The sequence below is a fragment of the Streptomyces montanisoli genome (genome assembly GCF_017813245.1).
Taxonomy (GTDB): domain Bacteria; phylum Actinomycetota; class Actinomycetes; order Streptomycetales; family Streptomycetaceae; genus Streptomyces; species Streptomyces montanisoli.
On the sequence record NZ_JAGIQL010000041.1, the window covers coordinates 1 to 46,094 of the forward strand.

At 70.6% G+C, this 46,094-nt stretch carries 38 protein-coding genes; 16 read left to right on the forward strand and 22 right to left on the reverse strand.

Going from position 1 to position 46,094, the window contains the following annotated elements:
* From JFN87_RS12870 to JFN87_RS12890, 5 genes are all read left to right on the forward strand, one after another.
* Nucleotides 1-1,800, forward strand: a 1,800-nt coding sequence (locus tag JFN87_RS12870) for a peptidoglycan binding domain-containing protein (RefSeq protein WP_209340151.1), incomplete at its 5' end; no start/stop codon positions are given.
* Nucleotides 1,801-1,942: 142 nt separating this feature from the next.
* Nucleotides 1,943-2,866, forward strand: a complete 924-nt coding sequence (locus JFN87_RS12875; protein WP_372449224.1) for an ABC transporter ATP-binding protein — start codon at nt 1,943-1,945, stop codon at nt 2,864-2,866.
* A complete protein-coding gene (locus JFN87_RS12880; protein ID WP_209340153.1) occupies nt 2,863-3,603 on the forward strand; it encodes an ABC transporter permease in 741 nt (246 codons plus the stop codon). The genes JFN87_RS12875 and JFN87_RS12880 overlap by 4 nt, the downstream gene beginning before the upstream one ends.
* Entirely contained in the window at nt 3,603-4,847 is a 1,245-nt protein-coding gene (locus JFN87_RS12885) for a sensor histidine kinase (RefSeq protein WP_209340154.1), read from the forward strand. Before JFN87_RS12880 ends, JFN87_RS12885 begins: the two co-directional genes overlap by 1 nt.
* Nucleotides 4,844-5,458, forward strand: a complete 615-nt coding sequence (locus JFN87_RS12890; RefSeq protein WP_209340155.1) for a response regulator transcription factor — start codon at nt 4,844-4,846, stop codon at nt 5,456-5,458. The genes JFN87_RS12885 and JFN87_RS12890 overlap by 4 nt, the downstream gene beginning before the upstream one ends.
* A gap of 569 nt (nt 5,459-6,027) precedes the next feature.
* Here the strand turns inward: JFN87_RS12890 and JFN87_RS12895 are convergent.
* The 7 genes from JFN87_RS12895 to JFN87_RS12925 form a co-directional block, all read right to left on the reverse strand.
* Entirely contained in the window at nt 6,028-7,149 is a 1,122-nt protein-coding gene (locus tag JFN87_RS12895) for an ABC transporter ATP-binding protein (protein ID WP_209340156.1), read from the reverse strand.
* A gap of 25 nt (nt 7,150-7,174) precedes the next feature.
* Nucleotides 7,175-8,236 carry an ABC transporter ATP-binding protein gene (locus tag JFN87_RS12900; RefSeq protein ID WP_209340157.1) on the reverse strand — a complete coding sequence of 354 codons (1,062 nt, stop codon included), beginning with the start codon at nt 8,234-8,236 and terminating at the stop codon, nt 7,175-7,177.
* 11 nt (nt 8,237-8,247) lie between these two features.
* Nucleotides 8,248-9,225: an ABC transporter permease gene (locus tag JFN87_RS12905; RefSeq protein WP_209340158.1), complete on the reverse strand. Its 978-nt coding sequence runs from the start codon at nt 9,223-9,225 to the stop codon at nt 8,248-8,250.
* 132 nt (nt 9,226-9,357) lie between these two features.
* A complete protein-coding gene (locus JFN87_RS12910; protein WP_209340159.1) occupies nt 9,358-11,163 on the reverse strand; it encodes an ABC transporter substrate-binding protein in 1,806 nt (601 codons plus the stop codon).
* A gap of 108 nt (nt 11,164-11,271) precedes the next feature.
* A complete protein-coding gene (locus JFN87_RS12915; protein WP_372449225.1) occupies nt 11,272-12,303 on the reverse strand; it encodes an ABC transporter permease in 1,032 nt (343 codons plus the stop codon).
* Nucleotides 12,304-12,794: 491 nt separating this feature from the next.
* A complete protein-coding gene (typA, locus tag JFN87_RS12920; protein WP_209340160.1) occupies nt 12,795-14,669 on the reverse strand; it encodes a translational GTPase TypA in 1,875 nt (624 codons plus the stop codon).
* Nucleotides 14,670-14,988: 319 nt separating this feature from the next.
* Complete coding sequence (locus tag JFN87_RS12925) at nt 14,989-17,376, reverse strand: ABC transporter family substrate-binding protein (protein WP_209340161.1); 2,388 nt, start codon at nt 17,374-17,376, stop codon at nt 14,989-14,991.
* A 259-nt stretch (nt 17,377-17,635) separates the two neighbouring features.
* Here JFN87_RS12925 and JFN87_RS12930 point away from each other — a divergent pair, with 259 nt between their 5' ends.
* The 4 genes from JFN87_RS12930 to JFN87_RS12945 are packed head-to-tail and all read left to right on the forward strand — an operon-like array spanning nt 17,636 to nt 21,587.
* Nucleotides 17,636-17,863, forward strand: a complete 228-nt coding sequence (locus tag JFN87_RS12930) for an Rv0250c family protein (protein ID WP_209340162.1) — start codon at nt 17,636-17,638, stop codon at nt 17,861-17,863.
* 22 nt (nt 17,864-17,885) lie between these two features.
* Nucleotides 17,886-18,743, forward strand: coding sequence for a succinate dehydrogenase subunit SdhC (gene sdhC / locus JFN87_RS12935; RefSeq protein WP_209340163.1), 858 nt, complete (start codon nt 17,886-17,888; stop codon nt 18,741-18,743).
* 31 nt (nt 18,744-18,774) lie between these two features.
* A complete protein-coding gene (locus tag JFN87_RS12940; protein WP_209340164.1) occupies nt 18,775-20,772 on the forward strand; it encodes a fumarate reductase/succinate dehydrogenase flavoprotein subunit in 1,998 nt (665 codons plus the stop codon).
* On the forward strand, nt 20,769-21,587 hold the full coding sequence (locus tag JFN87_RS12945; RefSeq protein WP_209340165.1) for a succinate dehydrogenase/fumarate reductase iron-sulfur subunit: 819 nt from the start codon (nt 20,769-20,771) through the stop codon (nt 21,585-21,587). Before JFN87_RS12940 ends, JFN87_RS12945 begins: the two co-directional genes overlap by 4 nt.
* A 42-nt stretch (nt 21,588-21,629) precedes the next feature.
* Here the strand turns inward: JFN87_RS12945 and JFN87_RS12950 are convergent, their stop codons facing one another.
* From JFN87_RS12950 to JFN87_RS12990, 9 genes are all read right to left on the reverse strand, one after another.
* A complete protein-coding gene (locus tag JFN87_RS12950) occupies nt 21,630-22,181 on the reverse strand; it encodes an isochorismatase family protein (RefSeq protein ID WP_209340166.1) in 552 nt (183 codons plus the stop codon).
* 52 nt (nt 22,182-22,233) lie between these two features.
* Nucleotides 22,234-23,592 (reverse strand): MFS transporter, encoded by a 1,359-nt coding sequence (locus tag JFN87_RS12955; protein WP_209340186.1) that lies wholly within the window; start codon nt 23,590-23,592, stop codon nt 22,234-22,236.
* Between the two features lie 170 nt (nt 23,593-23,762).
* Complete coding sequence (locus JFN87_RS12960; RefSeq protein WP_209340167.1) at nt 23,763-24,206, reverse strand: MarR family winged helix-turn-helix transcriptional regulator; 444 nt, start codon at nt 24,204-24,206, stop codon at nt 23,763-23,765.
* A gap of 101 nt (nt 24,207-24,307) precedes the next feature.
* Entirely contained in the window at nt 24,308-25,402 is a 1,095-nt protein-coding gene (locus JFN87_RS12965; RefSeq protein WP_209340168.1) for a glycoside hydrolase family 18 protein, read from the reverse strand.
* Between the two features lie 130 nt (nt 25,403-25,532).
* Nucleotides 25,533-28,127 (reverse strand): SpoIIE family protein phosphatase, encoded by a 2,595-nt coding sequence (locus JFN87_RS12970; protein ID WP_209340187.1) that lies wholly within the window; start codon nt 28,125-28,127, stop codon nt 25,533-25,535.
* A gap of 198 nt (nt 28,128-28,325) precedes the next feature.
* A complete protein-coding gene (locus tag JFN87_RS12975) occupies nt 28,326-28,745 on the reverse strand; it encodes an ATP-binding protein (RefSeq protein ID WP_209340169.1) in 420 nt (139 codons plus the stop codon).
* A 313-nt stretch (nt 28,746-29,058) separates the two neighbouring features.
* Nucleotides 29,059-29,499: a (deoxy)nucleoside triphosphate pyrophosphohydrolase gene (locus tag JFN87_RS12980; protein ID WP_209340170.1), complete on the reverse strand. Its 441-nt coding sequence runs from the start codon at nt 29,497-29,499 to the stop codon at nt 29,059-29,061.
* Nucleotides 29,500-29,531: 32 nt separating this feature from the next.
* Nucleotides 29,532-29,750 (reverse strand): SPOR domain-containing protein, encoded by a 219-nt coding sequence (locus JFN87_RS12985; RefSeq protein ID WP_209340171.1) that lies wholly within the window; start codon nt 29,748-29,750, stop codon nt 29,532-29,534.
* A gap of 225 nt (nt 29,751-29,975) precedes the next feature.
* Complete coding sequence (locus tag JFN87_RS12990; RefSeq protein WP_209340172.1) at nt 29,976-30,728, reverse strand: GntR family transcriptional regulator; 753 nt, start codon at nt 30,726-30,728, stop codon at nt 29,976-29,978.
* 171 nt (nt 30,729-30,899) lie between these two features.
* On the opposite strand from JFN87_RS12990, the gene JFN87_RS12995 reads away from it, so the two are divergent.
* Both JFN87_RS12995 and asnB read left to right on the forward strand, forming a co-directional pair.
* Nucleotides 30,900-32,144 carry a serpin family protein gene (locus tag JFN87_RS12995; protein WP_307865428.1) on the forward strand — a complete coding sequence of 415 codons (1,245 nt, stop codon included), beginning with the start codon at nt 30,900-30,902 and terminating at the stop codon, nt 32,142-32,144.
* Between the two features lie 189 nt (nt 32,145-32,333).
* On the forward strand, nt 32,334-34,220 hold the full coding sequence (asnB, locus tag JFN87_RS13000) for an asparagine synthase (glutamine-hydrolyzing) (RefSeq protein ID WP_209340174.1): 1,887 nt from the start codon (nt 32,334-32,336) through the stop codon (nt 34,218-34,220).
* Between the two features lie 224 nt (nt 34,221-34,444).
* Here asnB and JFN87_RS13005 read toward each other — a convergent pair whose 3' ends face one another.
* Nucleotides 34,445-34,876, reverse strand: a complete 432-nt coding sequence (locus JFN87_RS13005) for an ATP-binding protein (protein ID WP_209340175.1) — start codon at nt 34,874-34,876, stop codon at nt 34,445-34,447.
* A gap of 250 nt (nt 34,877-35,126) precedes the next feature.
* Here JFN87_RS13005 and JFN87_RS13010 point away from each other — a divergent pair, with 250 nt between their 5' ends.
* Both JFN87_RS13010 and JFN87_RS13015 read left to right on the forward strand, forming a co-directional pair.
* Nucleotides 35,127-35,975: a helix-turn-helix domain-containing protein gene (locus JFN87_RS13010; protein WP_209340176.1), complete on the forward strand. Its 849-nt coding sequence runs from the start codon at nt 35,127-35,129 to the stop codon at nt 35,973-35,975.
* Nucleotides 35,976-35,986: 11 nt separating this feature from the next.
* Nucleotides 35,987-36,178 (forward strand): hypothetical protein, encoded by a 192-nt coding sequence (locus tag JFN87_RS13015; protein ID WP_209340177.1) that lies wholly within the window; start codon nt 35,987-35,989, stop codon nt 36,176-36,178.
* Between the two features lie 311 nt (nt 36,179-36,489).
* Here the strand turns inward: JFN87_RS13015 and JFN87_RS13020 are convergent, their stop codons facing one another.
* The 3 genes from JFN87_RS13020 to JFN87_RS13030 form a co-directional block, all read right to left on the reverse strand.
* On the reverse strand, nt 36,490-37,032 hold the full coding sequence (locus tag JFN87_RS13020) for a hypothetical protein (RefSeq protein ID WP_209340178.1): 543 nt from the start codon (nt 37,030-37,032) through the stop codon (nt 36,490-36,492).
* Nucleotides 37,032-41,021 (reverse strand): Hint domain-containing protein, encoded by a 3,990-nt coding sequence (locus JFN87_RS34330; protein WP_209340179.1) that lies wholly within the window; start codon nt 41,019-41,021, stop codon nt 37,032-37,034. Before JFN87_RS34330 ends, JFN87_RS13020 begins: the two co-directional genes overlap by 1 nt.
* Nucleotides 41,022-41,482: 461 nt before the next feature.
* Nucleotides 41,483-42,205 (reverse strand): FG-GAP repeat domain-containing protein, encoded by a 723-nt coding sequence (locus JFN87_RS13030; RefSeq protein WP_245179385.1) that lies wholly within the window; start codon nt 42,203-42,205, stop codon nt 41,483-41,485.
* A gap of 471 nt (nt 42,206-42,676) precedes the next feature.
* Between JFN87_RS13030 and JFN87_RS13035 the strand changes: the two genes are divergently transcribed.
* A complete protein-coding gene (locus JFN87_RS13035; RefSeq protein ID WP_209340180.1) occupies nt 42,677-43,258 on the forward strand; it encodes a Uma2 family endonuclease in 582 nt (193 codons plus the stop codon).
* Between the two features lie 13 nt (nt 43,259-43,271).
* On the opposite strand, the gene JFN87_RS13040 is transcribed toward JFN87_RS13035, so the two are convergent.
* Both JFN87_RS13040 and JFN87_RS13045 read right to left on the reverse strand, forming a co-directional pair.
* Complete coding sequence (locus tag JFN87_RS13040; protein WP_209340181.1) at nt 43,272-44,084, reverse strand: aspartate/glutamate racemase family protein; 813 nt, start codon at nt 44,082-44,084, stop codon at nt 43,272-43,274.
* Between the two features lie 116 nt (nt 44,085-44,200).
* On the reverse strand, nt 44,201-44,632 hold the full coding sequence (locus tag JFN87_RS13045; protein ID WP_209340182.1) for an ATP-binding protein: 432 nt from the start codon (nt 44,630-44,632) through the stop codon (nt 44,201-44,203).
* A gap of 256 nt (nt 44,633-44,888) precedes the next feature.
* Here JFN87_RS13045 and JFN87_RS13050 point away from each other — a divergent pair, with 256 nt between their 5' ends.
* Both JFN87_RS13050 and JFN87_RS13055 read left to right on the forward strand, forming a co-directional pair.
* A complete protein-coding gene (locus JFN87_RS13050; protein WP_209340183.1) occupies nt 44,889-45,740 on the forward strand; it encodes a helix-turn-helix domain-containing protein in 852 nt (283 codons plus the stop codon).
* Nucleotides 45,741-45,750: 10 nt separating this feature from the next.
* Nucleotides 45,751-45,942, forward strand: coding sequence for a hypothetical protein (locus JFN87_RS13055; protein WP_209340184.1), 192 nt, complete (start codon nt 45,751-45,753; stop codon nt 45,940-45,942).
* Nucleotides 45,943-46,094: the final 152 nt, after the last annotated feature.

The following is a 46,094-nucleotide window of genomic DNA, read 5'->3' on the forward strand; positions in this document are numbered from 1 at the left end:
AGCTCTACGGATCTCGAGACCGCGCCGGGCGCGGGCGAGACGGGCAGCGGCCAGGACGCGTCCCCGTTCGGCGACCCCGGCCACCAGGACCCGTACCAGGACGGCGCGAACCAGGGCGGCGCGAACCAGGCCGACCCGTCCCAGCCGGACGCCTACCAGTCCGATTACCAGGCCGACGCCTACCGCGCGGACGCCTACCGGTCCGACGCGTACCAGGACGGCGCCCCGCACACGGGCGGCCCCGGCACCCCGCCCTTCGGCGTCCCGGGCACCGCGGGCCCCGGCCCGGACGACCGGCCGAACGGCCCCACCGCGGGCCCCGCGACCGGCGGTTCCACGCTCGGCTCCATGCCGGCGGGCCCCGGCCACACCCCGCCGTTCGGCACGCCCGAGGTCCCGGAGTTCGGCGGCACGCCCGCGCACGGCACGCCCGCGCACGGAACGCCCGCCCACGGCACGCCCGAGGTCCCGGAGTTCGGCGGGCAGCGCCCCGGTGCGGCCGGCACGCCTCCCCGCCTCTCGGACGACACGGCCATCCTGACGCCCCAGCAGCTCGCGCCCGAGCCCGGCACTCCGGCCGCAGGCCACGTGTCGGGGTCCACGCTCAGCAGCGGCGCCCCCATCACGCCGTCCGATCAGCGCACTGCGCCGTTCCCCGGCTCGGGCACGCAGGGCGGCCAAGGCGCACGCCCCCGCCCCGACCTGACGCCCCGTCTCGACGACCGCCCCGCGCCCGGCCAGGGCCCCGGCCCCGGTAGTGCGGGCCCTGGCGGCCCCGCGGCTGCCGCACGGCCCGCAGCGGCGGCCGCGCCTGCGGCTCCCGCGAAGCCGGCGGCCAAGAAGAAGGGCCGCTCGAAGCCGGTACTCGGCGTGGTGGCACTGCTCGTGATCGCGGGCGGCCTGTACGGCGCGGGCCTCGTCATGAGCCACACCGACGTGCCGAAGGGCACCACCGTGCTCGGCGTCGACATCGGCGGCTCCACGAAGGACCAGGCCGTGGACACGCTGGAGAAGCGCCTCGGCAAGCGCGCGACCCTGCCGCTGAAGCTGACCGTCGACGGTAAGAGCAGCACGCTGTCGCCGGAGAACGCGGGCCTGACGCTGGACGACCAGGCCACCGTCCAGGCCGCGGCGGGACCCGACTACAACCCGGTCGACGTGGTGGGCTCGCTGTTCGGCAGGCAGCGGCCCATCGACCCGGTGATGCCGGTGGACGAGGAGAAGCTCACGGCCGCCCTGAACGGGATCGCGGGCTCCCTCGGCTCCGAGCGCGAGGGCACCATCACGTTCGACACCGGCAAGCCCGTCGCCGTGCCCGGCAAGGCGGGCACGGGCCTCGACGTGGCACGCGCCAAGCAGTCCGTGCGGGACGCGTACCGCAACCAGGTCGAGACGGGCAGCTCGGTCTCGGTGACACTGCCCACGGTGGAGCAGCAGCCGACGATCAGCCAGGCCGACATCCAGCAGGCGATGAAGGACTTCGCGAAGCCGGCGATGTCCGACCTGGTCACCATCAAGGCGCCGAGCGGTGCCTCGATCCAGTTCGGCCAGATCTCGCTGCCCAAGATCCTCTCGATGAAGGCGGTCGACGGGAAGCTGGTGGACAGCTACGACCTCAAGGCCCTGAAGAACGCGTACGGCTCCGCGTTCGACGGCGTCAAGGTCAAGCGCGCCGACGGCTCCTCGACGGCGGTCACCCCGCAGGACATCGCCGACCAGCTGCGGGTGGCGCTGCGCGGCAAGACGTCCGCCGAGCGCACCCGCGAGATCGGGTCCCCGACGAAGGGGCTGACCGGCTGACGCGTCCTGCCCCCGGCTGACGCGTCCGGCCGGGGGCCGCCTCGCAGCGCACGTGTCACGAACCCGGCATGACATCCGTCATGCCGGGTTTCCCACATTCGGCACTGCCCCCGCGCGCCACCCCGTCGGCAGGATGGAGCCCATGAAGACGACAGCTCCCCCCGCGACCGCGGTGGCGTCCTTCGCCGACGTGTCGAAGGCGTACGGCCGGGTGCGCGCCGTGGACGGCCTCACCCTCGACCTGCACCCCGGCGAGACCGTGGCCCTGCTCGGCCCCAACGGCGCCGGCAAGTCCTCCACGCTCGACCTGCTGCTCGGGCTGCGCACGCCCGACTCCGGCCGCATCAGCGTGTTCGGGAAGAGCCCGCAGGCCGCCATCGCCGCAGGCCATGTCGGCGCGATGCTTCAGTCGGGCGGCCTGATGGAGGGCGTGCGGGTCCGCGAGATCGTGGGGCTCGCCTGCGACCTGCACCCGAAGCCGTACCCGGTGGACGAGGTGATGGACCGGGCCGGCATCGCGCAGATCGCGGACCGCATGGTCGACAAGCTCTCCGGCGGCCAGGAGCAGCGCGTGCGGTTCGCGCTCGCGACGGCGGGCGCGGCAGACCTGATCGTGCTGGACGAGCCCACGACGGGCATGGACGTGACGGCGCGCCAGGCGTTCTGGTCGACGATGCGGGAGCAGGCGGGCCAGGGCCGTGCGGTCCTGTTCGCGACGCACTACCTGGAGGAGGCCGACGCGATCGCCGACCGGGTGCTCGTGCTGCACAAGGGGCGGCTGCTCGCGGACGGCACGGCGGCCGAGATCAAGGCGAAGGCGGGTGCCCGGCGCATCGCGTTCGACCTGGAGTGCGAGATCGACGAGGCGGCGCTGCGCGGCCTGCCCTTCCTGGCCTCCCTGTCGCTCTCCGGCACGACGGTGCGCATCCAGTCGCACGACGCCGACGCCACCGTGCACGCCCTGTACGGTCTCGGCTGCTACCCCCGCAACCTGGAGGTCTCGGGGCTCGGCCTCGAACAGGCCTTCGTGGCCATCACCGAGGCCGAGGAGGCCAGGACGTCGTGAACACCCTCATCAAGCTGGAGATCACCCGCACCCTGCGGAACAAGAAGTTCATGTTCTTCTCGGTGGTCTATCCCGCGGGCCTCTTCCTCGTGATCGCGGGCCCGCAGGGCGACTCCGTGGTCAGCGGTACCGGCGGGCTCACCATGGGCGCGTTCTACATGGTGGCCATGGCGTCCTTCGGCGCGCTGACCGCGGTGCTGATGGGCAACAGCGAGCGCATCGCGAAGGAGCGGGAGAAGGGCTGGGTACGGCAACTGCGGCTGACGGCGCTGCCGGGGCGCGGCTACGTGCTCGCGAAGATCGCCAGTGCGGCGGTGGTGTCCCTGCCGTCCATCATCGTCGTGTTCCTGGTGGCCGTGGCGATCAAGCACGTCCATCTGGCAGCGTGGCAGTGGCTCGCGCTCACGGGCGTGATCTGGGCGGGCAGCCTGTGCTTCGCGGCGCTGGGCGTGGCGATCGGGTACCTGGCGAACGGTGACGCCGTGCGCCCCATCACGATGATCATCTACTTCGGCCTGTCGATCCTCGGCGGGCTGTGGCTGCCGACCACCTCGTACCCGCAGTGGCTCCAGGACATCACCACCTGGCTGCCCACCCACGCCTACGCGGGCCTCGGCCAGGCGATCGAGCTGGGCGGCGCGCCGCACGGCAGGGACGTGGCCATCATCGTCGGCTACTTCCTCGTCTTCGCGGCGGGCGCCGCGTGGCTCTACCGGAAGGACACCAGGAAGGCGTGATGGCGAGGACAGCGGGGGGCGAGCGGCCTGGCGGCGGTCCCGAAGTGCCTATCGGCAGGCCACCGGAGAACCGCCGGCAGGCGATGGTGAAGCTGATGTGGATCGGCATCTGGCTCGCCTACCTCGCCCCGCCGCTGGGCGACCTCTCCGGGGGCGGGCACGGCCCGTGGGCCACAGTGCTGGGCGCGCTGGGCCTCGCCGCTTTCGTAGCCGTCTACCTGCTGCTGGTCTTCCGGTACACGAGCAGGGCTCTCGGCTCCCACACTCTCGACTGCCTGCTGGCGGGGGTGCTCGCCCTCGCGGTCTGCCTGTCGCTGACCATGGGCTCGCCGTGGCTGGTCCTGTTCGTGTACGTATCGGTGTCCGCAGGGGCGGTGCTACCGCTGCGGCAGGCGGCGGTGGCGATCCCGGCCACCGTGGCGGTGCTGCTGCTCGTGTCCCTGTCGCACGGCTACGACGGCGGGTTCACGCCCTGGCTGGTCACGCCCGCGCTGCTGGGCGGGTTCGCGATGTCGGGCGTGCGGCAGCTCGTCCGCACGACAGTCGAGCTGCGCGAGGCGCGGGTCACGGTCGCGGCGCTGGCCGCCAACGAGGAGCGGCTGCGCATGGCCCGCGACCTGCACGACCTGCTGGGGCACTCCCTGTCGCTCATCACGCTCAAGAGCGAGCTGGCCGGACGGATGCTGCCCGACCACCCCGACCGGGCGGGCGAGCAGGTCGCGGACATCGAGCGGGTCAGCCGCCAGGCGCTGACGGACGTGCGGGAGGCGGTCAGCGGCTACCGCAGGCTCACCCTGTCCGGCGAGCTCGCGGGCGCGCGCACGACGCTCGCGGTGGCGGGCGTCGAGACGCGGATGCCGGTGGAGGCGCCCGCCGAACTGCCGGGCGTGCTCGGCACGGAGTCGGAGGCCGCGCTGGCGTGGTCGCTGCGGGAGGCGGTGACCAACATCGTGCGGCACAGCGGCGCCGGGAACTGCGAGATCCGGCTCGCGCCGCGCCAGACGCTGGACGGCCTCCACCTGCAGCTCACGGTCGAGGACGACGGCCACGGCCTCGGCTCGGCGCCGGCCGGCAACGGCCTGACGGGGCTCGGCGAGCGGCTCGACAAGGTCGGCGGCACGCTGGACGTGCGCTCCTCGCGCTCCGGGGTGACGCTGACGATGCGCGCGCCGTTGGACCCGGCCGCCCCGCAGGATCCGCCGGATCCGTCGCGGGGGGCGGGTCTGACAGGATCCGGTGCATGAGCGCGCAGATCCGTATCCTCCTGGCGGAGGACCAGTCCATGGTCCGTGAGGCGCTCGCGGCGCTGCTCGGCCTCGAAGGCGACATGACGGTCGTGGCGCAGGTCGCCAGGGGCGACGAGGTGGTGGCGGCCGCCCGTGAGCACGCGGTCGACGTGGCCCTGCTGGACATCGAGATGCCCGGAATGACGGGCATCGACGCGGCGGCCGAACTGGCGGCCGCGCTGCCGTCGGTGCGGGTGGTGGTGCTGACGACGTTCGGCAGGCCCGGGTACCTGCGCCGCGCGATGGAGGCGGGCGCGGCGGCGTTCCTGGTGAAGGACGCCCCGGCGGCCGGCCTCGCCGACGCGGTGCGCCGGGTGCTGCGCGGCGAGCACGTCATCGACCCGGTACTGGCGGCCGCGGCCCTGGCGGAGGGCGCGAACCCGCTGACGAGCCGTGAACGCGAGGTCCTGGCCGCCGCGTCGGACGGCTCCACGAACGCGGAACTGGCACGGACGCTGCACCTGTCGCAGGGCACGGTGCGCAACTACCTGTCGACGGCGATCCAGAAACTGGCGGTACGCAACAGGGCGGAAGCGGTCCGCACGGCGAGAGAGAAGGGCTGGCTCTGACGCCACCCCGGCAGCCATGAGTCACCCGCCAGAAGCGACGTCGACGCCGCGCCGCACGGCGGACGTCGCCCCGGCTCCCCCCGGGGGGGGAGCCGGGCACCCCGCGCCACGCAGGCGTGGGACCGGCCCGCGGCACGCCGTGCCGGTGGGGCAGCCAGGGCCAGGGCACCTGGGCACACCCCGGCGGCCACCAGCGGGGGCCCCCGGCGCCGCGCCGCGTCGCAGGCGTCGCCCCCGCTCCCGCGACGGGCACAAGGCCGGCGGCCCCGACCGACATGCGGCCGGGGCCACGCGGGCCGGGCACGGGGCACACGCCCGGTGGCCACCGGCTGGGAGCCCGGCGCCACGCCGGGTGTCGGGGCCGCTCCCCCTGGACGTCCACCCTGCGGCCGGCCACGGCGGCCCGAGCCACACGCGCCGCACGAACGTGTACGCCCCAGCGGCCCGCACGTCGAGCGGACGGCTCGCCCCCACCGGGCGCCAGCCGGGCGGTGCGGGCGCCGGGAAACGGGGCGGCCCCGCCCTCCGGGACGGGGGGGGCGGGGCCGTGTGCGCGTGGGCGCTGGGTGTCAGGACTTCTTGGCGTCCTTCTCCAGCGACCGCAGCGCCGGGTCCATCACCACGTCCTCCTTGCGGGCGCCGACATCGATGGTCGGGTCCTCGGGGAAGTGGCAGGCCGTCAGGTGCCCGGCCTTGTTGCCGCTGAGCTGCACCAGCGGCGGCTCCTCCGTGGCGCACTTGTCCTGCGCCTTCCAGCAGCGCGTGCGGAACCGGCAGCCGGACGGCGGCATGATCGGCGAGGGCACGTCGCCGACCAGGCGGATGCGCTCGCGCTTCTGCACGTCGATGTCGGTCTCCGGCACCGCGGACAGCAGCGCGTGCGTGTACGGGTGGCGGGGCCCGCTGTAGAGCGTGTCGCGGTCGGCGATCTCGACCAGCTTGCCCAGGTACATCACCGCGACGCGCTGCGAGAAGTGCCGCACGATCGACAGGTCGTGGGCGATGAAGACGAACGCGATGCCGCGCTCCCGCTGGAGCTCCTGGAGCAGGTTGACCACCTGGGCCTGGATGGAGACGTCCAGGGCCGAGACGGGCTCGTCCGCGATGATCAGCTTCGGTTCGAGCGCGAGCGCCCTCGCCACCCCGATGCGCTGCCGCTGGCCGCCGGAGAACTCGTGCGGGAAGCGGTTGTAGTGCTCGGGGTTGAGGCCGACCGTCTCCAGCAGCTCCCGCACCCGGGCCTCGCGGCCGCCGGGCGGGTTGATGTCGTTGATCTCCATCGGACCGGAGATGATCTTGCCGACGGTCTGACGGGGGTTGAGGGAGGCGTACGGGTCCTGGAAGATCATCTGGATCTCGGACCTGATCGGCGCCAGTTCCCTGCGGTTCGCGTGCGTGATGTCGCGACCCTCGTACTTGATCGTTCCGCCGGTCGGCTCGAGGAGCCGGGTGAGCATCCGGCCCGTGGTCGACTTGCCGCAGCCGGACTCGCCGACGAGGCCGAGGCTCTCGCCGGGGAAGACGTCAAGCGTCACGCCCTCGACGGCCTGGACCGCGCCGACCTGCCGCTTGAAGGGGAACCCCCCGTAGATCGGGAAGTGCTTGGTCAGTCCCTCGACTTCGAGCAGCGGGCGGTCCTTCACCGCCGTGGCGCTGTCGCCGACAGCCTTGGTCGTCTTGTTCTCGCTCATGGTGATAGCCCCAGTCGCCGGTACGTCAGCCCAGCCGGGGCTGAATCTTCTCGATGAAAACTTGCCGTTTCTGCTCCGCCGTCAGGTGGCAGGCGGAACCCCGCCCCGCGGGCAGCGCCGGCCGCTCGGTCGAGCACGCGCTGCCCCCGACCAGGTCGACGAACTCGCACCGGGGGTGGAACGGGCAGCCGGACGGCGGGTTGAGCAGGCTGGGCGGGGTGCCCGGGATCGGCCGCAGCGGTTCGTCCACGTCGCCCGAGAGCCCCGGCATGGAGGAGAGAAGGCCCCACGTGTACGGGTGCTGCGGCGACTTGAGGACCTCGCGCGTGGTGCCGCGCTCCACGGCGCGCCCCGCGTACATCACCAGGATGTCGTCGGCCGTGTTGGCGACGACGCCGAGGTCGTGCGTGATCAGGATGATCGCGGAGCCGAACTCCTGCTGGAGGTCCTTGAGCAGGTCGAGGATCTGCGCCTGGACGGTCACGTCGAGCGCCGTGGTGGGCTCGTCCGCGATCAGCAGCGACGGGTTGCACACCAGCGCCATGGCGATCATCGCGCGCTGGCGCATGCCGCCGGAGAACTGGTGCGGGTAGTCGTCGACCCGGTTCTTGGGGTCGGGGATGCCGACCTTGCCGAGCATCTCGATCGCCCGCGCGCGGGCCTCGCTCTTCGAGGCGCCGGTGTGCTTGCGGAAGGGCTCGCCGATCTGCCGGCCCACCGTGTAGTACGGCGAGAGCGCGGTCAGCGCGTCCTGGAAGATCATCGAGATCTTGTTGCCGCGCAGCCCTTCGAGCTGCTTGCGCGACAGGTCGGTGACGTCCTGGCCGTCGACCCAGATCTCGCCCTCGACCGTGGTGGTCTCGGGCGCGTGCAGGCCGAGGATGGAGAGGTTGGTCACCGACTTGCCTGAGCCGGACTCGCCCACGATGCCGAGCGTCTTGCCGCGCTCCAGGTCGAAGGAGAGCCCGTTGACGGCCTTGACGATGCCCCCCTCGGTGGAGAAGCGCACGTTGAGGTCGCGGACCGAGAGGAAGGACTCGGAGGCGGTCGGCGCCGGGGCGTCCTCGGGCTTGGTGAGTGTGGTCACTGTCGATACTCCTAGGACAGCCGTACGCGCGGGTCGATGAAGGCGTAGCACGCGTCCACGACGATGTTGCACAGCAGGATGAAGGCGGAGCTGAACAGCATCACACCCAGGGTCATGGGCAGGTCCTTCTGGATCACCGAGTCGCGGGCGAGCCTGCCGATACCCGCGAGGTTGAAGGTGATCTCGGTGACGATGCCGCCGCCGAGGAGGGCGCCGATGTCGATGCCGAGGATGGTGACGATCGGGATCAGCGAGCCGCGCCACGCGTACCGGAAGAAGACGTACGGGGCGGACATGCCCTTGGCGCGAGCCGCTCTGACGTGCTCCTCCTGGAGCTGCTCGATCATCGAGGAGCGCGACATACGGGTGTACTGCGCGGTGAAGATCGTGGCCATGACGGCCCAGGGGATGACCAGGCCGCTGAACCACGCAACGGGGTTCTCGCTGATCGGCGTGTACGACGGCATCTCCAGCCAGCCGGTGGAGATGACGAGCGCCAGTACCACGAGCGGACCGAGGAAGTAGATCTGCAGCGAGCTGAGCACCAGCGAGCCGCCACTGAAGATCTTGTCGGTCAGGCTGCCCTTCTTGTAGGCCGCGAGCATGCCGGCGCCGAGGCCGACGATCAGGAAGACGATGGCGCCGCCGACCATCAGGGAGAGCGTCAGCGGGAAGCGGTCCAGAATGGTGGACCAGACGTTGCGGCCGTTGGCGAAGGAGACACCGAGGCAGGGCGCCGCGCAGTGGCCTCCCTGGATGTCGCGGCCCATCACGATGCCGACGACGTAGTGCCAGTACTGGACGGGCACGGGCTGGTCGAGACCCAGGTTCTTGTGGACGACCGCCAGCGCGTCAGGCGTGCAGTTCTTGCCGCAGGCCAGCAGGGCGGGGTCCTGCGGGATGGCGAAGAACATGAAGTACGTGATCGCACTGATCAATACGAGGATCAGGAAGGCGCCGAACGTCCGGCGAATGAGGAATTGAAGCATGGCTGGTCGCTGCTCTCAGGACGGCGGCTGCGGTGAAGGGTCGGATGGCATCCGGCACCCCGATGGTGCGCACTCCGCCGGGTGCGCACCATCGGGACCGGACTTACGGGCTGGTGCTTCCTGCAAGAAGGGTTACTTCTTGAGGAAGACCTGCTTCACGTCGACCTCGTTCAGGTCGTTCGAGTAGCGCAGTCCGCCGACGTTGGAGCCGAAGATCTGGAACGTCTTCGTGAAGTACACCGGGGCGGCGGGGTTGATCCGCTTGACGATGTCCTCGTGGATGGCGGTCCAGGCGGCCTTGGCCTTGGCCGGGTCGGTGATCTTCTCCGCCTTCGCGATGTCGGCGTTCACCTTCGGGTCGTTGATGTGCGAGTAGTCCGAGGACCCGTCCTGCAGGTTGGTCCCGTCGTACGACGGCGGGATGACCGTGGAGGCCGACGGCCAGTCCTGGCCCCAGCCGGTCATGTACAGGTCCATGCCGTTCTTGATCTTGCCCATCTGCTCGTACCAGGTGGCGTTGTCGACTTCCTTCGTCACCGGGTCGAGGCCGATCTTCTTCAGCATGTTGGTGATGACCACCGACTGCTGCTGGCGGATCTGCGTGTTGGCGTACGCGTAGACGACCTTCTTGCCCTCGGCGCCCGCCTCCTTGATGAGCTTCTTGGCCTTCGGGATGTTGCCGTTCGGCATCTTCTTCTTGCCGAAGGGGTCGAAGTTCGGGTCGAAGCCGGGCAGGGTCGGGGCCAGCAGGCCGGTCGCGACCTCACCGCCGAAGGCGCCGCCGTCGAGCTTGTACATCTGGGCGCTCGGCATCGCGTACGCGATGGCGTCGCGGATCCGCTTGTCCTTGATGCGGTTCATGTTGAAGTTCATCTGCCACACGTAGGGCTGGTAGCCCTGGATCGTGCGCTTCATGGCGGCCTTGTTGGCGGTGACCGTCGGAACCTCGGTGGTGGCGACCGCGCCGGTCCACATCATGGCGTTCTTGTCGTTCCCGCGGTCGGCGAGGATCGCCTTGGTCTGGTCCTCGTTCTGCACGTTGAGGTTGATGTCGAACCCGTCCACGTACTGGTGGCGGACCGAGTCGGTCTTCGGGTCCCACTGCGGGTTCTTGACCAGCGTCATCGACTTGCCGGGCTTGAAGTCGGCGATCTTGTAGGGACCGGTCGACAGCGGCATCTGGTCGTACTTCTGCTTCGTGTCGCCCTTGATCGGCACGGCGGAGTAGCCGGGCATGGTGAGCGCCTGCGGCAGGTCCGGCTCGGGCGTCTTGAAGTGGAACACGACGGTCTTGGCGTCGGGCGTGGCGAGCACCGAGTCGGGCAGGTGCTTGCCGTCGTAGCCGCCCTTCGGCAGCGCCTTGCGGTAGCTGGAGCCGGCGCCGGAGAGCCACTGCTGGACGTACGTCGGGCCGTCCGTCTCGAAGGACGCGTACAGGCGCTCGATGGAGTGGCGGATGACGGCGGACGTGATCGCGTTGCCGTTCTGGTCCTTGATGCCGTCCTTGAGCGTGTACGTCCAGGTCTTGCCGCCGTCGGACTCCTTGCCCGAGTCGGTGGCCAGGTCGCCGACGACGGTCAGGTTGCCGTTGGCGTCCTGCGCGTACTGCGTGAGGCCGCGCTGGAGCAGGTCGTCGAGGACCTTGCCGTCGCTGACGTAGGTCTGGCCCGGGTCCAGGTGCGAGAAGTCGCTCTTCTGGTAGACCTGCATGGTGCCGCCGCTGTGCGCGCCGGGCACGGCGGGGGCCGGGCCCGTGGAGGCCGCCGCGTCGCCGAACTTGACCGGCTCGCTCATCTTCTTGGCGTCCTGCTGGGTCTTCGTCTTGGGCTGACCCTTGCTGCTGTTCCCGCTGCCGCCCCCACACGCGGTGAGCGCCAGCGAGCCGGCGGCGACGGCTATGACCGCGGCCTGCGTTCTGCGCGAGCCAAAGATCCTCATGGTGGTGAGTACCTATCTTCAGTAGTGATCGGGCGGTACTGCCTGTGCGCGGCCTGAATCCGCGTACCTGGAGCGGCAGGTCCCCTCAGCGGGGAGCCGACGGATGTGTCAGCGCCCGGACTTCGGGTCGAAAGCGTCTCGGACCGAGTCGCCGAGGAGGTTGAAGGCCACCACGAAGATGACCATCGCGACACCGGGGTAGAGCATGTACCACGGGTCGAGCTGGATGTAGTCCGCACCGTTGGCGAACATGCGACCCCAGTCCGGGGTCGGCTCGACGAAGCCGACGCCGACGAACGACAGGAACGCCACGTTCAGCACGGTGTTCGGCAGCTGCAGCGTCGCCTGGACCAGGATCGGCGACCAGAGGTTCGGCAGCAGCTCCTTGCGGATGATCCGCCACGGTGAGGCACCGGAGATCTTCGCCGCCTCCACGAACTCGCGTTCGCGCATGGTGAGGGTCGCCGCCCTCATCAGACGGGCGATACCCATCCAGCCGAGGCCGCCGACGACGGCGATGATCGCACCGGCGCGCAGCCAGGTCGGAGTGTTCTCGTCCGGGGCGACGAAGGCGGCGGTGATGACCGGCATCGACGCGATCATGAACAGCTGGGAGGGGAAACCGAGCATGAGGTCGGTGAACCGGCCGAGCCAGTAGTCGATTGTTCCGCCGAAGTAGCCGCCGACCAGGCCGATCAGGACGCCGACGACCACGATGAGCACCGTGGCGCCGAGTGCGGTGAAGATCGACGTGCGCATGCCGTACAGCAGCTGCGTGAAGACGTCACGCCCGAGGTTGGGCTCGATGCCGAACCAGTAGCTGCCGGACGCGCCGCCGAACGAGCCGGCGGGCATGTTGAACTCGTTGAGCAGATCGAGGCTGTTCTGCCCGTACAGCGTGTACGGGTCCTTGCCGTACACCTTGCTGATCAAGGGGGCGAGCAGCGCGATCGCGAAGAAGAAGATCACGACGCACGCCGATATGATCCCGGTGCGGTCACGCCTGAAACGCCGCCACATCAGCTGGCCGGGAGACAGACCCTCCTGGGTCTTCGTCTCCTGTGCCCCGTCCTTGGTGAGGGCGTCCGGGCCGTTTCCGCCGGGGACCGAGGTGTCCTCGGTCTGCACTGGACTTGTCACGATCGCCCTTCCCCCGTGGGGATCACCATCGCGCGCACGACCCGTGTGGTGCTTATGGCACCGCGCATGGGGTCCTCCTCATGAGTCCACTTGTCACTTGCGAGAAGGGCGGTTTCTACGCGCGCTGACCCAGCGGTGCCGACGCGCGAGACGCTTGCCCTCAGTGTGCTCGTGAGTCGTCGCCCCCCACAGCGCATGACCCATTGACCCGAGCTCAATGGAGCCAACTATTAAGTACGTCCGGGCCGTAAACCACACTTAAAGGGTCTCGTTTTGACAACATCAGCCTGTGCCGTCCGCCCGAAATCCGGACAAAGCCAGGCCAGACAGACACCCGCGAAACGGACCGTTACCATATGTTCCGGAGCGCGACGTCCGGTATGCGGACGCACGTCACACAAAAATGAGTTGCTGAACGGCTTGATCAAGATATAGAAAACGGCCCGCCCCCGCCGCGTGCGCGGCGAGGGACGGGCCGGTCAGGCGTCGCGTCAGGAGTGCTTGGCGCGCGCGGCGGCGCGGCCGCGCATCTTCTGGTCGAGCACGACCTTGCGGATCCGGACGGTCTCCGGGGTCACCTCGATGCACTCGTCGTCGCGGCAGAACTCCAGGGACTGCTCCAGCGACAGCAGCCGCGGCGGCACCAGGGACTCCGTCACGTCGGCCGTGGAGGAGCGCATGTTGGTGAGCTTCTTCTCCTTGGTGATGTTGACGTCCATGTCGTCGGAGCGCGAGTTCTCGCCGACGATCATGCCCTCGTAGACCTCGGTCGTCGGCGACACGAACAGCACGCCGCGCTCCTGGAGGTTCGTCATCGCGAAGGCCGTCACGACGCCGGCGCGGTCCGCGACCAGGGAGCCGTTGTTGCGGGTGCGCAGCTCGCCGAACCAGGGCTCGTGGCCCTCGAAGATGGAGTGCGCGATGCCCGTGCCGCGCGTCTGTGTCAGGAACTCCGTGCGGAAGCCGATGAGTCCGCGCGCGGGCACCAGCCACTCCATGCGCACCCAGCCGGAGCCGTGGTTCGTCATGGTCTCCATGCGGCCCTTGCGTGCGGCCATCAGCTGCGTGATGGCGCCGAGGTGCTCCTCGGGCGAGTCGATCGTCATGCGCTCGACGGGCTCGTGGACCTTTCCGTCGATCTCCCTGGTGACCACCTCGGGCTTGCCGACGGTCAGCTCGAAGCCCTCACGGCGCATCGTCTCGACCAGGATGGCGAGCGCCAGCTCGCCGCGGCCCTGGACCTCCCAGGTGTCCGGGCGCTCGGTGGGCAGGACGCGCAGCGACACGTTGCCGACGAGCTCGCGCTCGAGGCGGTCCTTGACGAGCCGGGCGGTGACCTTGTGGCCCTTGCCGCCCTTGCCCACCAGCGGTGAGGTGTTGGTGCCGATCGTCATCGAGATGGCGGGCTCGTCGACCGTGATCAGCGGCAGCGGGATGGGGTTCTCGGGGTCGGCGAGCGTCTCGCCGATCATGATCTCGGGGATGCCCGCGACCGCGCAGATGTCGCCGGGGCCCGCCTTCTCGGCCGGCTTGCGGGTCAGCGCCTCGGTCATCAGCAGTTCGGTGATGCGGACGCTGGACACGCTGCCGTCGCGCTTGATCCACGCGACGGTCTGGCCCTTCTTCAGCTCGCCCTGCTCGACGCGCAGCAGCGCGATGCGGCCGAGGAAGTTGTCCGCGTCGAGGTTGGTGACGTGGGCCTGGAGCGGCGCGTCCGCGTCGTACTCGGGCGCGGGGACGTGCGAGAGCAGCGTGGAGAAGAACGGCTCCAGGCTGTTGCTGTCGCCGGGGACCGTGCCGTTCTCCGGCTTCGTCAGGGAGGCGACGCCGTCGCGGGCGCACGCGTAGACGATCGGGAACTCGATCTGGTCCTCGTCGGCGTCCAGGTCGAGGAAGAGGTCGTACGTCTCGTCGACGACCTCCTCGATGCGCGCGTCGGGGCGGTCCGTCTTGTTGATGCAGAGGATGACCGGCAGCTTCGCGGACAGCGCCTTGCGCAGCACGAAGCGGGTCTGCGGGAGCGGGCCCTCGGACGCGTCGACCAGCAGCACCACCGCGTCGACCATGGACAGGCCGCGCTCGACCTCGCCGCCGAAGTCGGCGTGGCCCGGGGTGTCGATGATGTTGATGGTGACGGCGTCACCGCCGTCCTTCGGGTGGTACTTGACCGCGGTGTTCTTCGCCAGGATCGTGATGCCCTTCTCACGCTCCAGGTCGTTGGTGTCCATCATCCGCTCGTCGAGATGCTCGGCGGCGTGCGCGGCGAAGGCTCCGGCCTGCTTCAGCATGGCGTCGACCAGGGTGGTCTTGCCATGGTCGACGTGGGCGACGATGGCGACGTTGCGGATGTCGTGGCGCGTGGGCATGCTGACTGGCGCTTCTCTCGATCGTGGGATGAGGCGGCTGTCGGTCTGGCCCGTCCGCCCGCCGGCGGTCACGCACGGCTGTGTCCATGGTACGGGGCCGCGACACCCGGGGCCCGCCGCAGTCCCCAGCCTCCGGCCGGGAGGCGGCCTGACGCCGGGCGGCGGCCGGCGGCTCGGCGGCGTCCGGCGCTGGGGGCGCGGGGCGCGGGGTACTGAGTTCGGGTCGGGACTCGGACATGAGCTTGCCCGCCGCGTGTGCGGCGGGCAAGCGGTTTTCCATGATCCCGCGGGTGTCCGCGCGGCCGGTCGGCTCAGAGGCTCAGGAGTCGTCGCCCGAGTCGTCGCCGGACGAGTCCGCGTCCTTGGACGCCTTCGCCGACGCGGACGCCTTCGCGGACGCGGAGGCCGACGCGGACGCCTTGGCCTCGGGTCCCGAGTGGCCCTTGAGCGACGTGAAGCCGATGTCCTGGTAGCGCGGCGTGCGGAAGCCGAAGGCGCCCACGTTGCGCACGTCGTTCCTCGCGGCGACGAGCTGGGGCCGCTGGTAGAGCGGGATGGAGCCGGCGGCGGCCCAGATCCTCGCGTCGGCCTTCTTGAGGAGGGCGTCCTCCTTGTCCTGGTCCAGCTCGCCCACCGCCTGATCGAACAGCTGGTCGATGCGGTCGGTGCCGACGCGGGTGTAGTTCTGCTCGACCATCAGCGACCCGTCGGACGCCGGCTGCGGCTTGGCGTAGATCGGCCGGCCGTCGGTCGCCGGGTAGGCGGTCGCGGGCCAGGAGTACAGGGCCAGGTCGTACGCGCCCGAGGCGATGTAGTCCTTGAAGAAGCTCGCGTCCGGGACCTTCGTGAGCTCGGCCTTGATGCCGATCTTGCCGAGCATGTCGGCGATGCTCCCGCCCACCTTGCGCAGCTGCTCGGAGTCCTGGCCCGAGGGCAGGACGAAGCGGAGCGTCAGCGGCTTGCCCGCCTTGCCGAGCGGGCCCGCCTTGCCCGCCTCGCCCGTCGAGGCCGAGGGCGCGGCGGAACCGGCCGGGGCGTAGGCGCCGGCCATGCCGCCCGGCTGCTGCTCCATGGGCTTGTCGTCGGAGGAGTCCCCGTGCTTGTCCTTGGCGGACTTCGACGGGCTCGCGGACTTCGCGGGCTTCGCGGGCTTCGCGGGCTTCGCGGACTTCGACGGGCTCGCCGATGCGCTCGCGTGCGTCTTCGAGCCCGCCGACCCCTGCTTGTCCGCCTTCGGTCCTTCGGACTTCTTCCCGCCCGCGTCGGTCCTGTGCCCCTCGCTGCCCGCCTTGGTGGCGTCCTTCGGCGTCGCTCGCAGTCCTTCGGGCGTCCAGCCGGCGTCCGCGAGGAGCGCGCGCGCCTGGTGCGTGTCCTGCTTGCCCAGCGCGTCGCTGGCGTCCGCGTAGGCCGGCTGGCCCGACACCGCGAGGTGGCTGCCGAGCGTCCTGGACGGCAGGCCGAGCGGCTTGAGTACGACGTCGGCGAGCTTCTGCCGGTTGATGGCCCGCGCGACCGCCCGCCGCACGCGGTCGTCCGAGAGCGGCCCGGTCTCGCCGTTCATGGCGAGCTGCGTGTAGGCGGGTTCGAGCGACTTGCGCACGGAGAAGTCCTTCAGCGACTTCTGCTCGTCCTGGAAGTTCGCGAGTTCCTTGCCCTTGAGCTTCGCGGCCTGCGCCTTGGTGGCGGCCCTGTCCGCGGCCGCGCGCCGCGCCGCCTCCGCCTTCTCCTTGGCGGTGGGCTTGTGCGCCTTGTGGCCCTCGGCGCCGTTCGCGCCCTGGGCGGGCACCCCGGCGGGGCCCGAGGAGCCGGAGGCGGAGGAGACGCGCCGCGCCGTGGCGGTGTCGACGGCGGCGACGTCCAGGTCGCCCGCGGCGAGTGCGGCGGCGCGCTTGCCCATGGGCACGGCGCGCAGCTCGATCGCGTTCAGCTTGGCGGGCTGCCCCCACCAGTGCGGGTTGCGTACGAGGGTGGTGATCTTCTTCTTGCGGTCGACGGACTTGACGGTGAAGGGCCCGGCCGTGGTCTTCAGCGACGCACGCGCGTCGTCGTTGAAGGCGCTCGGCGTGGCCATCACCTCCTTCGGGTACAGCGGCGTGAACAGCGCACGCCAGTCCGCGTAGGGCTTGCTGAAGGTGACCTTGACGTCGAGGTCGTTCTTGCCGCGCTGGATCTTCTCGATCCGGTTGTAGCCGGCGTTGCGCGCGGTCCAGAACGCGGAGTTCTTGCCCCGCAGCGCGTGCCACTGGGCCACGAAGTCGGGCGCGCCGATCTCCCGACCGTTGCTCCACACGGCGGCCTGGTTGAGCTTGTACTCCACGACCTGCTTGGGCTCGCGGTCGACGATCTTCGCGGACTCCACGTAGTCGCCGTTCGGCTTCGGGGCGCCGTGCTCGTCGAGCGTGAACAGCGCGGGCAGCACCGCTGCCGCGATGCGGCTGGTCGTGGAGTCGGCGTCCGCCTGGAAGGCGTTCAGCGTCGCGGGCACCGTGTCGACGGCCCACTTCATGGTGCCGCCCTGCGCGAGCGAGTCGCGGGAGGCCGGCGCGATGTCGGCGGCCGCGGGGTCGCCGTTCTTGTTGTCCGAGCCGCAGGCGGACAGCAAGGGCAGGGCGAGGACACCGGTGGTGAGGAGCGCGACGGAACGGAACGTCCGGGAACACGTCCTCCCGGAGCATGTCCTCCCTCGTGGGGCGCCGACCTGGGACATGACTTGTACCTCTTCATCCTGTTTTGTGGAATTTAGAGATGATCACACCTATGTCGCTCCACTGAAGTGGCCGATACCGGGCCCGGCCGGGAGACACGGCGGCGAGCTGCGGCAACGCCACTCGTGCGGCCCATTCGCGTACGCGCCCTTCCCAAGACGGATGTGACGCGGAACACTCTCAGACACGCACAGGAAGCCGCCCGGGGCACGCGTCCCGGGAGCCTGCGTGCCCCCGCGACCGCGGAAGTGAGGGAACGACATGTCCCTGCAGGAAGAACTGACGGCGGTGCGCCGCTGCCTCGACGACCTGGTCCGCACGGTCGGACGCCTGGAACAGAGCCTCGCGCAGCTTCCCGAGGACCGTCTCGGGCACATGCCGGCCGGCCGCGTCGACCTGGTCACCATCCCCGACACCCCGTACGACAGCACGCTGTGGACGGACTCGGACGACGAGGGACTGGGCCTGCGCGACCGCCGCGCACCGTAGGCACTTCTATCCGGGAGACCCCTTGGCCACCGGCACAGAACCCCCTCGCGCCCCCTCCCCGCCGGCCCGCGGCACGGGCGCCTCCGCTCTCACGGGCGTCCGCTCCCCCGGCCGCGCCGCGGTCGCCGCCCGCCACCTGCGCACCGACCGCTGGTGGCTCCAGCCCGCGGGGACGGCGGCCGGCCTGCTCGCCTTCGTCGCGTACTCCGTGTGGCGCGCGTTCGCGAACGCCGACTACTACGCGGCGCCCTACGTGTCGCCGTTCTACTCGCCCTGCGTCGCGCACGACTGCGTGCCCATGAAGGGCGGCGCCGACTGGGACGTGTTCGGCGGCTGGTGGGGCCTGTCCCCCGCGCTGCTCGTGCTGATCTTCCCGCTCGGCTTCCGGCTGACCTGCTACTACTACCGCAAGGCCTACTACAGGGGCTTCTGGGCCTCACCGCCCGCGTGCGCCGTCGCCGAGCCGCACGCGAAGTACACGGGCGAGACGCGCCTGCCGCTGATCCTGCAGAACGTCCACCGGTACTTCTTCTACTTCGCGCTACTGGTCGCCGGCGTCCTCACGTACGACACCGTGCTCTCCTTCCGCGACGCGGACGGGGCCTGGGGCCACATGGGACTCGGCTCGCTGGTCTTCGTCGTCAACATCGCGCTGATCTGGGCGTACACCCTCTCCTGCCACTCGTGCCGCCATCTGATCGGAGGCCGGCTGAGGCACTTCTCCAAGCACCCCGTCCGCTACCGGCTGTGGGGCTGGGTGGGGAAGCTGAACGCGCGCCACGCCCAGCTCGCCTGGGCGTCGCTGGTGAGCGTGGCGGTCGCCGACTTCTACGTCTACCTCGTCGCGTCCGGCGTCTTCGGCGACCCGCGTTTCCTCTAGACGAAAGCCCCCGACAGGAGAGCCACCAGACATGACGCAACCGGAACGCTCGCAGTGGGACGTCGTGGTCGTCGGCGCGGGCGGCGCCGGTCTGCGGGCCGCGATCGCCGCGCGCGAGAGCGGCGCCCGTACGGCCGTGATCTGCAAGTCCCTGTTCGGCAAGGCCCACACGGTGATGGCCGAGGGCGGCATCGCCGCGTCCATGGGGAACGTGAACGCCGGCGACAACTGGCAGGTCCACTTCCGCGACACCATGCGCGGCGGCAAGTTCCTCAACCAGTGGCGGATGGCGGAGCTGCACGCCAAGGAGGCGCCCGAGCGGGTGTGGGAGCTGGAGACGTGGGGCGCGCTGTTCGACCGCACGCCCGACGGCCGCATCTCCCAGCGCAACTTCGGCGGCCACCAGTTCCCGCGCCTCGCGCACGTCGGCGACCGCACGGGCCTGGAACTGATCCGCACGCTCCAGCAGAAGATCGTCTCGCTCCAGCAGGAGGACTTCCGCGAGACCGGCGCGTACGAGTCGCGCCTGCGGGTCTTCCAGGAGTGCACGGCCACCCGCGTGCTCAAGGACGGCGACCGCGTGTCGGGCGCCTTCTGCTACGCGCGCGACTCCGGCGACTTCTTCGTGCTCGAAGCGCCCTCCGTCGTCCTCGCGACGGGCGGCATCGGCAAGTCGTTCAAGGTCACCTCGAACTCGTGGGAGTACACGGGCGACGGCCACGCGCTGGCGCTGCTCGCCGGGGCGCCGCTGATCAACATGGAGTTCGTGCAGTTCCACCCCACCGGCATGATCTGGCCGCCGTCCGTGAAGGGACTGCTGGTCACCGAGTCCGTCAGGGGCGACGGCGGGGTCCTGCGCAACACCGAGGGCAAGCGGTTCATGTTCGACTACGTCCCCGACGTCTTCAAGGAGCAGTACGCGGAGTCGGAGGAGGAGGGCGACCGCTGGTACGACGACCCCGACACCAACCGCAGGCCGCCTGAGCTGCTGCCGCGCGACGAGGTCGCACGCGCCATCAACTCCGAGGTGAAGGCGGGGCGCGGGTCGCCGCACGGCGGCGTCTTCCTCGACGTGTCGACGCGGATGTCGCCCGAGGTGATCAAGCGCAGGCTGCCCTCGATGTACCACCAGTTCAAGGAGCTGGCGGACGTCGACATCACGGCGGAGGCCATGGAGGTCGGGCCGACGTGCCACTACGTGATGGGCGGCGTCGCCGTCGACTCGGACTCGGCGGCGGCTCTCGGTGTGCCCGGCCTCTTCGCGGCGGGCGAGGTCGCGGGCGGCATGCACGGTTCCAACAGGCTCGGCGGCAACTCCCTGTCCGATCTGCTGGTGTTCGGCCGCAGGGCCGGGGCGCACGCCGCCGCGTACGCCGGCTCGCTCACGGCGCGCCCCGCGGTCGACGACGTCCAGGTGGACGAGGCGGCGGCCGAGGCGCTGCGGCCCTTCAGCGCGGAGGACGGCGCGGGAACCCCTTCCGTGCCCGCGCCTGACAGCCCGGGGGCGCAGGCACCGCCCGCGCAGGCACCGCCGACGGAGGCCCCGCCCGCCGAGAGCCCCTACACGCTCCACCAGGAGCTCCAGCAGACGATGAACGACCTCGTCGGCATCATCAGGCGCGCGGAGGAGATGGAGGAGGCCCTGGTCAGGCTGGGCGAGCTGCGGGCGAGGGCGCGCCGCGCCGGAGTGGCGGGGCACCGCCGGTTCAACCCCGGCTGGCACCTCGCCCTCGACCTGCGCAACATGCTGCTCGTCGGGGAGTGCGTGGCGCGCGCCGCGCTGGAGCGCACGGAGAGCAGGGGCGGGCACACCCGCGAGGACTGGCCGTCGATGGACGCCGCCTGGCGCCGCGTCAACCTGCACTGCGCGCTCGCTGACCCGGCGGGCACGCTCGCGGCCGCCGATCCCGAGCGCGGCCAGATCGCGCTGACCCGGCGGGAGACACCGCCGGTCCGTCCCGACCTGCTCGCCCTGTTCGAGAAGGAGGAGCTGGTCAAGTACCTCGCCGAAGAGGAGTTCCACGAGTGAGCACGAGCACGGGAGCGGCCGCGTCCGCCACCTCGTACGAGGCCCGCTTCCGGGTCTGGCGCGGCGACGCGGACGGCGGCGGCCTGCACGACTTCCGCGTCGAGGTGAACGACGGCGAGGTGGTCCTCGACATCATCCACCGCATCCAGGCCACCCAGGCGCCGGATCTCGCCGTCCGCTGGAACTGCAAGGCCGGCAAGTGCGGCTCGTGCAGCGCGGAGGTCAACGGCAGGCCGCGGCTGATGTGCATGACGCGCATGACGGACTTCGCGCGCGACGAGACGCTCACGGTGACGCCGCTGCGGGCGTTCCCCGTCCTGCGCGACCTGGTCACGGACGTGTCGTTCAACTACGAGAAGGCGCGCGAGGTGCCCGGCTTCGTGCCGCCGCCCGGGGTCGCGGCGGGCGAGTACCGGATGGACCAGGTCGACGTGGACCGGTCGCAGGAGTTCCGCAAGTGCATCGAGTGCTACCTGTGCCAGAACACCTGTCACGTCGTGCGCGACCACGAGGAGAACAAGACCGCGTTCGCCGGGCCGCGCTTCCTGATGCGGGTGGCGGAGCTGGACATGCACCCGCTGGACGCGGCAGCCCAGGCGGGGCTCGACCGCAGGCGCACGGCGCAGGAGGAGCACGGCCTTGGCTACTGCAACATCACCAAGTGCTGCACGGACGTCTGCCCGGAGGGCATCAAGATCACCGACAACGCGCTGATCCCGCTCAAAGAGCGGGCCGCCGACCGCAAGTACGACCCGCTGGTCTGGCTCGGCTCCAAGATCCGCCGCCGCGGCGCGGCCTCCGGCCCCGGCGCCTGACGCGCCGGGCCCGAAAGACGGCCGCGCGCGGCAGCGCGGGGCTCAGCCGAGGAGCTTGATGATCGCGTCGGTGGTGTCCGTCTCGCCGAGGCGCGGGAAGATCCGCTCCACCGCGTTGCGGTGCGTCTCCGCGTCCATGTCCGTGACGGCGTCCGTCGCGACGGTCACGTTGTAGCCGTGCTCGTACGCGGCTCGCGCGGTGTTCTCGACGCCGATGCTGGTGGCGATGCCGGTCAGCACGATCCCCGTGACGCCGTGGCGGCGCAGCTGGAGGTCCAGGTCGGTGCCGTGAAACGCGCCCCAGACCTGCTTGGTGACGACGATGTCGCCGTCCTGCCTGCCGAGCCCCTCGGCGAGGTCGGCCCAGTCGGCCGGCGGGCGGCCGCCGGAGGACGCGTTCTCGGTGCGTCCCGGCGCGCCGCCGGTGACGCGCACGAGCACGACCGGCAGACCCTTGGCGCGGAACGCCTCGGCCAGGCGCGCGGAGCGCTCGACGACCTCGTCGGCGCTGTGGACGGTGGGCAGCGAGACGATGCCCTTCTGCAGGTCGACGACGACCAGGGCGGTCTTCGCGTCGAGTGTGGTGGCGGTCATGGCGCTCTTCTCCTTGATGGTTGGGCAAGCGATGTGGGTGGCGTCCGCGCCCTCAGGTACTCGTACGGGCGCCGCCGCGCAGCGCCCGGTCCGTGAGGGTCACGACGATCAGGAGCACCCCGAGGCAGGCCGACACGGCGGCCATGAGGTGCAGACCGCTGTCGCCGGCCTGCCGGCCGTAGGCGAGGGCGATCAGGCTCGACGCGGCGATGGCGCCGATGTACTGCGCGGTGCGCTGCAGCCCCGCGGCGGATCCGATGCTGCCGGGCGGCGAGTACGACTGGACGGCCGCCTGGTTGCTGGTGCCGATGAGGCCCTGCGGTATGCCGAAGCACGCGCCCGCCACCAGCAGCAGGATCAGCGGCGTGCCGCTCCCGACGAAGACCAGCAGGCTCGCGCCGCCGAGCAGCAGGACGGCGGCCAGGGCGAGCGGGCCGCGTATGCCCTTCGTCCGCGCCCCGAGCAGCGAGCAGACCAGCGCCGTCAGGGACATGGGCAGCATCACCAGGCCGGTCGTGGCGGCCGTGAAGCCGCGCCCGTCCTCCAGCCACTGGGTGAACCCGTACATCACGCAGTAGATCAGCAGGTAGCTGATGCCATGCCTGAGGTACGTGCGGGTGAGCGCGCCGTTGCGGGCGAGCGTCCTGAGGTCGATGAAGGGCTGCCTGGCACGCAGTTGCCAGCGGGCGAGGACCAGCGACACGGCGGCGAACGGCGCGAGGAGCCACCAGATCGGGTGGCCGAGGTCCAGCAGGAAGAACGCGAGGAGCGTCAGCGCCGTCGTGAACAGGCCGATGCCCAGCGGGTCGACGGAGCGCCACACGGAGCTCTGCGCCCCGGCCGCGGGATCGGCGGCACGCGCCTGGGCGCGCGCGGCGCCCGTCGCGTCCTTCGGCACGAAGAACAGCGCGAGGACGAACGCGGCGACCGCGACGGGCAGGTTGACGGCGAAGATGGCGCGCCAGCCGAAGAACCCGACGAGCACGCCGCCGAGCGTGGGGCCGACGGCCGCGCTGCCGAGCCCGGCGAAGGACAGCCGGGCGAGCACGGGGCGCGGCGGCGTGCGGCCGACCCTGCGCCCCTCGTCGCGCAGCACGGACATGGCGGCCGGATAGGCGGCCGACGTGCCGACGCCGAGCAGCAAACGGGAGACGAGCAGCCAGACGAACGACGGCGCGAGCGTGCCGACGAGGCCGGACGCGAGGACGACGAGCAGCCCGCCGAGGAAGACGCGGCGCGGCCCGAGCGAGTCGGCGAGCTTGCCGAGCACGGGCTGGGCCACGGCGCTCGCGAGGTAGAGGACGGAGATCAGCCACGCCGTGTCGGCCGCGCCTACGCCGAAGTCGTGGCCGATCGACACCAGCGCGGTGGAGATCATGGTGGTGTTCAGCGGGTTGAGCAGCGACCCCATCAGCAGGGGCAGCGTCAGCCGTCCGGCGAACCCCTTCGCCGTCTTCCCCGTTACCGAGGCCTGTTCCAACGTCTCGCTGTGCGTGTCGTCCTCTCCGTCCGTTTCGGCGTCCGTCGGGGGTCGCGGCGTCCGGGACGGCCCGGTGCCGGTGGTGCTCACGTGCGAGGTGCTCACTTCTCGGTCAGCCGCCGCAGGAGGCCCGCGGCCTCGGCGAGCGTGCGGCGCTCTTCCGCGTCGAGTTCTTCGGCGATCACCTTTGACAGCCAGGTCTGCTTCGCGGCGCGCACGCCCGCGAGTACGGTGCGCCCGTCGTCCGTGACGGACATGACGGACTGCCTGCCGTCGGCGGGGTCCGGCGTCCGCTCGACCAGGCCGCGCTCCTCGAGCGCGCCCAGGGTCAGCCGCATCGACTGCGGCTTGACGTGCTCGGCGCGCGCGAGGGCGGCCGTCGTGGCGGGCCCGTCATCGGCCAGGCGCACGAGCACGGAGCGCTGCGAGGGGGTGAGGCCCGTGCCGGGCGCGGTCGACCTGAGGCGCCGGGAGAGCAGGCCGGCCATCGTGGCGACATCGGCCGCGACCTCCTCGGGCGTGGGGTCCTGCGCGCGTTCGGGCATGCGTCCAGAGTAGGAAAACGACAGGCAACCTTGCAAGTTTTCCTGTCGTTCCCTGCGTCACTCCCGCTTCGGGCCTGCTTCAGTCCCGAGTCACTCCCGCTTCAGTCCTGAGCCGCGCCCCAGCCCTTGCGGTACGCGGCCCAGTCGCTGTCCGTCGCCGCGAAGTCGACGTACAGGCCGACGCCGAACCGCTTGCGGTGCACGTCGTTCCTGCCCAGCGCGAGCCGCACGCCGTGGATGGCGGCCGCCGGCGTCTCCGCGTACCCGTGGTGGCTCATGTCCTCCTCGCGGTAGAAGGGCAGCCCCATCAGCAGCTCGGTGCTCCTCGGCGTGGCCGCGAGCGCGAGTGCGGTCTGCTGGGCGACGTACCCGCCGTACAGCGACTCCAGGGGCATCGCGGTGTCGTACGACATGACCGCGATCTGGTCGACGCGGCGCGCGACCTGCCCGAAGTACGCCTGCGACCACCACTTGGGGTGCCCGGTCAGCGCGCCGGCCGCCGCGTGCAGCGACGGCAGCGGGTCAATCTGGGCGGCGGCCACCGAGAGCGGCGCGCCCCTGGCCGCGGTCAGCGCGTGCAGGCGGTCGAGGAGGCGCAGGAAGTCCTGGTCGCCGGAGTGCAGCGGCTCCAGGTCGAAGTGGACGCCGTCGAATCCGGCGTCGAGCACCTGCCGTGCGGAGGCGACGACGGCGTCGCGGGTCGCCGCGCTGGTCAGCCGGAGGCCGTCGGGCGACTCGGTGGCGAGCACGTCGCCGAGCCACGCGTCCACGCGGACGCCCGGCATCGTGCGGTGGACGGCCGCGATCAGCCGCCCGGCGTCGGGGTAGCGGCCCGCGGGCAGGGTGCCGTCGTGCTCAAGCGGGCCCGCGTGCACGTACAGGTCCGTGATGCCGGTCCCCTCGATGCGGCGGGCGAACGCGGCCAGGTCGGCGTCGTCCTTGCGGCCGTCGACCCAGGCGTGCCCCATCCACACGGCGTCCATGCCGCGGGTGCGTGTGCCGTCCTTGATGTCGCCCGTGTACGCGACGCGCAGCGCGACGGCGGCCGCGAGCACGGGCACGACGACGATCAGGGCGACGGCGATCGCGATCCGCCTCGGCCATCCCGGGCGAGGTCCCCGCCGGGCCCGCGTCCACCAGGCGCGGCCGCGCCGCCCCTCCGACGACCCCGACCCTTCACGCGCACGCTCGGACACCGCGAACCCCTCCCCGGCCGCGGCCCCCCGGCCGCGGAGGGATCAGGGTACGGGCGGGGGCGGCGTGACCTGCGGGGTCGCGGTCAACCGTTTCCGTATCAGGACATGCGTCGACACAGGTCAGTACCTGTCAGAACATGGAGAGCAACTGCTCGACGGTCGGCTCCGCGGCGCTCGCGCTGCCGGGCAGGGCCAGCTCGAACCAGACCGTCTTGCCGCGCGGCGTCCTGCGCGAGCCCCAGGCCGAGCTGAGCATGCCGACCAGTTGCAGGCCGCGGCCGCCCTCGTCGGTGTCGCGCGCGCGGCGGCGGCGCGGCTGGACGAGGCCCGCGTCCCACACCTCGCAGACGAGGGTGCGGTCGCGCAGCAGGCGGAGTCTGATCTCGCCCTCGCCGTACCGCATCGCGTTCGTGACGAGCTCGCTGACGAGCAACTCGACCGTGTCCACCAGGGGTTCGAGATCCCAGGCGATGAGCTGGGCGCGCGCGTACTCGCGTGCCCTGCCGACCGAGCGCGGCTCGCGCGGCAGGCGCCAGTCCCCCACGGCGTCCGCGGGCAGGCCCTGGATGCGCGCCATCAGCAGGGCGATGTCGTCCTGGCCGTGGCTCGTCTCCAGCGTCGACAGGACATGGTCGGCGACGTCCTCCAGCGGGCGCTCCGCGTGCGCGAGCGAGGCGCGGAAGGCGCTCAGGCCCTCTTCGAGCGTCTGGTCGCGCGACTCGACGAGGCCGTCGGTGTACAGCGCGAGCAGGGAGTTCTCCGACAGCTCGACCTCGACCTGCTCGAACGGCTCGCCGCCCACGCCGAGCGGCACGCCGGGCGGCACGTCGAGCAGCAGCGCCTTCTCGCCTGGCTCGACGAGCACGGGCGGCGGATGGCCGGCGTTGGCGAACGTGCAGCGCCGGGTGACCGGGTCGTAGACGGCGTAGACGCACGTGGCGAGGTAGACCTCGGCGAGGTCGGCGTCCCTCGCCTTGTGCGCGACGCGGGACGCCTGCTGTGCCCCGTTGGGCGTGCCGAGGCCGCTGGCGATCTCGTCGAGGGCGCCGAGCACCTCGGCGGGTTCCAGGTCGAGCAGCGCGAGCGTCCGCACGGCCGTGCGCAGTTCGCCCATGGCGACGGCGGCGCGCAGGCCGCGGCCCATCACGTCGCCCACGACGAGGGCGGTCCTGTGGCCCGGCAGCTCGATGACGTCGAACCAGTCGCCGCCGACCTCCGTGGCCGCGTTGCCCGGCAGGTAGCGGCAGGCGATGTCGAGGCCCGCGGCCTCGGGGTCGCCCGGCGGCAGCAGGCTGCGCTGGAGGATCAGGGCGCGCTCGTGCTCGCGCCGGTACAGGCGCGCGTTGTCGATGCAGACGGCGGCGCGTGCCGCGAGCTCGACGGCGAGGGCGTGGTCCCGGTCGCCGAACGGCTCGCTGCCCTTGGCCCGCGCGAACTGGACGAGCCCGACGACCGTGTCGTGCGCGACCATCGGCACCGCGAGCGTGGACTGCAGGAGGCTGCCCTGGCGGCCCGGTATCGACTGCACCTGCGCGCTGCGCAGGGCGATGGCGCTGTGCGAGCCGAACGGGAACCGGTGCACGGCGCCGACCTCGGGCGAGACATATCCGTCGTGCGGGTCGCCGGGGCCCGAGAGCGGCCCGTCGGAGACGGCGCTCGCGAAGGCGACGCGCCGCAGCCGCGCCGTGCCGCCGCCCGACTCGTCGGACGAGGCGGCCCACCGGCCGGGCGGCGCCTCATCGCCCGTGAGCAGGGACTGGTACAGGTCGACGGAGGCCAGGTCGCAGAAGTTGGGCACGGCCACGCCGAGCAGTTCGCGCGCGGTGGTCTCCAGGTCGAGCGAATTGCCGATGCGCGCGCTCGCCTCGTTGAGCAGGGCGAGGTTGCGGCGGGTGCTGGCGGCCTCGTGCGCGGCGATGTGGCGCTGCGTGACGTCCGTGGCGACGGCGGCGACGCCCAGGGTGCGGCCCGAGCCGACGCCCACGCCGACCCGGTACAGGTTGAGCGACCAGTGCCTGCGCTCGCCACCGTACGGCGGGACGCCGTTCAGCTTGAACTCGGTGACGGGTTCGCCCGTGTCGAGCACGCGCCGCAGCGCCGCGTCGAGCCGGTCGGCCTCGCCGGCGGAGAGGTAGTCGGAGGCCGCCCTGCCCCGGTGTTCGCCGACGCTGCCGCCGAACACGGTGGCGAAGCGCTCGTTGACCCGCCGCACCGTCAGGTTCGTGCTGAAGAGGATGAAGCCGAACGGAGATTGGCCGAATATCGCCTGCGACGAGGCGAGATCGCTCTCGATCCGGCGCAGCGCGCGCACGTCCACGACGATGCAGACGGCGCCGCGCTCGCCCTGGTCGGTCTCACTGGGCATCACATAGACCTCGGCCAGGCCGTGGCCGCGCCGCCCGCCGCCCCGGCGCCCGCCCTCGGCCGCGTCCCCTGTGGCGCCCGCGTCCTCGCCCGCGTCCGCTCCCGGGGGCAGCAGGTACGGGACGAGGCCCGTCCAATCGTTGCCGTCGAGGATCTCGCTGAGTTTGCGGTAGCCCTTCGCGCGGAATTCGGGAGGTACGAAGACCCCCAGCGGGTCCTTGCCCCTGACATCGCGGGCCGGCAGGCCGAACAGCTCGGCCGCACGGCTGCTCCACTGGTCGATGAGGCCGTCGGGCCCGATCGAGAAGGACGCCACCTTGACATAGTCGTAGAGAGAGCCCTGCGGGCTGCTCTGCCACACGACGTCGTCGCTCGTCGCCTCTGGCGCCTCTGGTGTCTCGCTCACGCGACCGTCCCCTCCAGCTCACGCACCGGACCGGCCATGCCCCGCAGTATCCAGCACCACGGGCCTGGCTGACACGGCGTTCACGATCACAGCAAGGTCTCGTTCTCTCCGGACCTGCCCGAAACCCGCCGCGACCGTCGTCCCTTGTGACTTCTAACCATGGAGAGGCAGCTCGAACCACACGGTCTTACCTGTCTTACCGCGCCGCGTGCCCCAGCGACGGGCGGAACTGGCCACGAGCTGCAGACCGCGCCCGCGTTCATCCTCCGGCCCCGGCGCGCGCTGCACGACGGGGGCGCCCGGTACCTGGTCGGAGACCTCCACCAGCAGCACGCTCTCGCCGTCGGAGAGCGCACGGATCTCCAGGCGCATGCCGATGGGCCCTGGCGCGTACGTCAGCGAGTTGGTGACCAGCTCGCTGACCAGCAGCATGGCCACATCCTCCACGCCCGGCGAGAGCCGCCAGGCGCGCAGGGTGTCCCGCACGTCATGGCGGGCGACGCGCACGGCACCGGGCTCGGAGGGCAGGATCCACTCGGCGGACTCGTCCTCGGTGTCGATCAACCCGACCACTTCCCACAGCACCTGACGCCCCCGTTGTCTCGATCGTTTCGGGGATCATTCTGCCCATACCCGAAATTAGCCGTAAACTACCGCCTGAAGTCGCATGGGACAGAGCGAGCACCGTACCGACAGCGCCGAGAAGTCGCCACATCCCTGATATGCGTTATGCCCGAACGGCCGTCCCATACGCCGGAGGACACGGCCGGGCAGGGGCGCGCGTGATGGCCGAGGGGGGCGCACGGGGGCTCGAACAGACATCTGGTTCGCCCGGGGCGCGTGCTGTCCGCCGGTGCTGCGGGGCCGAACCGGCCCAGATGAGCGGTCACGCGCGCGTGCCGCCTTCCCGCACTAGTACGGGCCCTAGGGCGTCGAGCGCCGCGAGGACGGCAGGGCGGTCCGCGTCCAGCCAGTCGACGTCCGCGACGGCCTCGGCCGCCGTGACCCAGCGCAGCGCGTCGTGGTCCTGCAACGGGCGCGCCTTGCCCGAGACCACCCGCGCCGTCCAGACCCGCAGCTCGTAGCCTCGCCCGAGCGGCCAGGAACCGGGCACGCGCGCGACGGGTTCCGCCACGATGCCGAGTTCCTCGCGCAACTCCCGTACGAGGGCGTCCTCGACGCTCTCCCCCGGCTCCGCCTTTCCGCCGGGCAGCTCCCAGCGGCCGGCCAGCTCAGGGGGCGCGCTCCGGCGCGCCGCGAGCAGCAGGCCGTCGTCGTACACGGCGCCCGCGACGACGACCCGGGCCTCCGTTTCCCGCTCCGTCATGCGCGGGAGCCTACAAGCCGCCGCGCCGGGCCCTACGGAGCGCTCTGCTCAACCCGCTCCGGCAGCTGAACGTCGGCCGCGCGCTCCGCGTGCTCGACGCAGTAGAGCGTCCCCTCCTCGCGGCGGCCGTCCAGGCTCTCCGCCAGGCGCTGCGCCTCGTCACGCGTGGCGTACCAGGCGACGCGGTAGCGGTTGCCGTTGCCGTCCTCGCGCACCACCTGCCAGGGCAGCGCCGTCCCCCCTTCGGTCACGGCCGCACCCCCGGTCGTCTCGCCCCTGCGCCCGTCGCATCTCCCCAGAAAACCCCTATGCGCATATGCCGGAGCGTACGCCTGGGCCTTACGCACCGGATGCGGGGTTACACGAAGAGACAACTTCCGGCCAACAATCCGCCGAAAAGCGCGGGCGCGTGAGCCTCGTAGGCGCCCCTCAACACGCCCCCTGGTGCGCCCCCCGCGCGCCGTGTCGGCGGACGGCTACTTCACGGCCAGGTGGTAGGCGATCCTGAACCGGTCCGCAGGGACGACCACGTCCGCCGTCTCGACCGGCCGCCCGGACGCGTAGTACGTGCGCTCAAGGACCATCACCACATGCCCGGGCACGCCGCCGAGCGCGAGCAGCTCCTCCGCGAGGCCCGGGCGCGCGCCGACCTCCTCGTGGACGTTGTCGACGACGACGTCGATCGCGGCCATGCGCTCGACCACCCCGCACCCGCCGAGCGGGCCCTCCTCGGGCAGCATGACGGGCGTGCGCCCGGTCACGGCGAGCGGTTCCCACGAGGTGGACAGCATGATCGGCTCGCCGCCGTCCCTGAACACGTAGCGTGTGCGCATCACCCGGTCGCCCGCGGCGATCCGCAGCCTGGTCGCGACCTCGGGCGTGGCGTCCTCCTGCTCGCTGTGCGACTCCCAGGTGCCGTGCGCGCTCTCGTCCGCCTGCTCCTGCCTGAAGGGGCTCGCCCCGGCAGCGGGCAGGTAGCCGGAGCGGGCGATGCGGCGCGGCACCGGCCGCTCGCGCACGTACGTGCCCGACCCCGAGCGCCCCTCGACCAGGCCTTCCGCCATCAGGACCTTGCGCGCCTCCAGGGCGACCGTGTCGGAGACGCCGTACTCCGAGCGGATGCGGGCCTGCGAGGGAAGCCGGGTGTGCGGCGGCAGTACCCCGTCGACGATCTTCTGCCGGAGATCGCTCGCGACGCGCAGATAGGCCGGCTGCTCACCGAACGCCACGTGCCCTCCCTCAGAGTTGACAGTCAGCTACAGAGTGGCAACCCGTGATCGAGAGCCGCAAGCATGGGCCATGGTTTCACCCGAAGTGATGCATTGCTGGCCGGGCGCGCATGAATTCCTCCGGGGCCAGAATGGATGTCCCGGCGCCGACGAGGACGTAAGGGGAGACGTGTGCCGCGCGAAAAGGATCACCAGGAACGGAAGCCGGAGTCTCAACGAGGAAGCCGGGCCCCGCGGTCGGGAGGCCTCGCCGCGAGGGGCGTCGCGTCCCTCACGTCCCGCTGGGCGGCGCGGCTGGACGCCGGGCACGACACCGTGTTCTCGGCGGCGGGCGTCTGGCCGCTGCTCGCGCTGCTGGCGGAGGTGGCGGACGGTCCCGCGCGACGCGAACTCGAGGACGTGCTCGGCGCGCCGGCGCAGGAGGCGGCGAACGCGGCACGCGCGCTGCTCGCCGAACTCCCGGCGGCGGAAGGCCTGAACGCCGCGCTCGGCCTCTGGACGCGGCGGACGCTCCCGCTCGACGCGGCGTGGCTCGCGACGCTGCCCGAGGGCAGCCACACCCCGCTGTCGGGCGACGCCTCGGCCGACCGCGCGGCGCTCGACGCGTGGGCGTCGCGGCAGACGGGCGGCCTGATCGACCGGATGCCCGTCGAGGTCGACGCGTCGACCCTGCTGGTTCTCGCGAGCGCGCTCTCGCTGACGACGGAGTGGACGCACCCGTTCGAGGACCACGCGACGCACGACCCCGCCTCGGGCCCGTGGGCTGGAGCCGGCCTGCGGATGCTGACCCGCCGTACGGCGGGCATCGATACGGTGTCCGTGGCGCACACACCGGCCGGGCCCGTCACGATCGTGCGGGTCGAGGGCCTGACCGGCATCGACGTCCACCTCCTGCTCGGCGACCCCGGCATGGGCCCCGGCGAGGTCATCGGCGCGGGGACGGGCGTCCTGACGGGCCGTCTCGGTACGACGCCCGCCGAGGAACTCCCGTACGGGGACGACGTGGCACCCGGCCTCACGAAGGACGAGACCGAAGGCGCGTTCCCTGCCCCCCGGATGCTGTCGCTGCGAACACCGCCGTTCCACCTCACCGCCGACCATGACCTGCTGCGCATTCCGGACGTGTTCGGCCTGACGGCGGCCACGGACGCCACGCGCGGCCACTTCCCCGGCATCGGCGCGTTCCCGCTGTCGATCCGGGCGGCGGCGCAGTCGGCGATGGCGGAGTTCGGCCCGTTGGGCTTCAAAGCGGCGGCGGTGACGGCCATCGCCACACGGGCGATGGCCGTCAGCGGCGGGCGGTTGACGCGGGTCACGGCGACACTGGACCGCCCGTTCGGCTTCGCCGCCGTCCAGCGGTCCACGGGCCTGTGCCTGGCCACCGGCTGGGTGGCGACGCCGCGGACGCGGGCGTAGGGCGCGCAGAGCGCGCGACGGACCTCGTCCGAATCCAACCGGTCGTCCGCATTGGCGATCTTGCGCGAGAGCGCTCGCAGGGGATAGACCGGGGAGATAGATGGCGCATACACCGACAGCCGTCTGCACGGCCGTGCCCGCACAGGCACGGCCCTTCCCCGACACCCCCCACACAGAGCGGAAGTATCCATGTGCGGCATTACGGGATGGCTCTCCTACGACCGTGACCTGCGCGACCCGGCGTCCGCCTCCACTGTCGACGCGATGACCGAGACGATGTCCTGCCGCGGCCCCGACGACTCAGGCACCTGGATCGCGGGGCCCGCGGCGCTCGGCCACCGCAGGCTGGCGATCATCGACCTGCCCGGCGGGCGGCAGCCCATGACCCTGGACACCCCCGAGGGCACCCTCGCGATGGTGTACTCGGGCGAGACGTACAACTTCACCGAACTGCGCGAGGAGCTGGCCGCACGCGGCCACCGGTTCACCACCGACTCGGACACCGAGGTCGTGCTGCACGGCTATCTGGAGTGGGGCGAGGCCGTCGCGGAGCGGCTCAACGGCATGTACGCCTTCGCCGTCTGGGACCAGCGCACCGAGCGGCTCGTCATGATCCGGGACCGGATGGGGATCAAGCCGTTCTACTACTACCCGACCGCCGACGGCGTGCTGTTCGGTTCCGAGCCGAAGGCGATCCTCGCCAACCCGCTGGCCGCGCGCCGCGTCACGCTCGACGGCTTCCGCGAGGTCTTCGCGTTCGTGAAGACGCCGGGGCACGCCATCTGGGACGGCATGCGCGAGGTGGAGCCCGGCACCGTCGTCACCGTCGACCGGGGCGGCCTGCGTACGCACACGTACTGGTCGCTGCGGACACAGCCGCACACGGACGACCGTGACACGACGGTGGCGCGCGTGCGTGAGCTGCTTGAGGACATCGTGCGCCGCCAGCTCGTCGCGGACGTGCCGCGCTGCGTGCTGCTCTCCGGCGGCCTCGACTCGTCGGCGCTGACCGCGCTGGCCGCGCGGCAGCTCGCGGCGGCCGGCGGCGAGTCGGTGAACAGCTTCGCCGTCGACTTCGTCGGGCAGACGGAGAACTTCGTCGCGGACGACTTCCGGCCGACCCCCGACGCGCCGTTCGTCCACGATGTGGCGCGCGAGTCCCGCACGAACCACAAGGACATCGTCCTCGACTCGCACACCCTCGCCGACCCGGAGGTGCGGGCACGGGTCATCCGCGCCCGGGACATGCCGGTGGGCCTCGGCGACATGGACGCGTCGCTCTACTCGCTTTTCAAGGCGATCAGGCAGCACTCGACGGTCGCGCTGAGCGGCGAGTCGGCGGACGAGGTCTTCGGCGGTTACCGGCAGTTCTTCGACGAGGAGGCGCGCAAGGGCGGGATGTTCCCCTGGCACGCGGACTTCGCCCGCATGCGCGCCGCACGCGCCGGCCACGGCGCCCCCGGGGGCGGCGGCGGACCCCTGGGCATCCTGCGCCCCGAGGTCACGGCCGCGATCGACCTCCCGTCGTACGTGAGCGACAGCTACGCGTCCGCCGTGACGGACATCGAACGGCTGGCGGGGGAAAGCGACTTCGAGTACCGGATGCGGGTGATCTGCTACCTGCACCTCACCCGGTTCGTACGCGTCCTGCTCGACCGCAAGGACCGGATGAGCATGGCGGTCGGCCTTGAGGTGCGCGTGCCGTTCTGCGACCACCGGCTGGTGGAGTACGTCTACAACACGCCGTGGTCGCTGAAGTCGTTCGACGGCCGCGAGAAGAGCCTGCTGCGCGAGGCGACGGCGGACGTGCTGCCGCGCTCGGTCTACGACAGGGTCAAGAGCCCGTACCCGTCGACGCAGGACCCGAAGTACGCCCTGGCGCTCCAGCACCACGTGAAGGACCTGCTGGCCAAGCCCTCGCACCGCATCTTCGACCTGCTGGACCGCACGGCGGTGGAACGGGCGGCGAACGAGGACGTGCAGGGCGCGGGCCAGTTCGCCAGGAACGGCCTGGAACGGGCGCTGGACCTGTCGATCTGGCTGGACACGTACAACCCGGAGCTGGCCCTGTCCTGACGGGCCGGGCCACGGGCCGCCCGCGCGTACGTCAAAGGGCGGGCGGCCCACAACCTTGCTTCCCCGTCAGGACGCGCCCGCAGCGGTCACCCTGGCCCGACCGCCTCGTCGCCTCGGCGTGCTGGTCCCACCACCGCAGCAGGTCTGACGGGCCCGTGCCGCTGGGCGGACTGTTCTCGCTGGCCGGGTGTGCGCCGCAGGATGCGTAAAGGGCGCTCGCCCGTTCAGCCGCTGCCGTGCACGGTCACACCGCCGATGACGGACGTGCCACGTGTGGCGCGCGGGCGGACGGTCCAGAGGGCGGCGACCTGGTCGACGAGCAGCAGCCCGCGCCCCGACTCCCCGTACGCCGCCGGGTGCGCGACGGCGGGCGTGGCGCTACGGCCGGGCGTCCCGGTGCCGGGGTCGGAGACGGCGAGCCAGTAGTGCCCCTCGGCGGGCCACAGAACGAGCTCGACGAGATCGCCCTCGCCGGCCCGCGCCCCGTGCCGCACGGCGTTGGTGACCAGCTCGGACGTCAACAGGCCCAGCTCGTCACGCAGATGGGGCCGCAACGCGTACGGCAACGCCTCGGCCACCGCGTGCCGGGCACGCGGCACGGAGGACGGGTGGGCGGGGAACCGCCAGCAGGCGGGAATGCGGGGGATTTCGGGCATGGCGAACTCCATTGCGGTGGCGTGCGGTTGAGGTCGCCGGTGGCATGCCGCCCTGGTCGCGGACACACCCGTCCCAAGACAGACGGGCACGCCCACGCGGTGCACTTCCGACGTCGCGGTGTGTAGCGTTCTCGGCACTTACAGTAGAGCAGACACGTGGCAAATTAACCACGCCCTTCACGGGATTAGCCACTTACTGGTGAACTTGTTGCCCGCAGAGCCCGTTGTTGCCTGACACAGAGGGACCGATATGCCACCCAGAACCGTCCTCACGCAACGTCAGAAGCGCCTGGGCAGCGAACTCCGCAAGATGCGCACGACAGCAGGCCTGTCCGCCGAGTACGCAGCCGGTCTCCTCGGCGTTGACCGAGGCAAGATTTCCAACATGGAGTCGGGGGTTCGAGGGATCAGCGGCGAGCGACTCAAGACGCTTGCCTGCAACTGCGACGTCACCGACGAGAAGTACGTGGAGGCTTTGGCCGAGCTGGCCGAGCCCAGCGCGGGCTGGTGGGAGCGTTATCGGGGCAGTCTGCCCCAAGGGCTGCTCGACATCTCCGAACTGGAAGCCGACGCGGTACGACTGCGGGGTGCGAACACCGTCCACGTGCCGGGCCTGCTGCAGACCTCCGAGCTGGCACTGGCGATCTTTCGGTGCGCCGTCCCCGCACTGCCCGAACACGAAGTCGCACTTCGACTGGCGCTGCGAACAGAACGCCAGCAGGTCATCACCGGAGACGAGCGGATCCCCTACGTGGCCGTTGTCCACGAAGCCGCCCTGAGGATGCAGTTCGGGGGGCGCGATGTAGCGAGGACGCAGCTGCGGTACCTGCTGCAGGCCTCCGAGCGTGACAACGTCACATTGCTCGCGCTTCCCTTCGCACGCGGCGCCTTCCCGGGCGCCGGGCAGACCGTCGTCTATGCCGAAGGGCGCGTGCCGCAGCTCGACACGGTGCAGGTGGACAGCTCCCACGGTCCTGCCTTCCTGCACGCCGAGGGCCAGCTGGCGAAATATCGCGCGCAACTTGACCTGTTGGAAGAACTGGCGCTGTCACCTGAAAGCTCTCGTGACTTCATCCGCAAGATTGAGCAGCAGTTGTGAGGAGACCTCCTATGCCCGAGATCACCTGGGAAGACCCCTTCTGCGCCGAAGGAAGCTCCTGCTTCCAATTCGGCACGGACGCCGACGGCAACGCGTACATAGCCGTCAACGGCCAGGAAGACCACTACCTCACCGACACCACCGAAGCCCTCCGCACCCTCATCACCGACATCAAGGCAGGCAAGGCCGACCACCTGCTGTAGCCAACAGGCCAGTGCCGTCTCGCCGCCGACGGCAGCGAGACAGCACGACTCGCGGGTCTCTGCCAGCGGTATTCGCCGGATATGACAAACCTGCATGATCACGCGGAGCGGCCGACGCTCTGCAGCAGATCCGCCCCGCCACCATCGCCAACGGCGCTTACCTGGCCAACACCCTTGCCGGCTGGAGGCAGCAACAGCCCCGCGACGATCCAACCTGCAATAAACCTCCGAACCGCACGAGTTCGGAGGGCCGAGGGCGACGCACAGCGCGCCCGGACCTCGGCATCGGGCCCTGCGCGTGACAACTACAGTCAGGGAAGCTGCGGAAGAACTATTTCCCAATCGCGCAGGCGGGCATGAGCCGTACCGCCGACTATCCGCGCAAGACGGACTGCGGGAGTCGCCAGGTTGCGCGCCGCACGCAGCCGCCGGATCTCGCTTATGTCCAGGTCGCGCCAGTGCGCAGCCAGATTCCCGGCTTCCCGGGCCGTGATGGGAACCTCCGTGAAGAACAACTCCACCAACCAAGTGGGGTCGAGAACGACGACGCCCTCCATCGGAGCAACGCGACTGATTAGCAGCGACGAAAGCTCCAGCAGCCTAGTCACCCTCTCTCTGCCGTCCATATCGCCTGAGGCCACGGCAGCGTCCAGCGCGTACACCAGAGCCGCCGAACGCCTTGTCCAGGGAACAGAACTCGGCACATCGCCCCCGGTAGAAAGTCGGAAGGTGAGGTCCTCGACCACAGTGCGCCATTGTTGCGGGCCGAGACTCGACGGCTCAGGGGCGCGACCCGCCAGCACCCGGCAAAGTGCTGCGGAATCGAGAGACACCAACGTATTCATGTCATACATCAGAAATGGATCCCTGCTGCGACAAATGCCGCTCTGCCGATTTCCAAGCTCTCTTCCGAGGGAAGGAAGTGTCCGCTGTGATTGTTGATCTCCAGTCCGAAGTATCCGCTTTCCGAGGATCCTGCTATGTCGGCTTCCCCGGCGGCTCGCACGGGAGCGCCACCAGTGAGAACGGAGTGAAACATCTCCTCTCCGTTGACGGACTTGGGGATGACGACCAGGCTGCCGTCTTCTCGCACAGCCCACTTCACCGTACCCGCGTCGATAGCGGCGTCGAAGCCGGGAGTGCCAGGGGCCGAGGGTGACACGTGGAGCTTCTCGGCCATGGCCAGCTCTCCCGCGAGCCTGTCAGGAAGGGTATTGGGGAACAGTTCACATGCACTGTTGTGAACGAGCACCGGCGTGCTGCCAGCAAAAACATAGAAGGTATGCAGGTGGTCAACTGTGAGGTCGTAGACCACACGTGGTGCCACGCCCGAACGGTCCCGTACCTCGCTCACCGTGCTGATAGCACCATCCCGTCCTCTCAGGTGATCGCCTCTGGTGAGATCCGCTGCGAAAACCCAGCCGCTCCCCGGGCTGTAGATGCGGTGGCCTGCGGTGCTGATGAACTGTGAACCGTCAGTGAGCGTGACGGTCACCAGCCGTTCAGTGAGATGGTGGAAGGCAGCGGTCACAGGTTCAGATCGCTGTTCTCCCGTCAACGGATCAGTCGCCAGTACCCGGTCGCCCTCTTTGAGGGCAGCGATGGCCCGTTGCGAGCCATCTGCCATAAGAATCTGGGTGTCGGCAGGGAAGCTGTTCTTGAGACAGCTTTCGATCCCCTCCTCGGCCACGCGCACGCGTCGGTCGATGCCCGCCATCACATCGGCGTCGAGCCCGAGTGTCTTCAGCGCCTTGTACGCGTCGGTGATGCCGACTCCTGTGCGCAGTGCCGCGTCCAGGGCGCGTATCAGGTCGGCGGCCTTGGCGATGGTTGTGTCGGGGATGAACCAGGACGCCGCCCAGGCGCAGTTGCTGATGCTGCCCTTGGAGCACTTGACGAAGTCCTCGGTCAGGCCGTCCCAGAGGCCCTTGAGGAAGGCCTTGTCGACGATCATGGAGATGTCCCAGTTGCTGAAGTGCTTGGTGACATCGGCGTGCTGATCACTGGTCTGGCTGCCGAGGTATTCGACGGCCTTTGCGGGGCAGGAGGCTCCGGTCACGGTGGAGCCCGTGGCTGACGTGCACAGGTAGAAGTCCACGGTGAGTGTGAAGTTCAGGCGGAACGTGACGTCGCATCCGCTGTTGCCCATGCCGAGCACGCAGTCGTTGAGCGGTTTCGGGTCTCCGATCGGCGTGATCTTCTGTTTGGTGAACATCTGGCCGATGCCGGTGGCGCCGCCCTTGTTCAGGGTGTCGTTCGCCGCCGCCTGTTCGGCGCGCGTCGCGGCGTCCTGTGCTTCCTGTGCGGCTTCCTGCGCGTTCGCCGCCGCTGCTTCGGCGGTCGTGGCGTCGGCTTCGGCCTGGTCGGCGACTCCCCGTGCGGTGGAGGCGTCGGTCTCCGCCGCCGTCGCGGCGTCGCGTGCCGAGGACGCGTCGGTCTCCGCCGCGGTCGCGGAGGCGTCCGCCTGGTCCGCGTAGCCCGCTGCGGTGGTCGCGGCGCCCTGTGCGGCGTTCGCGTCCGCTACAGCGGCCGTGTTGTAGGCGACGGTCTGCGTCTCGGCCTTCTTCGCCGCGTCGGCCGCGGTTTCCGCCTGTTTCGCGGAGGCCTGGGCGTCTTGCGATGACTGCACCGCTTGCGATGCCCAGTCCGCTGCTGACGCCGCGGCGGTGGCGGCCGCCTTCGCGTCGGCGCTCGCCTTCTCCGCCAGCGCCTTCGCCTCGGCCGCGGCCTGCTTGGCCTGCGCGGACTTGGCCTGTGCTACGGCCTGCTGCTTCTGTGCCTGCGTCTTCGCAGCCTGCCCCGTCAGTACGGCGAGGCCCGCAGAGGCGTCCGTCTGCGCGTATGGCGCGCCCAACTCGATCGCGTCGTTGGCCGGCTTGACGACCTGGGCAGCCGAGTCGCGGGCGGCGGTGGCCGCCTGCGCGGTGGCGTACGCGTAGCCCGCGGTGCGCACCGCGTCCGCCCCCGCCGCGATGGCCTCCTTCTGCGAGGCGGTCGCGTCGACCTTCGCCTCGGCCGCCTTGGCCTGCGCCTCGCTCGCGAGAGCCTTGGCGTTGGCGGCGTTCCACTTCGCCGTCTCGGACGCGTCGATGGCCTCCGCCGCCGCGGCGTGCGCCTTGGTGACAGCGACCTCGGTGACCGCTACATCGGCCTTGGCGGCGTCGGCGGCGGACTGGGCGCGCTTGGCCGCGCCCTGGGCCCTCGTGGCCGCGGCGCGCGCGTTCGTCGCCGCCGTGGTCGCCTCGTTGGCGGCGGAGCGCGCGCTGGTCGCCGCGGTGGTCGCGGCGTCCGCGTCGGCCCGTGCCTGGGTGGCCGCAGCTCGGGATGCGGAGGCTGCGGAGGTGCCTTCATCGGCGTCGGCCTTGGCCTCGGCCGCGCTCGCTCTGGCCAGGGCCACATCGCGGTCGCTCTCGGCGTCGATCGCCTTGTCCCGCGCCGCGACGGCCTTGCTCTCCGCCGCGACCGCGTCGTCCTTCCTCGCCGCGGCCGTGGCGCCGGCGCCCTGCGCGGCGGCGAGCTTGTCCGCCGCGACCTGGCGCTGCGACTGGGCACGTGACTCGGCGTCCGCCGCCTTCGCCCGCTCAGAGTCCGCCAGTTCCTTCTGCGCCTTGGCGGTGTCCCGCTCGCTCTCCGCCGTCTGCCGCTTTGCCTTGGCGTCCGCCGCGGCGTTCTTCGCGGTCGCTTCCGCGTCCTCTGCCTTGGCCTGTGCGTTCTTCGCCGTGGTCGCGTTCGCGGCGGCCTGCTTCGCCTGCGCGGCCGCACCCTGCGCCGCGGCCTCGGCCTGTGCCTGCGCCTCCTCGGCCGCCTCGCGCCTGAACTCCGCCTTCGTGGCGTGCGCCTGCGTCTGTGCCAGCGAATTGAGGGCCTTGCTGTCGGACGCGGACGCCCGCGTCGCCTGGACGGCGGTGTCCGTGGCCTGCGAGGCGGCCTGCGCGGCGGCGGCCGACGCCTTGGTGACCTGGGCGGCCTGCTGTCCGTAGAGCAGGCCACGGCCACGCGGCAAGCCGGCTTGGTCGGCGATGGCGTAGGCCGCGTTCTGCGCGGCGGTGACCTTGTCGGCCTGCTTCTGCGCGTCCAGAGCCGCACGCGACGCCACGAACATGCGGCCGGACGCACGCGCCCTCGCCTGCGCGATCCAGGTGTTGACCTGGTCCTTGTCGGCCTTGGTCGGGTGATCGAAGTCGTCGGCAGGCAGCTTGAGGAAGTAGGCCTGCCAGTCGGTCAGCCGAGAGGTGATCAGCGACTGCCCCAGCGACTCCGTCATCGCCTGCGCGGCGACCTGGAGGTCCGCCGACGCCTGCTGCTCAGCCGCGAGGATCGCATCGCGCTGATCGCGCTGGCCCTTGATCTCGGCCTGCCACTCCTGCGCCGCCACCGTCAATTCGTCCGTCAGGACGTGGTGCGGATCCTGCGGGTTGGTCGTAGTGCACGAGGCGAACCTGGCCTTTAGGTTCTCCACGTCCACCCGGAACCCCATCGACCCGGGCTCGGGCGCGGTGGTCGGAAACCCGCCGTTCTCCAGGAAGATCCGCGCGTCGTCCGCGTACATGGGATGCATGAACTGCATGTCCCACGTCCACGCGGACCAGTCGTCGTAGTCCTCGTATTTGTCCTCCGAGTAACGTGTCGTGGCGATCTTCGTCACCGCATCGACGACCTCCTTACCCGCCAGGGGAGACTGGTCGTCATAGAACGCGTCCTCGTCCTGCCAGAACCGGTCATTGACCCACTGCCGGACTCCGACCTGGTAAAACAAGTCGGGCGCCTCCTGGAAACTCGCATCGGTGTAGCCAGGAGGTATGTGCCTGCCGCCGACACTCAGGGACTTCTGCCAGGCGGCCACGCGGCCACTCAGCTCGTCGCCCTTCGCCGAGGACCATGCCCGGTCCTTCTCGAACGCGACATCCAGCGGCGTCCCGTCCCAGTAGTCGGGCGCGGCCGCCGCCAGCAGTTGGTCGTCAGTGCCGTCCAGGCCCGCGCGGGCGACCTTCTTCATCGCCGGGCCGCCTTTGCGCAGGACCGCGCCGAGCAGGCACTGCGCATCGCGGATCTTCTGCGCCGCGTCCAGGTCGAAGGGCGCATCCGCGCCGCCGTCCGCGGTGGGCGCGTCGGCGACAGTGGACAAGCGCGGTGTGAGCGGGGCGAGCCCGCTACCGGACACCGTGGTGGTGATCGTGGCGAGCAGGGCCGTGCCGCCGAGCAGCAGGGAGGGCCATCTGCTCAGGGCGCGACGGCGCCCGGACAGTGCGCGGATACGCATGAGTGGTGTGAGCCGATCTGTGACGGAGCGAGCGCCCCAGGGGTTCAGAACAGGACGTTGAACGCGGACCAGCCGCTGTTGCCGATCTTCACGCGGGCCGCGAACGGCGCCGATGCCTTCCCGGTGCCGGGGAACAGCCACAGGGCACCCGCCGAGTCGACCGCGATCAGGTCCGGCTTTCCGTCACCGTCCTGATCCCCCGTCGACACCAGCCGCTTGTAAGCCCCCCAGTCCGTGCCGACCGTGATACGGGAGTGAAAGGCGCTGCCCGAAGCGGCGTTGCCGGAGCCGGGATAGATGTAGAGCGTCCCGGACGTGGACCGGGCGATCAGGTCGTTGTGCCCGTCGCCTGTGTAGTCCCCACGCCCGGTCAGTGCGTTCATCCCGTTCCAGCCGGAGTTGCCGATACGGACCCTTGTCGCCAACGTGCCGCTCGCGCTGCCCTGGTAGAACCACAGGGAGCCGTCCGTGTGCCGGCCCACCAGGTCGTCGTACGAGCTGCCGCCCAGGTCGCCCGGCGACATCAGCAGGTTGTAGATGTTCCAGCCGCCGCCGATGACCTTCGTGTCGTTTCCGCGCTCCGCCGTGTAGTAGAGGGTGGAACCCATGCGGAAGTACAGGTCCGCCGCACCGGGGGCCGACTGGGCCGCCTGCACGAACTGGTCCGCCTCCCCGTACCCACCACCCAGCTTGACCGCCCGCTCCCACCCCGCGCCGGACTTCGGCTCGTAGTCGTAGAGGATCCCGTCCGACTTCCGGCCGAACAACGAAAGCCGTTTCGTGGCGGCTGGGGCAGCGGAATCCACATGCGCCCGCGTCTGACTCCCGGACGCCGCCGTGCTGAGCTTCGGCAGCGCATATGCCCCGCCGGTGACCAGCAGGATCGCGGCCGCAAGGCCTGCCGCCCACCCCATCGCGCGCAAACGCGCCGGGGCGCCTCGCCAACGACGCCTGAACCGCTCGACCATGAAAAGGATCCCCACCCACACCCCATGCAGGGCAGGTCACAGCGCCAATGGCCCCGTGGCCCAAGCCCGCCACCGGGTCGGCGACCACGGCTGGATCACGCTACGACGCGGTCATGCCAACTGTGAAGATCTGTGAAGTACCTGTGCCCTTTCTGTCATAAAGATGGCTTGAAACAGGAGTCTCGGATCTTCCGCAGGCGAACACGGCGCCCCAGGCAGGACCGGCTGCGCCGCGCTTCGCATGCCGCAGGAAATCGCTAGGGTTGTCCCATGACCGCACTGCCCGACTGGATGCGCCCGCCCCGCGCGGAAGGCTGGTTCGCGGAGGACCTGGACCGCCTCCCCGAGGCGCCCCGCCACACCGAGCTGATCGACGGAGCCCTCGTCTTCACGATGTCCCCGCAGCGGTCCTGGCACGGCCGCCTCGTCACCGCCTTGACCACGGCGCTGATGGCGCAGGCCCCCGCCGGTGTCGAGATCGAGCGGGAGATGACGGTCCGGCTGGACGCGCGCAACCGCCCCGAGCCCGACCTCCTCGCCACCACGGCCGCGTACGACAAGGACCGCACCTGGTACGCCCTTGATGTCGTGCCTTTCGTCATCGAGGTCGTCTCTCCCGAGTCCGCGCACCGCGATCGTACGGTCAAGCTCCGCAAGTACGCGGAGGCCGGAATCCCGCACTACTGGTGCGTGGAGGAGGACGAGGGCGAGCCTGTCGTCCACGTGTACGAGCTGGACGAACCGACGCGGTCCTATGCCCCCGCGGGCATCTTCCGAGGTGTCCTGAGTCGCCCGGTGCCGTTCGAGATCGCCCTGGACCTCGGCGATCTGGTCCCGCGACAGCAGGGCTGACAGGCCCGGCACATCACCGGTGACCGCTGGTGCAGGCCAGGAACTCCTCCAACGCGTCGCCGGTGGGCAGCTCGTACCCGGGCGTTCGGCTCGTGTGTGTGCCGTTCAGCCGCCGCAGCCTGATCGCCGTCTCGGCCGCAAGTACGGCCACGGCGAGGCCGTTCAGCACGACGGCGCCCTCGACCGAGAAGCCCGGTTCCTTGCAGAACAGCATCATCGGATACCCCCCGGCGGGAACGATCACATCGACGCCGAGACCGAGCAGGGGCGCGATCTGGCTGCGGAAGTCGTCCCGCACCCGCCGGTACGACTCCGGATCCGTGAACGACCTGTTGTAGTCGGCGACCTGCGTCTCCACGGCGCGCACGTCCACGACGCGCTTCCGCAGCCCATACCGCAGGATCTGCTCCTGGTGGGCGGGGATGAAGACCGGGCTGATGGTCACCAGTCCGATCCTGCGACCCAGCGTGCAGGCGTGCAGCATCGTGGACTCGCCGAGACCGATCACCGGGATGTCCACTGCGGCGCGGATCTCCGCGAGCCCCGGGTCCGGGAAGTGGCCGATCACGAACGCCTCGTAACCCTCCCTCTCGGCGGTGATCGCGTTGCGGACGGCCTGGACCGTGCAGCGCAGCTCACTCAAAGGGTGCAGGTAGCGGTCCCCGGGCCGCAGGCCATGGACGACGACCTCGTAGCCGGGCCCGAGAAGGCCGGAGAGGTGGCTGGTCAGCCGGCTGAAGTACGGCGCGTCCACCTCGGGGTCGGTAAAACTCTGGTACCAGATACGCGCGGAAGCGCCCTCGGCAGCACCCTCGCCAGCAGCCATCCTCACCCACACCCTCGTCCCGCGGAGCGACCCGTCGGCCCCACTTCTACACGGCGGGGGCGCCGTGGCCCGGTACGCCGGGCCGTGACCGCACGTACGGCGGACCGGCGCGGCTGTCACCCGCCGCCGTGCACGGTCACGCCGGCGATGACGGACGTGCCCCGCGTGGCACGCGGGCGGACCGTCCAGACGGCGGCGACCTGATCGACGAGCAGCAGCCCGCGCCCCGACTCCCCGTACGCCGCCGGGTGCGCGACGGCGGGCGTGGCGGTACGGCCGGGGGTTCCCGTGCCGGGATCGGAGACGGCGAGCCAGTAGTGCCCCTCGGCGGGCCACAGGACGAGCTCGACGAGATCGCCCTCGTCGGCCCGCGCGCCATGCCGCACGGCGTTGGTGACCAGCTCGGACGTCAACAGACCGAGCTCGTCACGCAGATGGGGCCGCAGCGCGTACGGCAACGCCTCGGCCACGGCGTGCCGGGCCCGCGGCACGGAGGAGGGATGGGCGGGGAACCGCCAGCAGGCAGGAATGCGGGGGATTTCGGGCATGGCGAACTCCGTTGCGGTGGCATGCGGTTGAGGTCGCCGGTGGCATGCCGCCCTGGTCGCGGACACACCCGTCCCAAGGCAGACGGGCACGCCCACGCGGTGCGCTTCCGGCGTCGCGGTGTGTAGCTTCCGCGTGACGCAAAGCTAGCGAACTTGGAGGCACTGCGCCATACATGCAGGGGCACATTGCCACTTTAGAGTTGGACTAGCTTCCCAAAGGCACGGCAGACTGGCGGGGCACGGCGGAGAGGACGGCATGTCGATGCGTAGCGCACCCACAGAACGGCAGCAGCGCCTCGGAGCTGAACTGCGCAAACTTCGCATGGCAGCCGGGGTGAGCACGCAGTACGCGGCCGGCCTGCTGGGAGTCGACCGCGCGAAGATCTCCAACATGGAGGCCGGCACGCGAGTCGTCAATGCCGAGCGGGTACGGACCCTGGCCAGCAACTACGACTGCACGGACAGTGGTTACGTAGACGCTCTCGCCGCCATGTCCGATGAATCCCGCAGCGGATGGTGGGAGCAGTACCGAGGCACGCTGCCGCCCGGGCTGCTTGATATCGCCGAACTGGAGTGGCACGCCAAACGGCTGCTCACGGGCCAGATCGTCCATCTCCCCGGCCTCCTGCACACCGAGGACTACGCTCGTGCGGTCTTCAACGCCGGATTGCCTGCCATGTCTCGACTTGAAGTCGAGTTGCGGGTGCAACATCGCATGAATCGGCAACGAGTGCTGGATGAGCCGTCTCCGCTCCCTTACGTCGGGTACGTCCACGAGGCCGCTCTGCGCATGCAGTTCGGCGGCCGCAAGGTGACCAGAAACCAACTGGAACACTTGTGTGTGATGTCGGAGCGCGACAACGTCACGCTCCAAGTGATTCCCGTTGGGTGCGACGGCTTCCCCGGCGCGGGACACGCGCTCTTGTACGCCGAAGGACCCGTAGCACGGCTGGACACGGTCCAACTGGATTCCACGCACGGCCCCGAGTTCAGCCACGCCGAGGCACAACTCGCCAAGTACCGCGCCCATCTCGACTGGATGGACGAGCACTCCCTGAGCCCCGAGAAGTCCCGGGACCTAATTCGGGCCGTGGCCCTTAGCCTTTGAGGAGACCTTCATGCCTGACATCACTTGGGAAGCCCCCTTCTGCGCCGAGGGCAACAACTGTTTCCGCCTCGGCACGGACGCCGACGGCAACGCCTACATAGCCGTCAACGGCCAGGAGGACCACTACCTCACCGACACCACCGAAGCCCTCCGCACCCTCATCACCGACATCAAGGCGGGTAAGGCCGACCACCTCCTGTAGCCAACGAGCCGATGCCGTCTCGCCGCCGGAAGATTTCAAGTCCAGTGAGACGGTCGTGAGGCTATGAGGTTTGTGGTGCGGGTTCCCTGCGTTTGGCCGGGTCGTTGATCCAGGCCGCCTGCGGTATCTCGGGTGGTCGGGGGCGGCGGCCG

What these genes read in the sequence shown, in the direction of transcription:
- JFN87_RS12875 (WP_372449224.1), top strand. Translation starts at nt 1,943, where the DNA reads ATGAAGACGACAGCTCCCCCCGCGACCGCGGTGGCGTCCTTCGCCGAC.
- JFN87_RS12885 (WP_209340154.1), top strand. Translation starts at nt 3,603, where the DNA reads ATGGCGAGGACAGCGGGGGGCGAGCGGCCTGGCGGCGGTCCCGAAGTG.
- JFN87_RS12890 (WP_209340155.1), top strand. Translation starts at nt 4,844, where the DNA reads ATGAGCGCGCAGATCCGTATCCTCCTGGCGGAGGACCAGTCCATGGTC.
- JFN87_RS12895 (WP_209340156.1), bottom strand. Translation starts at nt 7,149, where the DNA reads ATGAGCGAGAACAAGACGACCAAGGCTGTCGGCGACAGCGCCACGGCG.
- JFN87_RS12905 (WP_209340158.1), bottom strand. Translation starts at nt 9,225, where the DNA reads ATGCTTCAATTCCTCATTCGCCGGACGTTCGGCGCCTTCCTGATCCTC.
- JFN87_RS12910 (WP_209340159.1), bottom strand. Translation starts at nt 11,163, where the DNA reads ATGAGGATCTTTGGCTCGCGCAGAACGCAGGCCGCGGTCATAGCCGTC.
- typA (WP_209340160.1), bottom strand. Translation starts at nt 14,669, where the DNA reads ATGCCCACGCGCCACGACATCCGCAACGTCGCCATCGTCGCCCACGTC.
- JFN87_RS12925 (WP_209340161.1), bottom strand. Translation starts at nt 17,376, where the DNA reads ATGTCCCAGGTCGGCGCCCCACGAGGGAGGACATGCTCCGGGAGGACG.
- JFN87_RS12930 (WP_209340162.1), top strand. Translation starts at nt 17,636, where the DNA reads ATGTCCCTGCAGGAAGAACTGACGGCGGTGCGCCGCTGCCTCGACGAC.
- JFN87_RS12940 (WP_209340164.1), top strand. Translation starts at nt 18,775, where the DNA reads ATGACGCAACCGGAACGCTCGCAGTGGGACGTCGTGGTCGTCGGCGCG.
- JFN87_RS12950 (WP_209340166.1), bottom strand. Translation starts at nt 22,181, where the DNA reads ATGACCGCCACCACACTCGACGCGAAGACCGCCCTGGTCGTCGTCGAC.
- JFN87_RS12955 (WP_209340186.1), bottom strand. Translation starts at nt 23,592, where the DNA reads ATGGGGTCGCTGCTCAACCCGCTGAACACCACCATGATCTCCACCGCG.
- JFN87_RS12960 (WP_209340167.1), bottom strand. Translation starts at nt 24,206, where the DNA reads ATGCCCGAACGCGCGCAGGACCCCACGCCCGAGGAGGTCGCGGCCGAT.
- JFN87_RS12980 (WP_209340170.1), bottom strand. Translation starts at nt 29,499, where the DNA reads ATGACGGAGCGGGAAACGGAGGCCCGGGTCGTCGTCGCGGGCGCCGTG.
- asnB (WP_209340174.1), top strand. Translation starts at nt 32,334, where the DNA reads ATGTGCGGCATTACGGGATGGCTCTCCTACGACCGTGACCTGCGCGAC.
- JFN87_RS13005 (WP_209340175.1), bottom strand. Translation starts at nt 34,876, where the DNA reads ATGCCCGAAATCCCCCGCATTCCCGCCTGCTGGCGGTTCCCCGCCCAC.
- JFN87_RS13010 (WP_209340176.1), top strand. Translation starts at nt 35,127, where the DNA reads ATGCCACCCAGAACCGTCCTCACGCAACGTCAGAAGCGCCTGGGCAGC.
- JFN87_RS13015 (WP_209340177.1), top strand. Translation starts at nt 35,987, where the DNA reads ATGCCCGAGATCACCTGGGAAGACCCCTTCTGCGCCGAAGGAAGCTCC.
- JFN87_RS13020 (WP_209340178.1), bottom strand. Translation starts at nt 37,032, where the DNA reads ATGTATGACATGAATACGTTGGTGTCTCTCGATTCCGCAGCACTTTGC.
- JFN87_RS13035 (WP_209340180.1), top strand. Translation starts at nt 42,677, where the DNA reads ATGACCGCACTGCCCGACTGGATGCGCCCGCCCCGCGCGGAAGGCTGG.
- JFN87_RS13040 (WP_209340181.1), bottom strand. Translation starts at nt 44,084, where the DNA reads ATGGCTGCTGGCGAGGGTGCTGCCGAGGGCGCTTCCGCGCGTATCTGG.
- JFN87_RS13045 (WP_209340182.1), bottom strand. Translation starts at nt 44,632, where the DNA reads ATGCCCGAAATCCCCCGCATTCCTGCCTGCTGGCGGTTCCCCGCCCAT.
- JFN87_RS13050 (WP_209340183.1), top strand. Translation starts at nt 44,889, where the DNA reads ATGTCGATGCGTAGCGCACCCACAGAACGGCAGCAGCGCCTCGGAGCT.
- JFN87_RS13055 (WP_209340184.1), top strand. Translation starts at nt 45,751, where the DNA reads ATGCCTGACATCACTTGGGAAGCCCCCTTCTGCGCCGAGGGCAACAAC.